Source organism: Saccharospirillum alexandrii (genome assembly GCF_004000275.1).
GTDB lineage: Bacteria > Pseudomonadota > Gammaproteobacteria > Pseudomonadales > Natronospirillaceae > Saccharospirillum > Saccharospirillum alexandrii.
The window spans coordinates 171853-229523 of record NZ_RCIP01000004.1 but is presented as its reverse complement, the minus strand read 5'-3'; the positions used below and the strand labels follow the sequence as shown (position 1 = coordinate 229523).

Sequence of the window (57671 nt, the reverse complement as noted above, 5' to 3'; positions counted from 1 at the left end):
CATCCACATGGCCACCGATGACCTGAGTCATGGCTTCGCCGCCGTTGTTGTACGACAGGTAGGGAATGCTCGGCAAGGAACCGGCACCGGCTGCTTTGGCGGCAATCAGCACTTTCAAGTGGTCCCAGCCGCCGTTGGCACTGCCACCGGCAAACTTGACGCTGCGTGGGTCGGCTTTAACCGCGTCCATCAGGTCGTTCAGGTTTTCATAGTCGGAATCCTGACTGACGGCGATGATGCCGTAATCCGCACCCAGGGCGCCGACCCATTTCACCATGCCGGCGTTCATGCCCGGAAATTGCTGTTGCGCCAGTCGGGTGGTGGTTGCGGTCGAAGCGGCGACCAGGAGTTTGTCGTCGCTGTTACGCTTACTGATGGTATGAGCGAAGGCAACGCCACCACCAGCACCGGCCATGTTGGTGGTCTGTACCGAACCCGTCACCATACCCAGCTCTTCCAGCACGTTACCCACACTGCGACAGGTGAAGTCCCAGCCGCCGCCCGGATCAGCCGGGGCGATACATTCAACTCGGCCACTGGGTTCCCAGGCCATAGCGGATACGCTGAACGCCGCAGCGGCCAGCAAAGACAAGGATTGCTTGAATTTCATGATGGTCTTCCTCTGCTTTTGTTGTTGTATTTCTACTGTGATTCCCGAACACACAGAGCGTGTTGTTCAGGTTCGATGCAGAGGCTAGGCCTGTGGTTGTTTGTTGACCAGATTGTGGGCGTAATGCCTTTAACGCACTTAAAGGGCGTTTTGTTCATAAAGATCACGCGAAATCAGACGTCAGCTCGGTTAGGCTAGCGGGACTATAAAAAAACACCGTTTCCGGCTGCACCGGAAGCGACTGTGCGCAATCACAGCAGAAACGCAGGCAGAACCCCTTCTCGTGTTTAAACGACTGAAACTCAAGACCCGAATGATTCTGGTGCTGGGTCTGGTCAGTGCCATTCAAACCGGCATCATCGGCGGCTTTGCCTGGTACTACCTGAGCGCCTCGCTGGATGAACAGATCGGTCAGCGCGCCCTGAACGTGGCCAAAACCATTGCCGCCACACCGGATATCATTCGCGGCGTGCAAGCGCGCGATGTCGAGTCGCTGAACCAGCTCAGTCAGAAACTGGCCAACACCAACGATGCCCTGTTCATCGTGATCGGGGATCACAACAGCATTCGGCTGGCACACCCGAACCCGGAACGGCTGGGCCATTCCATGGCGGACGACGATGGTGACGACGGCTCCATTGCGTTAATAGACGGCCAGGGCTACGTCAACAAGGCGCTTGGCAGCCTGGGGCTATCGATGCGCGGCAAAGCACCCATTTACGATATGGTCGGCGAGGAGATCATCGGCATTGTCTCGGTCGGTTATTCGCTGGACCAGGTGCGCTCCACCATTGCCCGTTACAATCTGGTCTTGTACCTGGTCATGGCGGTCATGCTGGTGGGCAGTGTGGCGGTTGCCATTATCATTGCCGGGCGGTTCAAACGCGCGATCTTTGGCCTGGAACCGGAGCAGATAGCCCGGCTGTTCGAAGAACGGGACGCGACGCTTCAGTCGGTGCGCGAGGGCATTATCGCGGTGAACCGGGAAGGCATTATCACCACCATTAACCGCACCGCGGTCGATAGCCTGGGGCTGGAATCGGATAAACCCCTGGCCGGTCGGCCCATAGCCGAAGTACTGCCCGACAGCGGTTTAATGGCCGCACTGGAACGGGGCGAGCCGGAGTTCGACCAGGAAATCTGGCTGCAGGGCCGGCACATGATCGTCAACCGGCTGCCGGTGAAACAGGGTGCCAACATCATCGGTGTTGTGTCGAGCTTCCGGCTGCGCGACGAGCTCGATCAGATCAGCCGCCAGCTCACCCGCATTCAGCAATACGCCGATACGTTGCGCAGCCAGACGCACGAATATTCGAACAAGCTGCACACCATTGCCGGGCTGATTCAGATAGGCGCCACCGAGGAAGCCATGGCGTTAATCGGCAGTGAAGTGCACGATCACCAAACACTGATTCACCTGCTGCTCGATGCCGTGCCCGACCCGGTATTGGCCGGCTGCATTCTCGGCAAATACAACCGCGCCCGGGAAATGGGCCAGACCCTGGTGATCGACCCGGACAGCCACATGGCCGACGTGCCCGTTCAATTGCCAAGAGATCAGTTGGTCAGCGTGCTCGGCAACCTGATCGATAACGCGCTCGAAGCCACGCGCCGTCACCGCGGTGAAGGCGGCCAGGTGCAACTGAGCATGACGGATCTCGGGCTGGACCTGATTTTTGAAGTGGAAGACCAGGGCCCGGGCATCAGTGCGGAAGAGGAAGCGCGGATGTTTGAAAAAGGCGTCACCAGCAAGACCGACAGCGGCCATGGCTTTGGCCTGTACCTGGTCCGCCAGTTTGTTGAACGCTGGGGCGGGTCAGTCACGGTCGAAAACCTGGCCGCCGGTGGCAGCCGGTTTACACTGTATTTGCCCAAGCAACCCCTTAACCCGATGGGGGCCGCGCAATGAGAACACTCAGACTGCTAATTGCCGAAGACGACCGTCAGGTGGCGGAGATTCAGCGCCGCTTTATCGAACGCATGGACGCGATTGAACTGGTCGGCATTGCGCACACCCTGGCGGATGCCCGCGACCAGATCGATGTGCTCACGCCCGACCTCGTCTTGCTCGATGTTCACTTCCCGGACGGCAATGGCCTGGAGCTGCTGCGCGAACTGCGCGCCGGCAACAGCCACACCGATATTATTCTGATCACCGCCGCGCGCGAGGTAAACACAGTGCGCAGCGCACTGCACGGCGGTGTGTTCGACTACATTCTGAAGCCCCTGGTGTACGAACGTCTCGAAGAGGCCCTGAATCATTTTCGCGCCCACCTGGATACACTCGATAGCCTGCACAATGTGGCGCAAAAGGAAGTCGATTTACTCTTGCCCAGAGGCCACGCGGAAACCCCGGTCGATGAACCGGTGCGGTTACCCAAAGGCATCGATGCGCTAACCCTCGACAAGATTCGCCACGTGGTGGAAACCGGCGACTGGAGTGCCGACGCCGTCGGCCAGCGCATTGGGGCATCGCGCACCACAGCCCGGCGTTACCTGGAATTCATGGTCAGCACCGGCGAACTCAGTGCCGAGGTGAATTACGGCACCGTGGGCAGGCCCGAGCGTCGCTACCGCCACCTGAACGGCTAAACCGCAGTTGAGCAACCCCGTTGCCGATGCCGTATACTGGCGCGCACACCCTCATGTGAAGAGACCCCTGTGGACGGCAAATCCCTACTGATCCTGTTGTTTGTGATCATCGCCGGCGCCTGGATCTGGCACCACCTCGGCCTGCGTCAGATTGCCCTGCACCATGCCCGCCGCGCGGCCAAAAAAGAAGGCGTACAAATGCTCGACGACAGCATTTACCTGCGCCGCATGCGCCTCGCCCGATCGACCGAGAGCATCATCGCCTTTCAGCGCATGTATCAGTTTGAATTCAGTACGGTGGGAGACCGGCGGTTTCTGGGCTGGGTGATTTTACGTGGGAGGCGACTGGAATCGGTGCATTGGCAGCCGTACGTTGAAGACAAAATTATCCACTAGCCACGTCAGGATTGGTGGCTAATTTGGCTGTGTCGTGAGAACCCGCGGAGGATGGCAGGGATACTCCTGCGGGGGCGCCGTGAATACATCCGTGTAGGCTTAACTTCGGCATCCATGCCTCAGATACCCCCGCATGAGCATCCCTGCCAACCGCCGCTAATCCATAACGCCCTTCAAAATCCAATAACTACTACAACATACTGAGCGACAGACTCTGCAAGTCGACACCTTCGGCACCATCCGGCAACACCTTGGAGATGCGCAGCGGCACCTGGTCTTCTTCGGGGGTCAGTTTGGCCAGATCGATGCGTGGCCCAAGTAGGTAGCCGGTGTCGTTGGGAAGCAGGATCTGCACCACGGGCAGCAGGCGCTGGCCCATGCGGGCCTGAAGTACCACGGCAATGGAGTCGTCGGTCATGCGCACCAGGGTGCCCGGGGTGACCCAGCCCATGAATTGAATAAAGGCTTCTACCACCGTGCCTTCGAACTGGGTTTCGCGTTGCTGCCAGAGAATGCTCAGGGCTTCGTGGTGGGAGCGGGCGGCATCGTAAACACGGTGCGAGGTGATGGCATCGTAGGCGTCGACCACCGCAACCAGGGCGGCCATGGCACTGTATTCGCCGGCTTTTTTACCGTTCGGGTAGCCGCGGCCATCCGGCCGTTCATGGTGATCGAGCACGGCGACTGCCACGTCGGCGGGTACGTCTTTGTCGGTTGTAAGCAGGTCGTAGCCCAGTTGCGAATGCCGTTTCAGATGGTCGAACTCCTCCGGCGTGAGTCGCCCGGGCTTGTTCAGAATATCGTGATCGAGCCGCATTTTTCCCAGGTCGTGCAGCAAGCCGGCAAGGCCTGCGTGTTCGACGTCTTTGTCGTCCCATTCCAGCGCGCGGGCCAGGCCCATCGATAAAATAGCGACGTTGATGCAATGCTGGGCGGTGTAGTTGTCTTGCTGTTTGATGCGCGTTAGCCAAACCAGCGCCGAGAGGTTTTTATCCAGCGTGGTGGCCAGGGCCGAGACAGCATTTTTCGCGCCCGTCAGATCGAGCGGCCCGCCCCGGGTAATCGTGTGAATTAAGCGGCGCGCTTGCTGATCGAGCCCGACGTAGCCACGCAGGGCTGCTTTCATGGCCGGCTGGGTGACCCGGGTATGACGCAACCGGTTGATGGGGTGTTTGGCGTTGCTGGCGGCGGCCGAGACATTCAGCGACGCCGTCAGCGGTTTGCCCGGGCTGATCGACGGCGGACGCCGGGGCGCAAGCACCTTGCGCAGGCTGCGGTTCAGGTCGACCACCACCCAGGCGCAATGGCGTTCGAACCAGGCTTTGTTCTCGGGGGTTTCAATCATCACGCCCTGCATCAGAAAGGGCGATTCACTCCAGTCGCGATCCATGCGCGCCACAAAATGCCCGACCAGCAATTCGGCCGGGTGTATCCTCGCCTGATGTTCCCACAAGGGCTCTGCATCCTGTGAAATGGGGCGTGACGGCTCTTTCATGAACAGCCAGTCTCGTCACCGTTCCCAACGGAAAACGCACGGGTTAACACTGCGCACATAGTGTTCGGATTCTCCATCGAACAAGTATTGCTCCATTCCAGCCCGACCCGGTTCACTTGCCAAACACCGTGTTCGGGCCGTACAGATTTCCCTGCTTTCCGGTTAAACGTTACCTGAAAACGGTTACAACAATAGCAGTGATTGCTCTGGAAATCAGTCCACGTATGTAACCCGACGTTCCCGCAGGAAGCCTTGTCAGTCAACAATCCGACTAAAGTAGCAGCGTTTTGTGCCAAAAAACCCTCGACAACTGGGCGTCGCTCACCGACAGTCGAGCTATGGCTAGCCCGGTCCCGATCACCGGTCGCAACCGGCTTCACGTAAGCCGGGTTGGACTGATCACATCGCGACCGGGCTGGCCGCCCATCCCAACCCGCTTCACAATTCTCTGCCGTTTTTCACCTCAAAGGCGATTAACAGGCAAAAAACCGGTAAAAACAGCCAGGTTCGGCGTATTCAATGCTCCTGCAATGCGCTAAAGTCTTGCTCCAGCCAAGGGCTCGGTGAGCCTCAGCTTCAATGACCCAGCGTCATTCATCACCTTTACCGATAACCAATCAGGATGCATTCATGGTTAAAAAAGCCACTGCCATCAAAGAACGCTACACCAAGACTCAAATCGTCACCGAGATTGCCGAAAACACAGAGCTGACCAAAAAAGACGTCCAGGCTGTGCTCGACGAACTGTCGGATCTGATGGAACGTCACCTGAAAAAACGCGCGTGCGGCGAATTCGTATTGCCCGGCCTGATGAAAATTCAGTCAGTCAAAAAACCGGCCCGCAAGGCACGCCCGGGTGTGAACCCGTTCACCGGCGAAGAAATCATGATCGCTGCCAAGCCAGCCAGCACCGCCGTAAAAGTGCGTCCGCTGAAAAAGCTGAAAGACATGACCACCGCCTAAGGCGATGTCTGCGCCAAGGCTTTGACTTAACGCCCGGTTAGCCGGGCGTTTTTGTGTCTGTCTGCGACCAATGGGCAGGCTCTTTACAGGTTGTTATTGCATCAAATCGCAGTTAGGTGCATGGTTTCCTCCATGCAGGCATTTATGCTGTTTTTGCCTGGGAACAATAAAAAATAACCCTAGGATCACGCCTATGAATCTCTGGTGGTTAATCACCTCTAGCGTGCATTGCAGTTACGACGAGCTCAAGCGCCGCCAATGCGTCGCCCTCGGTTGGGCCGAAATCGGCTCCCTGGAAAAGTATCTGAAAGACAAACCCGGCTGGGAACGTCAGTTCAAAACCCTGGTGCAGGTGCGGGGCAATCTTGCCTACGCGCGTGACAAACGCTGGACCGAAACCGCCAGCTCGCTCAGTGGCGTACCGACGCTACTGTGGTCGCTGCTGCAAATGCGCGCCGGTGATTTTGTTGTGGTCATGGAGTCGGGCAACCAGTTAACGCTGGGCCGGCTGGAAGTGCGGGGTATTACTCAGCTTACTGAGGATGGCATGACCAGCTACAGCTTCGAAGAAGGCGTACACCATGCGCACCAGATCAGCAAAGGCCTGACCTGGGTCGACTGGGACCGGGCGCATCTCGGCGAACTGGAGATGCCCAAACAGTCTTTCTTCTCCCTGCTGCAGGACAACGAGCAGCTCGAAACCATCAAGCTTGCCTGGGAACAGCGGCGGCAGAGCTGAAGGCTGCCCAACCCTCCGTCATGACGGAATGGCGGGGCAGCGCTAGCGCGACTCAGTCCGGAATGGACAGCACCGAAGCGTCGAATTCGATGCGGTCTGCAACTGCCGGCTCGGCTGCGATATCCGGCAGGTTTGCCGCTGTAATCGCGGGGGCACCGGCGCCACGGGGTGTGGTTCTAACCACCTGGCTCGGCGGCAACGCTGTGCCTTCATCGAGATGGGCGTACATCAGATCCAGCGCTTCGAACAAATAATGATGCATCGGAATGTAGCGCTCATTAAAGCCCGCAAAGTCGTTCAAAATGTCCAGATGCTGGGCGTTTAGTACCTCATAGTAATGCAACTGGCTGGCATCGCCTTCTATTGTCTGGTTCAGCGCGTAGTAGGGCCGTGAGGTGTGGTTGATCGGCAGTATCTGATCGTTGCGCGGGGTGACAAATACCGCTGGCTTACCCTGCAGATTACCGCTTGCCCGTATCGCTTCAATACCCGCCTGAACCCGCTCCGATTGCGCCAACGCCTCGCCCGTCAACTCATCGCCAGTCTCCGGATCAACCCCGGTTGCAAGCCCGCGCAGGCACAGGAAGCCGTCGAGTGCGTAGTCCTGCAAGCTGCTGCTGGGCGACGTCGCGGCGCTCATCAGGGTGGGAACGCCAGCGGCATCGTTGTAGATAACATTGACACCGCCGGTCGGTGGAATGCCGTTGCTGCTGGCAAAGAGGACCCGCTCATGTGCTTCACTCAACACACCCGACTCGTTTGCGCTGGTTGCGCCGAAACTGAAACCACAGAGGTTATCTGCCACGCTGAACTGGCCGTAGGCATTGGCGTACGTCACAGCAATACCTTGCGGTACATTGATGCCGTAGTTACCCGGCTGCACCAGGTTCTGTTCGGCCTGAAAGGCAAATTCATCGTTCAGGATCGACAGCGCATGCTCGGCCCGGGCGTCCACATCGGCACCGGAAACCAGACCCTTGGCGGCCAGGGCTGAACAGGTATTTTCGTTAATGTCGAAGTCGTTGAAAAAAGCATTCAGGGGCGCACTGTCGCGAATGCTGGGGGCCAGGTTGGCGCAACCCTGATACACCGCCAGTGCCGTGGTGTAATCGAGCAGGCTGCGGCTGTGTTCGGTAATGGCGGCCGCGCTGCCCTGTTGAATACTGAAACTGCCGGAAGCTTCGGGGTTCACATTGGGCTCGGACACTGCCACGCCATCGATCAGCCCTTCGGTATCCTGCTCGGCTGCCAGTACAGAAGCACCGCCGCCGTTGGACACACTGGAGGCAATGACCAGTGTATTAGCGGGCTTCAGGGTAACGAGTTTCTGATCTCTGTCGTTCTCGCTGCCGTGCAATTCATTGATGACGTAGAAACCGAACCGCACAGACTCCAGAACACTGGCGCCCCAACTGGCTTCGGGGTTTTGCTCTGAGTGGGCGTGCTTGAACGCAAAGCGGTCTGGTGTGTCGGCCAGAAAATCAGTGCGTTCCTGGTCGGTCAAGTCGGCCTGGAACAACGCAGCGGCGTCGCCCGCGGAAACCAGTTGGCCTTCAAGGTTCTGGGTTCGGTTTTCAGTCAGGTTATGCGCACCGGTGCCGGTGCCTTTATCGGTATAAACCACGGCGCAGCCGCGCTTCAGGCCCCATTCACCGGCCGTGCCGATGGCACCATAGATGCCACGCGAACCGGAGCTGGGCGCGGTTACCATGCAGGCATTGTCGGCGTCAAAGCTCTCTGGCACCTGTACCATTACTGTTACCCGGGTGCCGCTTTCCAGATCTGCCTGGGCCAGCCATTCTTCACCGGCGATCATGCCCGTTGAGCTGGTGGTTCCCACTGTTGGCCCGAAGAATTCACCATAGCCGCTGCCGGCACCGGTTGGCACCAGGGCCCGGTAGTTGCCATGAATGGCGCGCTTGCGCAGCTCATCGACCGTCGGGTTCAAGGCATCGGCAATAGCCGGAGCGGTCACGCTTCCCAAACCATCGGCACCGAGGCCTGCGGTTAGCAAGTCATTGCTGACACCGTCGTAACTGCGCTGTATGACGGTACCGCTGATCGCCGCCGGCAGCGCATTCAGCGCTGGCGGATTCGTTGTATCGGGTGGGTTTTTGCTGTCGTCGTTACAACCTCCCAATGCCACCAGTAACCCACTGGCGGCCATCAGGCTCAGACCTTTCATTGTTGTTTTCATGCTGAGGATTCCCATCGGTTTGTATTCGTTTCGTGGTGCTGTTCGATACAACAGGGAGCCTCTGAACAACTCCCCCAGGGGGAGTTATTAAGAGACTGCCCAGAACAGAAAACATGAATCGCTGTTCATGTTCGAATACTGTAAACCGATTAATTCCTCTGGAATGCCGTTCTTTGGGAGGACGGAGTCAGGGTATTTCCGACAGGGTTTCCCGACTGATCAAATGCGTTGGAATCCGGATACTGCGCGGGCTTTGCAACCGGTTTTCCCGGTGCGCCAGGCTCACTTCCATTGCCCTTCGCGCCATCTCTTCGGGAGACTGTGCCGCCGTGCCAATCAGGTTCGGGTGGTTGCCGGCCAGGGCTGCCAGTACTTCGCTGGAGCCATCGACCGAGGTGATCAGAATACCGTTTCGCCCCGCCAACGTGGCCGCTTCGGCAGCGCCCAGGGCGCTGGGGTCGTTAATGGCGAAAACGCCGTTGATGCCCGGGTGCTGGCTCAACAAAAACGTCATGGCTTCCAGCCCGCCACCGAAGGTGCCACCGGCATTGAACCGGTCGCTGACCAGGCGGATCTCGGGGTAATCCTGCAGGACGGCCCGGCACCCGGCCACCCGATCGGTGACCGACGAAACACTGGCGCCGTTGATGATACCCAGATCACCCTTGTTGCCCATGCGCTCGGCCAGATACCGGCACGCCACCATGCCCGCCTGAACGTTATCGGTGGTGACACTCAGGTCCGCGCCCTGAGCATCGATGTCGACAGCCGTTACGGTAATGCCTGCCTGGCGAGCCTGGTGAATAGCCGGCTCGATGCCCATGGAATCGGCCGCTGACAGCAAAATAATATCGACCCGGTCATCAATAAACCGCTGAATCTGCGCCTGCTGACGCTGCAGATCATAAGCGCTGGAGACCACCGTCATCTCGACCGGTTGCGACGATTGTTCGTTCGCGGCATCTTGCAGGTGCTGCGCCAGGGCGTAGAAAAAGGGGTTACCCAAATCCGCCAGGCTGACGCCCACCCGCAAGGTATCGGCCCGAACCGCCGAGGCACCCGCCAGCCAGAAGCTCGTGAGGCACAGCACCGTAACCAGCGTGCGTTTCATTTCTTACTCCTCATGGCGGGTGGGTAAGCCGCCCTCAGGCGGCATCGACTTCTACGGCACCGGTCATGATGCCCACGGCATCGGCCATGCTGTGGCTATCCGGTGTGATCACGGCGGCGCGTTTGCCCAGACGGTGAATGTGAATGCGGTCGGCCACTTCAAACACATGCGGCATGTTATGGCTGATCAGCACCACAGGCAAACCCCGATCGCGCACATCGCGAATCAGGTTCAGCACCCGTCGCGATTCCTTCACGCCCAGCGCCGCCGTCGGCTCATCGAGAATCACCACCTGGCTGCCAAAGGCGGCCGATCGCGCTACCGCCACGCCCTGACGCTGACCGCCCGAAAGTGTCTCCACAGCCTGGTTGATGTTTTGAATGGTCAGCAGGCCCAGTTGGCTCAACTGTTCTGTGGCCTGGCGGCGCATCTCGGCTTTATCGAGCATGCGAAACACCGACCCCAGTATGCCCGGCTTGCGCAGTTCGCGACCGAGAAAAAGGTTGTCGGCAATGCCCAGCGCGGGGGAGACCGCCAGCGTCTGATAAACCGTTTCAATCCCCAGGCTGCGCGCGTGCATCGGGTTTTTGAACTGAACGAGCTCGCCGTTCATGCGGATTTCACCGGCATCCGGCACCAGAGCGCCGGAGAGCGCCTTGATCAGCGATGACTTGCCGGCGCCGTTATCGCCGATCACCGCCAGCACTTCGCCGGGGTAGAGTTCGAAGTCGGCGCCATCGAGCGCAGTCACCCGACCGAAGCGTTTGATCAGGCCCTTGGCCTGTAAAACCGGGGTTTGCTGACTCATGCGGAAGCCCTCCGTATCCATTGATCGATGCCCACGGCCACCAGAATCAGCAGGCCGACGGTGAATTCCTGCCAGAGCACATCGACCCCGGCCAGCGCCAGGCCATTGCGAAATATGCCCACCACCAAAGCGCCAATCAGCGTGCCGACGATGGAACCGCGCCCGCCAAACAGGGAGGTGCCACCAATCACCACCGCAGTAATGCTGTCGAGGTTCGACATGGTACCCACCTGCGGGCTGACCGACCCGATGCGACCGATCATCAGCCAGGCGGCCAGACCACAGATCACTCCAGCGACGATGTAGACCGACATCAGCACGCGCTGGGTGCGAATGCCCGCCAGTTCAGCGGCGTCTTTGTCGTCGCCGGTGGCGTAGACGTGCCGCCCCCAGGCCGTCCAGTTCAGGGCATACCAGACCAGCCCGACCAGGGCGATCATCATCAGCGAGCCGAAGGTGATGCGCGCACCAAACAGGGTGAAAGAGTTACCGGCCCACTGCAGTAGGGGCGCAATGGATTCGATGTCTTGCGAGCGAATGGTCTGGCTATTGGAATACCAGAGATTCAGCGAGAAAAAGATGTTCCAGGTGCCCAGCGTCACAATAAAGGGCGGCAGTTTAATGCGCGTCACCAGCGTGCCGTTGATGGCCCCGCACGCGGCACCGCACACCAGGCCGAGCACCAGCGCCATCGACGGCGGCAAGCCGAAATCGACCGCCAGCCGGCCCATGACCACACTCGACAACACCATGATGGCGCCCACACTCAGGTCGATGCCCATGGTCATGATGATCAGGGTTTGGGCCACGCCCAGCGCACCGATGATGGTGACCTGTTGCAGCACCAGCGAGAGGTTAAAGGGCGTCAGAAAACGCTCCCCGGCGATCAGGGAAAACGCCAGTACCGCGGCGATCAGCACAATGGCCGGCGCCGCCGTGGGGTTGGCGTGGAAGAAGCGGTGGATGCGCCGCGGCCAGTCGAGCACTTCGTCGCTGCGCATCGCAATGGAGCCACCCACCGATTCGGTAACCCGTTCGTGGTCGGCCTGAGAGCTGGGTGGCTGGGAGCCTTGGTTGGTGTGTTCAGTCATAACGCCTCCCGGCGACCGCGCCATCGGGGTGCGACGACGCGGTCTGCGCGGTTTATTTCATGAATGCTGCGCCGGCCGGCATCAGCCCCAGCACTGGGTCAGTGCGTCTTCGGACGAGATGGAATCGATGCCGTCAACCGGCTGATCGGTCACCAGGGTCACACCGGTGTTGAAGAAATCGAGCCCCGGCGTCGCGCCCGGTTTCACGCCGCTTTCGGCGTAGGTGACAATCGCATCCACACCCAGGGAGGCCATTTTCAGCGGAAACTGCATGGAGGTAGCGCCGATCACACCGGCTGCGACGTTTTCGACACCCGGGCAACCGCCATCGACCGATACGATCTTCACCTGATCGGCAAGGCCGACGGCTTTCAGCGCTTCATAGGCACCGGCCGCCGCCGGTTCGTTGATGGTGTACACCAGGTTCAAACTCGGGTCGCGTTGCAGCAGGTTTTCCATCGCTCGGCGGCCGCCTTCCTCGGAACCCTGGGTGACGTCGTTGCCAACAATGCGGTCGTCGTCTTCATCGCCGATGTCTTGCGGGTCGTTCAGATCGATGCCGAAGCCCTGCAAAAAGCCCTGGTTGCGCGCAACATCGACGGAGATTTCAGAGGAATTCAAATCCAACAGGGCGATTTTGGCGTCGTCCGAATCACCGGCCTGCGCACGGGCCCACTGGCCAATCAGTTCGCCGGCCTTGAAGTTGTCAGTCGCAAAGGTTGCGTCGGCTGAGTTGGCAGGCGACAGCGGCGTATCCAGCGCGATGACCACGATACCGGCGTCACGGGCTTGCTGTACCGCCGGTACGATGGCTTCTGAATCATTCGGAGTAATCAGAATGCCCTTGGCACCGGCCGAGATCAGGTTCTCAATGGCCTGCACCTGAGAGTCGTTATCGCCATCGAACCGGCCAGCGAAGGAGCGCAGTTCAACGTTGCCATGCTGTGCAGCCTGTGCCTCGGCGCCTTCCTTCATTTTAACGAAGAAGGGGTTGGTGTTGGTCTTGGTGATCAGGCCGATCAGGATGTCGTCGGCCATGGCCGCGCCGGACGCGACGCTCAGGCCCATGGCCAGGGTCAGTGTTTTGAGTGATGCCTTCATGTTGTCCTGCCTCTTGTTGTTTTTAATTGAGTGATCCGTTGCGATCGTTGCTCAGGCCAGCCAGGGGTTGGCCGCCTTAACGAGTCACTCTACGGAGCCAGACTAATGAAATATTTCAGGCAGGCGGTGCGGGCTGAAACAATTGAAATAAAAGAGTCCAACGGGGTGTAACACCGGGTGAGAAGCGCGGCGTGGTAACACTTTGCTGTAATAGATAGGTAGCTATCTATCTAAATGGGCGTATGATGGCCCCTCATGTTGAAACCGTTGTCGCTGATGACCGATCTCAAACACAACCGCGAAAGACTGGGGTATCGCCTGGGGCAAACAGCCCGGCTGTGGCGGGCTGAAGTAGACCGTCGTCTGTCACCACACGGCCTGACCGAATCGCGCTGGCGCCTGTTGCTGGCCCTGCACAAAGCCGAGCATGCGATGCATCAGAAAGAACTGGCTGAATTACTGGGCGTTCAGGGGCCGACGCTGGTGCGCAGCCTGGATTGGCTGGAAAACGAACGTCTGGTCGAGCGGCGGTCACAGAACGGCGACAAACGCTGTAAATCGATTCATCTGACCCCGCGTGCCAAACCCTCTCTGGAACGCATTAAAGCCGTGGTGGAAAGCGTTCGCGAAGAGATCTTCGAGGGCATTGACCCGGCCGATATCGACACCTGCCTGTCAGTGATCGACCGGCTGGCCAGCAAACTGAGTGCCGCAAACGAAACAGCCTGAGTAGCCTGAAACCCTGGCTGCAACCGTTAACAATATGGACACCCGATGACCGCACACACAACACAAGCAAACAGCGATGATATACCCGCCTACAACCGGACGCTGATTGTCGTCATACTGATCGCTGGCGCCTTCGTCTCGGTGCTTAACCAGACGCTGATGCTGGTCGCCATTCCGCCGATCATGAAGGACTTTGCCGCCGACCCCAGCCTGGCGCAGTGGGTGACCACCGCCTTTATGCTCGCCAGCGGTCTGCTGATTCCGGTTACCGCCGCTCTGATGGACAAGTACTCAAGTCGCACCCTGTTCATTGCCGCCTTGCTGCTGTTCACCCTGGGCACCCTGATCGGTGCAGTCGCTCAGACATTCACCATGTTGCTGATTGCGCGCATCATTCAGGGCGCGGCCGCGGGCATCATCATGCCGATGATTCAGACGCTGATCATGATCATGTTCCCGATCGAGAAACGCGGTGCAGCGATGGGACTGGTAGGCCTGGTCATCGCATTCGCCCCGGCCCTTGGCCCGGCATTGTCAGGCTGGGTGGTGGATCAGTTTTCCTGGCGTTACCTGTTTGTACTGCTGCTGCCCATTGCCTTGCTGGTGATTCTGGCAGCGCTGCTGTTTATGAAAAACGTCACCCGCCAGCGCGCCAGCCGCATCGATTCGCTGTCGGTCGTGCTGTCGAGTCTTGGCTGGGGTGGATTGTTGTTCGGTTTTAGCATGGCCGGGTCGGCCGGTTGGGACAGCGCCAGTGTATTACTCAGCTTGCTGGTGGGCGTGGTATCGCTGGTGGCGTTTATTCACCGGCAACAGGGTCTTGAGCAACCGTTGCTCGACTTCAAGGTGTTTACCTCCCACACCTTTACTGTCACCACCTTTTTGTCGGTACTGGTGTTCACCTTGCTGATTGGCACCCAGACCATGATTCCGCTCTACGTACAAAATGTGCGCGGCATGACCGCGCTCGACGCCGGCCTGATTCTGCTTCCGGGTGCCGTACTGATGGGCATTATTTCACCGCTGGCCGGCCGCTTGTTCGACCGGTTCGGCATTCAGATTCTGGCCATTACCGGTTTCATCTCGCTCTCGATCGGCATGTTCATTCTCGCCACCATGCCGGATAACGGCCACACCCTTTGGCTGGTTACTGCCTCGGTACTGCAAATGTTGGGCGCTACCCTGTTGATGATGCCCCTGATCACCGCCGGCATAAATTCATTGCCGGTTCCGCTGATCGCGCACGCCGCAGCCATGAACAACACCCTGCGCATGGTCGGCGCATCCATTGGCACGGCGCTACTGATCACCGTGCTCAGCGGCCGCGCCGCTCTGTTTGATAACCCGGATTCAGCCGCCGCCATCGCCGCTGGCATTCATCTGGCGTTCTGGTTTGCCTTTGGCCTAGGGCTGCTGGGTCTGGCCACTACTTTCTGGCTGCGTCACCACGTGCTGAGTGAACGGCGCCGGTCGCAAAAGACGGTCAATGAAGCCACTGGTGTGTAACGTTAAACACTGACGGATCGGGCTCACCCTTTGAGCCCTGATCACCCTTGCGCCGGGCATCGACCCAGTCGGCAAGGTCATCCAGCTGTTGCCGGTCGATGCGGTTTGCTGCCCGGTCGATCTGCTCGCCTTCACTCCAGGTTTCTGTGATCTGCGAACTCTGGGAAGACCGCCACATCTGAGCGGATGCCAGTTTGTTGTCTTCCCAGACTTGCTGGGTCGTGATTTCGTGGTGCTCTTTGATGACCGTCCAGTTGAAGTTTTCGTAGTTGAAATCCGGTCGTTCAAGGTGTGGCAAGGCGGTAAAATAGGCGGCATCGAGCGCCATTAACTGGGTTTGATCGATCAACAGGCGCCCGTCTTTTTCAGTGACTTTCGTGGACTGGCTCAATTCGAAGGATCGCACGCCGCTGTATTTCTGAAAGTGTTCGTTGTATTTCAATCCCTCGGGGGCTTCTGCAACACCGTTGAAGCGGATGGTGTAATCCGGCAAGCCGGTCAGCAGGGCTTCTCCGCCCTCGGGGACAGACGGCACCGCATCAGATGCATCGGGCAATCCGCCAAACAACGACAATGCCTGTAGCAGAACGCTCTGGTCATCTTCGCTGGCTTTGGCTTTACTGAGCGACTCGGTAATGGTTCGACGAACATCATTTAACGCCTCGGCCGAGGCATTGCCTGCAAACCCATCGCTGTCGACCGACATCGACAAGGACCGTCCATTCCACCTCAGATCCAACTGACGGTTATCGGCATCGGTTTGATACGACAGCGCCATTGAGTCTTTGCCGATTTGCATGCTCAGTTTAATGCTGGTTAGCAGGGGTGAATCGGTCAGGTTCAATAAGGCAACATCCGGCGACCGGTTACGGGCAAAATCGCGGGCAAATTGGCCAAGCCCTTGGCTGAACTGCGTCAGTGCTTCCTGTTCCGCTTCGGTCAGTTCGCTATCCGAAGCGTAACTGACATCGATGGACCGATACGCCAGGGAGCTACCCCTGCTTTGGCCATGGCCCTGGTTCGCGGTTACCTCAAAAGTGACTTTGGCGCCGCTTTCTAGAGTGGCTGAAAACCTCATTTTACCGAGCGGGTTAGGCGGTTCTTGGAGCTGGAAACGGTCAATGGCCTGACCGGATTGCAACCGGGATTCGGCATGCTGCGTCGTGCTTTCATGGCCTGCCAGCAAGCCGGGGCCATGTGCCAGCATCGACCAGCTTTCAGGGTCATCGATGTCGCTCAGGGCCTGACCCAGCGACTGGTCCCAACCGGACGATGAGGACGCCGGGCTGATATCCAAAGTCGCCGCGACGGGCGCTGGCCGGGCCATCACCAGCGGCGTGGTGTCTTCGTTTGATCGCGAGGGATCGCCGCTGGCGAGCGTTATGCGGTTTTTACTCTCCGGTTCATGCTGCAACGCCGGTTCCGGGCGGACACCGGATGCCGGACTGCCCCAGTCTGCCGTTGTTACGGGCAGAGTCACCCCGGTAATCTGTGCCATCTTCCCTCCGCGGCTTATATTCCTGAACACCTTGTATCGACCCGACTGCCTGCGACTTTATGCAAACCTTATGTTTTTCTTACGCGGCGCCAGGGAGCATTACAGCTTTGTTATAGCGTGATCCTTACCATTAACGATGTAGTAATCGTTGTGGACAAGCACCGTGACCGCTGTAAAACCCGCCCTGAAAATTGCCACCTTTATCATGCTGATCTGGGGCTGCCTGATGGGGGTGACGGTGCTGCTGGCCGACTGGTCCACCGCTCAGGAAGTGCGTGCCATGGTGCTCAGTGCGCTGGTCTGTCTGGCGGTTGCCGTGGCCTGCATGTTGCTTTCGCGCGGGCCTTCGATTCGCATGAAAGCAAAACCGATGTTTCTGGTGACGGCGGTTAACTGGGGCCTGCTGTGTCTGACCGGCGCTTTGCCGTTGTACCTCGGTTGGCCTGAGTTGAGTTTTATTGATGCCTTGTTCGAGAGTGTCTCCGGGGTAACCACAACTGGCTCAACCATTTTGATCGGGCTCGATGATGGCCCGCGCACCCTAATTTTATGGCGTTCGCTGATGCAGTGGGTCGGTGGCATCGGCATCATTCTGATGGCCGTGGCAGTGTTGCCGTTCTTGAAAGTCGGCGGTATGCGCCTGTTTAAAACCGAGAGTTCGGAATGGTCCAACATTCAGAATACCCGGGTGCGGACCGTGGCCACGCAAATTGGGGTGGTTTACATACTGCTCACCGCTCTGGCTGTCGCAGTCTACTGGGCATTGGGCATGACCGGCTTCAACGCGCTAAACCATGCGCTGACCAGCCTGGCGACCGGAGGCTATTCAACCTCGGATTCATCGTTCGGCCAGTTTGATAGCAATGCCCTGATATGGGCGGGCAGCAGTTTCATGTTGCTGGGCGGCTTGCCCTTTCTGCTCTATGTGCAATCGCTGCATGACCGCGCCTGGCACATAGCGCGCGATGCCCAGGTGCAGCTGCTGTTCAAACTGGTGGCCGCAGCCGCCCTGGCAATGACGGTGCATCGATTGTTAACCGGGTCGAGCGAGTCGTTTTTTCACGCCCTGACCCACGCGGTTTTCAACATTACCTCCGTCGTCACCACCACCGGTTACGCCACCGAAGACTACACCCTCTGGGGCAGTTTCTCGCTGATGCTGTTTGTGTTTCTGATGTTCAGTGGCGCCTGTTCGGGTTCTACCTCCGGTGGCACCAAGCTGTTCCGGTTTCAGTTGCTCGGCTTGTTATTGCGCGAGCATTTGTTCAAATCGCTGCATCCTTCCGGTCATTTTCAGCGCACCTATAACCATCGCCCGGTCGGCGAAGGTGTGCTGGTGGCTTCGCTGGCGTATCTGTTTGTGATGCTGGTCAGCCTGTTGCTGTTCTCCATCGCACTGACGCTGACTGGCCTGGATGCTGTGACCGCCGGGTCTGCCGCGCTCACGGCACTGATGAACGTCGGCCCGGGTTTTGGCGAGGTGATTGGACCAGCCGGCAACTTTTCCACCCTGCCCGATACCGCCAAAGTCATTCTCTGCCTTGCCATGCTGCTGGGCAGGCTTGAATATATGGCCCTGCTGATTCTGTTCACACCGGCCTTCTGGCGCTGGTAATGGGAAACCGGAGGGGTTCGATGAAACAGGCCTGGCTGTGGCCGCTGTGCAATGGAATGATCCCGCTGGCGATTACCGGCCTGGGGTTGCTGCCGCTGCCCTGGCTAGCGCATACCACCTTGCTGTTGCTGTATTTGATGGCGGTGGTGCTCAGTGCCCTGCTGACCGACTGGCGCGGCGTGCTGACCAGCGCCGGGCTGGGGTTGTTGCTGTTTAACTACGCCTTTACCCAGCCGGTGTTCAGCCTGGCAATGCACGAGCCTGAAGAAATAGTCGCCGCCGCCCTGTACGTGGTTTTCGCCTTGATGACCGGCGGCTTGGCTTACCGGTTGCGCCACCAGGTCGACCAGCTATCGTTTCAGCAGCGCTTCGTCAGCGCTCAACTGGCACTGACCAAACACCTGCAGGACGACCCGGCCAGGGCCGATGCCGACCACCTGGCGACCTTTTCACTGCAGGTATTCGGCGATGCCGGAGCTTTAACCCTAAATGAAGGCCAGACCGATCCGTTAACCGGCGCGCGCGGGTTGAGCAGCGACCCGACCCTTACGCTAAACCTGCCAAAGGGCTGGCAATCAATGGTGCGGGCACTGGGCGAACAATGGCTGGCCCATCAGGAGCGCCGCGAAGCCAGGCAAGAGCGCAAGGCCGCTGAACGCCGGGCCGATGAAGAATCGTTACGCAATGCGTTACTGTCATCGGTTTCCCACGATTTGAAAACCCCACTGGTAACGATGATGGGCGCGGCCACCTCGTTGCGCGACCTGCACGCCGACCTGAACGAAGACGACCGCCTGGAACTGCTGAACTCCATCATTCTCGAAAGCGAACGTCTGGAACAGTACATTCAGAACCTGCTCGACATGACCCGCCTGGGTCAGGGCGAGCTGACCCTGAACCGTCAGTGGATCTCGATCGACGAACTCTACCATGTGGTTTACCGCCGCCTGGCCGCCGCCCGGCCCTCGCCCGGTGTCAGCTTTCACCCGAGCGGTGAACTGCCTTCTGTCTGGGTGCATGCCGCCCTGGTTGAACAGGCGTTGTTTAACGCGCTCGACAACGCCCTGAAAGCTGTCGGTTCAGGGGGGTGCGTTGACGTTCACGCCGGCGCCGATGCCAGCACCGTCTGGATGGATGTGCTCGACCAGGGCCCCGGCCTGCCGCGCGAGCAATGGGAGGCCGTATTCGGCCAGTTCTATTCATTCAGCCGGGGCGACCGCTATTCAACCGGCTCGGGCCTTGGGCTGACCATTTGCCGGGGCATGATGCGGGTACACGGTGGTGAAGCAGCCTTTGTAGAGCCCCCCGACGGTTTTACTCTATGCCTGCGACTGACGCTGCCCGTAGCCCCGCCCGGCGCAGATGCCGCCACCCGACCCGACCAGGAATAACCCAGCGATGAACCGAATTCTGATCATTGACGATGAAGCCCAGATCCGCCGCTTCTTGCGCATCAGCCTGGCGTCTCAGGGGTACGACGTGATTGAAGCGGAGACCGGCACCCAGGGTATTGCCCAGGCCGTGCTGGCCCAGCCCGACCTGGTGATTCTGGACCTCGGCCTGCCTGATCTGGATGGCAAAGAGGTGCTGCGCCAGCTGATGGCGCAAAGCCAGCAACCGGTGCTGGTCTTGTCGGTTCGTTCATCGGAGATGGAGAAAGTCGCGGCACTCGATATGGGTGCTGAAGACTACGTGGTAAAACCCTTCAGCGTGAATGAACTGCTGGCCCGGGTGCGGCGTATTCTCGCCTCGCGCACCGGCATCCGGGAAGACCCGGCAGACGCGATCTATACCGATGCCCGGCTGAGCATTAACCCAGACCGCCACGAACTGACGCTTGATGGCCAGACCATCAGCCTCACCCGCAAGGAATGGGCGGTGATGCAGCACCTGGTACAGTCCCCCGGCAGGCTGGTCACCCAGACCAGTCTGCTGGAAAAGATCTGGGGTCGCAGCCACAAAGACGATTCCCAGTACCTGCGCAACGTGATTCGCCAGCTGCGCATCAAGCTCGGCGACAATGCAGCCAACCCGGAATACCTGGAAACCGAACCCGGCATCGGCTACCGGTTTCTGGACAGGCGATAGACCCAGGGCAAGGCAATCGCAATAATCAAAAACCGCACCACGTGGTGCACCACCACAAAGGCCGGGTCGGCATTTAAGGTTGCGGCAATCAGCACCATTTCGGGCAGGCCGCCGGGGGCAAAAGCGAGAAAAATAGCGGCCGCCGGAATGTCGGTCAGCAGGGTCAGAAACGCGGTCATCAGAGCGACCAGAGTCACCGTCAGCAACAGGGCAACCAGGCTGTGACCCGAAAGAATGACGGCCGTACGCCAGCGAATTTTGGCGAACTTGGTGCCCAGATAGGTACCGAGCACAAACTGCACCGGCACCAGTGCCTGGCCGGGAATGCTCAGGTCGGTCAGGCCGGTAATTTGCAACACCGCCACCCCGGTTAACGGCCCCAGCATCAGCGGTTGTGGCCAGCGTAACCGCCTGGCTATCCACAAACCCAGGGCGATGGCACCCAGAGCCCACACAACCGACTGCCAATCGGGCAGTGCCCAGGCTTCGGCAGGCACCGAGCGAATGCGGTTGATATCGAGCCCGGTCAGGTCACCGAGGCTGACCAGAATAAGCGGCACAAAATAGATGACGGCCAGCACCCGGGTTATTTGCGGGATCAGCATCTGCTTTTCATCGGCGCCGCCGCGCGCGCCCATGATCAGCACCAGCGACTGAGCCCCAGGCACCGAGGCATACAGCGCCGTGGTGCTATCGAAACCGGCAAAACGCCGGAAGTACCAGTGGTTGACCGCCGTTGTTGCTATGACCAATAACACCATGCCGAACAGCGACAGGGGCCAGTGCCAGACGGTAAACACCAGGCTCGGGTCGAGAGCGGCACCGGCATAGATGCCCAGTATCAGTAGCATGGCGGTGAACAGCCGCATCGGAATATGAGGGGTAAAGCCAAGCAGGCTGGCGAGCGGCGTTGATGTTAGGCTACCGAGCATCCAGGGCAACGGCCACGACAGCAGGCTGAATACCAGAGCACCCGTGGCACCGATGGCGAGGGTCGCCAGCAGGTTTAACAGGCTGCGCACTTGGGTCTTCAGGCTGGGAGTCATGGGCGTCCGGCGGGATCAACAGGCGCGCGCAGTATAGCAGCCTGGCAAAGGTCATTGAATGTCGCCGCCCGATGACCAGCCCCGGGGTTTATTGCAAAATCAGGCGCCCGCTTTCCACAACCTGATAAAGTGGCGTTCAGGCTTTCTTCAAAAAGCACACTCAACCGGACCCAAGGAGCACGACATGCGAAAAACCATTACCCGGGGCATTCTGCGGGTGCTGCCACTGGCCCTGTCGTTATGGTTGTTCTGGTCGATCGGGGATGGGCTGAACAACCTTGGCCTTCTGCTGCTTCGCCTGGTCGGCATCGACCAGCCCTGGACGGGCAGCGGTGTTGTCCTGATTCTGCTGCTGTTGCTGGTCATCGGCCTGGCGTTCAGCGTGAGCCCCATCGCCTGGCTGTTCCAGCAGCTGGAAAATCAGATTCTGCGGTTTCCGCTGTTGAAGACGGTGTACGGCGCTATTAAAGACATGGCCTCGCTGATCAGCACAGACCCGGAACAAACCAAAGAGCGGCAAACCGTTTTGGTCAAACAAGCCAACGACACCTACGTGGTCGGCTTTGTTACCGCCAGTGATATTCCCGGGCCGGTTGGCCAGGCGCTGGACGCGCGTCATGAAACCGATGAATGGGTGCCGGTTCTGATGCAGATCAGCTATCAGATTGCCGGGGTCACCGTTCTGGTGCGCAAATCGGACCTGGTGACTGTCGACTGGCCATTTGAAGACGCCATGCAGTTCATGCTGACCGCAGGCCTGTACAAGAAAACACCGTAGCGAGCCCATTTCAGCAACGCTGGCTCCCAGCGCTCTGGTGGCCGTGCGTTCAGGCGATTTTTCAGTATACTGCTGCCCGTCTGGCGCACTTGCGCCAGCAGCGTTCTCAGGGCGGGGTGAAATTCCCCACCGGCGGTATCTGACAGGCAGCGAATGCCGGTCAGGAGCCCGCGAGCGCTCGCGGTGACCCGGTTAACACCGGGTATTCACAGCGAGGTCAGCAGATCTGGTGCGATGCCAGAGCCGACGGTTAGAGTCCGGATGAGAGAGATCGCGAACCACCCAATCGCTGCCGCCTCTGCGTGGCAGTCGTTGCGTACTCGCGCGCCCTGATTCTGGCAATCACCCTAATCGTGAGGGAAACCCATGAATCAGTCTATCCCCAATCGTACTACCCGCGTTGCCGTTATTGCGGCCTCCTGGCATGCCGACATTGTCGGACAGGCCTGCACCGCCTTCGAATCTGAACTGAAACTTCTCGATAGCACGGCCGAGGTCGAACACCTGCGCGTGCCCGGCGCCTACGAAATTCCACTGCACGCCAAACACCTGGCCAACAGCGGGCGTTTCGATGCCATTGTCGCCTGCGGCCTGGTGGTCGATGGTGGTATCTACCGGCACGACTTCGTCGCCCAGGCAGTCATCGACGGCCTGATGCGGGTGCAGCTGGATACCGAGGTGCCTGTGTTCAGCGTGGTGCTGACCCCGCATCATTTTCACGAGCACGAGGAACACCAGCGCTATTTTCGCGAGCACTTTGTGAAGAAAGGCCAGGAAGCGGCTCAGGCCTGCCATGCCACTCTGGGCAGCCTGCGCGCGATCACCGGTTAACCTGAACGGCCCGGAGTCATCCGGGCCGACGCTCTACTGGCTGGATAAGATGCCCAGCAGCTTGCGGGTATGGTCGACCGTCTCAACCCCGAGGTCGGTCAGGTAGCCGCCGTCTTTCTGGGTGATCAGCCCTTTGCCATGCAGGCGTTCGGCGGCAGCCACCAGTGCCGGGTCAGCCTCCTGACTGTGCACTTTGATGCCTTCCTGCAATGAAGAGGCCCGAAACTGGGTGAGCAAATTCAGCTCGGCGAGGTGGTCGTCGGAGAAGGGCATGGCGATTCCTATTGTTGTTCGGGCATTCAATAGGTTTAGCTGAGTTTTCCCGGTTCGACAAATGCCGGCGCTCAAATCTGCGTGCCAGCGTTGGTCTCCCTCAGCAACGAAACACAGCATCAAAAGGTGCTAATGCCCGTCGCTTCCATAAACCGGTACAGCACCTGTGGCCAGACCCGGTTGTCGGCGTAGGTTTCGTAATCGACACTGAAGCGTTTATCGTCGGTGTTGCTCCAGCGCAATTCAAACCAGTCCGCGGCGTCGGTCAGCGCCGTTAACTCGGCCGTTTTGCCGGTTAATACCACGTTCGTTTCCAGGTTGAGATTATTGAGGTTGCGGCGAGTGAAGTTGGCGGAGCCGACAATCAACGTAGCCTCGCCATTGGCGCGCCGGGCCAGCAGGAATTTGGAATGGCACTGTTCGCCCCGGGTTTCGCACCAGCGCACGGGTATGCCGGCCCGGTGCAATTCTAGCGCGGTCTGGCGGTTGGGGATGCCGTTCTTTTCGCGGCCGAAGGCGTCTTTGTTGGCGTCGAGCAGGATGCGCAATTGGGCCTGGCGTTCGTGTGCGGCCAGCAGGGCTCTAACGATGTCGCGGTCTGACAGGTAGAACACGGCGATGTCGAGCTGGTCGCCGGCGTTTACGCCATTGATGCTTTCCAGCAAAGCCTGTTTGATGGCCAATTCGGTGACCACTCTTAACCCGGCATCAGTGGTGTCGTTCGGAGCCCCGGTTGATACCGTCGACTGAGCCGCCGGACCACCGGAAAACGCCAGAACGGCCTGTTCACTTGTCAGCAGATCCTGCACGGCGGGTCCGGAAAAACGCAGGGCAACGTTGCCATGGGCGCTGCTGCCGTCGTGTGGGTTGGCCGAAGTCACCAGCGCTGCGAAGTCGTCACCCCGGCCCTGATCGGCGATAATAACCTTGCGGTGATTGGCCTTGAAATTCGGCAATATCAGAAAGCTTCGCAGCGATATCCGGCCATCGCCCAGCGGGCTTGCCAGCCTGTCTCCGGTGCTGGTTCCGAAGTGCGATAAGAAAGTACGCCAGATGGCAGAATAGGCCGGGTTGCTGTCGCGCAGGGCCTCCAGCCGGGTCAGGGTAACGGTGATGCCCGCTTGTTCCAGCCGCTCAAGGTGCCGGGCACGCTGACCGCCATAAACGGTGTTGATCGGGTCGGTTATCAGGTGCGCTTCAAGCTCGGGGAAGCGCTGCTTCTGGGCGATCAGGCGCTCGGTCAGTTCGGCCGACAACGCGCGGTGTTCTTCCCGCACCTCACCCTGAAAATCATTGAACAGAAACATGTCGATCAACACGAAACGTTCGGCCGCCTCGATCATCGCAAAGACTTCATCGAAAATGCTTTGTTCGAGATGACGCTGATCGTCGGTGCCAATGTAAGACGTATCGGATAAAAACCGCACATCGCTGACCGACCGCAGCGGGCCGTCAACGTTGAGGCCGGGCGGCAAGGGCTTAACGCTGTGGAAAATACCCACTGCCAGCAAAACCAGCCCAACAGCCACTAACAGTGCAATTGCGATACGACCTCCTGCCCTGGGTACGCCCACCATGGTGCTACTCCTTCAGATCCGGGCGTGCATCATCCATGCGTTTCCCGGGTGTCAGTCCTTCCGGCTCTGTATCGGCTCTGGCCGCTGGCCAGTTGCCGACAAGGGCGGAAACAAGGCGTCAATATGCCTTTGAGAGAGGGGCTTTTGCAACAAAGGATGCTCGATGGCAAACCCCAGGTCGTCTTCCAGCCGCTCGCGCGGCAGGCCGGACATCAGCAGGCAGGGCACGTCGGGCCAGTATTTGCGCACCATGGTCACCACATCAAGGCCGTTCAACAAGCCGCCCAGGTTCACATCGGAGAGGACCAGCCCGGCAGGTTCGTCGCTGTGATGCGCCCAGTCGATGAACTGTTCGCCATGCTCAAACGCCATTACCGGGTAACCGCGCTGTCGCAAGACGTCGGCCAGCGCCAGGCGAACGGCAACATCGTCTTCAACCAGCACCAGCGTCCGACTGGCATCGAAGGTAAGGGAGTGTTCGACGACGCTGGCGCCAGGCGTGTTCAACTGGGTGGTCACCGGCCAGCTCATACACACCGTGGTGCCTTGCCCCGGCCAGGATTGCAGAGTGAACTGCCCGCCGCTCTGTTGCACAAACCCATACACAGTCGACAACCCGAGGCCGCTTCCCTGACCCACCGGTTTGGTGCTGAAGAAGGGTTCCAGCACGCGTTTCTGCAACGCCACCGGAATGCCCTGGCCGGTATCGGTCACCGTCAGCTCCAGCCGATCCTGTTGTTCAAGGTAGCGGGTACGAACCGTAACAGCGCCCTTGCCGGGAATGGCCGATACGCTGTTCAACACCAGATTCAACAGGGCGTTTTCCAGTTGCGATGGGTCGATGTACAGGCTCCGGCCCGGGGCAGCCAGGTCGAGCGTGAGCGTGACCGGGCCGGAGACTGAATACTCCAGCAGTTCTGTCAGCCCGTCGATCAGCCGGTCCGGCTCGACTACCTCTGGCGTCAGCCGTTGCTTGCGGCTGAAGGCGAGTAAACGCTGCACCAGCTGGGCACCGCGTTCGCTGACATCCAGCGCGCGATGCAAATAGGGTGTGCCTGCATCGCTGACCGAACCACTTTGCTCCAACAGCTGCAAATTGCCCGACAGCGCTGCCAGCAGGTTATTGAAATCGTGCGCGACGCCACCGGTCAGGTGGCCCAGTACGTCCATTTTTTGCGCCTGCTGCAATTGCTGTTCGGCCATGCGCCGCTCGGTCAGGTCCCGGTACAGGGTGACAAAGCCACCATTGGGCATGGGCTGGCTGCGAAACTCGATGATCTGGCCATCGTCGTAATGGCGTTCAAAGTTCTGCTGGCTCTGGTGGCGCTGCACGTTCATGGTTGGCATGTCGACGGCTTCCTGCTGCACGCTGAGGTTGCGATGCGCCTTGCGCGCCATCAGTGCCTGCACCTCGTCCAGCGTCATGCCGGGCTGAAGGTCGCCGTCGCTAAAACCGAAAATGTCCAGGTATCGCCGGTTCCAGATCACCAGCCGGTCATCGCGGGAAAACACACTGAGCCCGTCCTGAATCTGGTTGTGGATGGTTTCCAGCAGCGTTTTCTGGGTGTCCAGCTCGGCGCTGGTGCGTTCAGCTTGCAGGGCATGCTCACGGAACACATCGTAGGCGTGCACCAGGTCGCCAATTTCATCCTGCCGATGAATGGGAATTTGCGCCGGCGACTCCTCGCGCCGCGACAATTGCATCATGTCGTCGGTGACAGTGGCCAGGTCCCGAATCAGCCGGCGATTGTTCAGGTAATACACCAGCAGCGCCAGCATCACCACCAGCGACAAGCCCAGGGTGAGTACCCGGGAAGCATTTACCCGGTCGGTCACGGCCGTTTGCTGGCGCACCACAACCTGCTGAATGTCGGCAGCGAAGTTGTTGGTCTGCTCAGTGAGGCGCTCGGAGTGGGCACGCAGCCGGGCCAGCAAGAATGCTTTGTGTTGCTGGATGCCCTGCAACGTCTGGTATTCAGCGGTGGCCAGTTCCAGCCAATCGAGATAGGCCTCGGGCTCGGCCACGGCCAGCACCAGGGGTCGCAGCCGCTCCCGGGTCTGGCGGTTATAGTCGGCCGGGTCGGTTATCGCCCGGTAGAACAATTGCAACGGCAGCCAGGGTTCTATGGTGACCGCATGACCGGCCTCAGTGCTGTCGCGCGCCTGCTGATCCACCTGGAACTGAGCCGAGAGCACGTCTTCGCGAATAAAGAGTTCGTCGTATACCCGCTCGGTCAGCGCGTCGAGATCGGCTTTGATGTTGGCGAGAATGGCCTGGATTCGGGCGCGAACGTCCGGGTTTTGCAACCGTTGCGACAAAGCAAACACCCGCTGGTAGCGGCTTTCGAGCCGCTGCCGCTCGGCTTGCAGTTGAAACGGACGCCCGGCCGATGCCAGGTAAGGCGCCAGCGCCACAATCTGGGCCGCTTCATCGGACAGGCTCAGAGCAGTGCGTATTTCCGGAATCAGCAACCCTTCGAATTCATTCACCGCATCCCGGGTCTGGCTAAGGCCGCGCCAGGAAAAGCTGACCAGCGTCAGCAGCAGCACCAGACCCACCACAAAGGCAGCCAGGGCTTTCGCGTGTAACGTCCAGCGCAGCGGGTTCATAGCCGTTTGACCGTTGCCTCAAAACGGTAGCCGATGCCGCGCTCGGTTTTGATGTAGTGCGGCGCTTTGGGGTTGGGTTCCAGCTTGCGGCGCAGGCGCAGTATCAGAACATCAATGGTGCGATCGAAGGATTCGGTTTGAGTGCCGTGGGTTTTTTCCAGCAAATAATCACGACTGAGCACGCGGTTTGCCGACGATAGCAGCACATTCAATAAATTGAACTCGCCGTAGGTCAGGTCGACCATCTCACCCGCCGGGTTCAGCAGCGTCCGCCGCGTCAGGTCGAGGCACCAGCCATCGAACACCAGGCCGTCGGATACCCGTTGCGCCAGCGATTTGGGGGTCTGGCTCAGTTGGGTACTGCGCCGCAACAGGGCCCGCACCCGGGCGACAATTTCGCGCAGATTGAACGGCTTCATCATAAAGTCGTCGGCGGCGACTTCGAGGCCGAGAATGCGATCGGTCTCATCGCCCTTGCCGGTAAGCATCATGATGGGTACGGCCGAATCGCGGCGGATATCCTGCGCCACGCGCAAGCCGCTTTCGTGTTCCAGCTTCAAGTCGAGCAATATCAGATCAGCCGGGTCCTGCACTTGCAGGCCCAGCAACGCCTGGCCGGTTTGGACGGGCGAAACCCGGTAGCCCTCCAGCGTCAGGGTGTCGGTCAGTACCTGCAGAATGTCCGGGTCGTCATCGACGATGGCAATGTGATGCGCCTGGGGGGTTGCGGCCATCGGTTTCTCCGGGCTTTTTATCATTATGGTGCCAGGTGAGTCTGTGTACGCGCGTTCGCGCTACTCAGTGACGCACTGAAATGTTAACAGAGTATTTCAAACACGGCCCCAAACCCGTGGGGGAAAACCGCGAAGTGTGGAGCCGGTCGCAGATGTAAAGCCGGCACCATGCCATTCTAAGCTATTCCTCCCAAGCCGAATGATGTCATGACAACCCCTGTAAACCGCTCCCGCCTGGCCCCGTTCAGGCTGGCCCCGTGCACTGCGTTGCTCGCCTTACTGGTCGCCGGTTGCCAGCCGGAGACCGCCAGCGACGACACCGGCGATACATTCGACCCCGTCGATACTGATGACAGCGGCACCGTTGAGCTGGCACTGGCGGTGCGATCGCTCAGCTACACCCAGGCTAACCCGGGGCCGACTCAGGCCGTGCTGGATATACGCATACCGACGGAAGCCACCGTACAACTGGTGTTGAACGATGAATTGATCGAAGAATGGGATACCGGTGATTCTTGCATTGTATTCCCGGCCTTTACTCAGTGTGCAGACTACCTCGACCAGTCTCTGCCGGTCATGATCGAGACAGGGGGCGAGCAGAAGTTTGAACTGACGGCATTAAAGGGCGGCGAGTGGAAAACCGTGACCTTTGAGCGCGACCTTACGTTGGGGCAATGCATAGCCAATGCTGCTTTTTATGACGAGATCGTACAACCTGTTTTAGATGATGCATGTAGCAGCTGTCACCGTGAAGGTGGTGACGGATCTTCAGTATTTTGGTCAGATGACCCATGGGCTACTTTTGAAACCACTATATTAAATAGAAGGGAAGACTTGTATCAGGCGCCCTCCCTCCAGACCAGTATGGAGCAACACAGACGAAGACAGATCTTTCAACCTTACTCTACTGAATACAGAGCAATAGCTGAATCAGTGTGGCGAACACTCAACAGTTTCCAGTGTTCGTAGCCACCTAGTTCAAATCTCAAGTTTCGGAGTTCGCACAATACGAGCGGTGGGTGCCGGTTATGCCTCTGCAGGGGAGTCCGCAGCATGGATGCTGCGGTCTAGGCTCCATGGACGGATTTACGCCGACCCTGCAGAGGCATAACCGGTGGCCGCTGCGAACGATAGCCACTGAAGCAACCTGAACTCCGAGGCTTGAAGCCACGACACTCGGATCCAAATAACGGCAATGGCTCGTGTGCCTTACCCGCGCGACAGCGCAAACTTAATAAAATCGGCTTCCGGCATTGGCCGGGCCCAGAAATACCCCTGCCCCTGAGTGCAACCTAGCCTCGCCAGTAAATCGGCCTCGGCCTGGGTTTCAGCGCCTTCGGCTACGGTGGTCAGATTGAGGCTGTTGGCCATTTGAATAATGGCGGTGACGATGGCGGTGTCTTGCGGGCTCAGCTGCAACTGCGACACAAAGGACCGGTCGATTTTCAGTGTGCCGATCTTCATTTTGTTCAGATAACCCAGGTTGGAATAACCGGTCCCGAAATCGTCGATCGAGAAAGTTACACCGAGCGCCTGCAACCGGTGAAAGGTATGGTCAATGTCTTCCCCGGGTTCCATCAGCATCGATTCGGTGATTTCAATTTCAAGCCGGTGAGGCTCGATGCCGGATTCCGTTAAGGCCTGTTCAACCACCCGATCAAGGTTGCCGCGCTTGAATTGCAGCGACGATACATTAACCGCCATGGTCAGCCCCGGCAGCCCTACCGCATCAAACCGGCTCAGCGCCCCGGTGGCCTGTTGCATCACCCACATGCCGATCTCAATGATCAGACCCGACCGTTCAGCCAGGCTGATAAACTCAATGGGGGGGATGTTTCCGCGCGTCGGGTGTTGCCAGCGCAACAGGGCCTCACAACCGCACAGCTTGCCCGTTTTCAGATCAACTTTGGGTTGATAGTGCAGCGAAAGCTCGTTGCTTTGCAATGCCTTGCGAAGATCGGAAATGAGCTTGACCTGAGCCTGGGCGTCGTTGTTCATGCTGGTGTTGTAATAGCGAATGCCATCGCGACCGGCACGCTTGGATTCATACATGGCCATGTCGGCCTTGCTCAGCAGGGTGGCGAAGTCGGTGCCATCGGCCGGCGCGATGGCAATGCCAATCGAGGCCGTGGTGGTCAGCTCGTGACCTTGCAGCATCATGGGTTCGCGCAGTGTTTGCAGCAGTTCATCCGCCCGGGAGATGATGGACTCTCCCGGTGGCAGGTCGGGCATCAGCACCACGAACTCGTCGCCACCAAAGCGTGAGACCGCATCCGATGTACGCACTTCATCCACCAGGCGCTGGGCAATCTGAATCAGGTATTCATCGCCGGCGCCGTGGCCGAGTGAATCATTGATGGGTTTAAAGTTATCCAGATCGATAAATAACAGCGCCACCGACTGACCTTCACGCTCACTGTGACGCAACATCAGTTCAAACTGCTCGGCGGCGAGCATACGATTGGGCAAACCGGTCAGACTGTCGTGATTCACAAGCGCCTCGACCTGGGCCTGGGATTCACGGCGTCGCTGGTTTTCTTCGTTCAGCTCTGTCACCAGATGGCGAATGTCGTTGACCAGCAGGCGAATACAGTAGGCTGTCGTCAACAGGATCAACACCAGCAAAATAGCCACGTTGATGTTGTTCTCGACCGGTCGGGTCTGATGCAGCCCCATCGAATTGACGCCACCAAGTACCAGCAAACTACCAATCATAACCGCCAGCAAACCAATAAAAATACGCCGGTTACCAATGATGCTCGCAACGACCAGAATGCCGGGGTAACCCAGCACGGCTTCATCGCGCAGGCCGTCGCTGCTCCATAGAAAGTAGTAACACAGGCCGGTCATCAGCCCGAGCATCCAGGTGGCGGCCAATTGATAATGTTGCTGGCGTACCAGCCAAAGGCTAAGGAACAAGAGTCCCGCTGCGACCGCCATGGCCAGTGCAGAGGAAACACGGCCGAGTGCCATACTCTGTACGGTCGCAACCAGCAGGAATATCTGCAAGGCCCAGAACATCTGGTTGAGACGTTCATGATGAAGCTGTCTGACCAGTGGCGACCGACCTGCCTGATCTGAATTATGTTCTGATGCCATACCACCCAACAGAAATCATGTGAAAGAAACGGGCTGATTGAGCCTTACTGAAACAGTCTAGCCTGAAATGCCTGGTTCGTGGGTGCACCGGGTGGTTATTCCCGGAGAACCTTTGTTAATGCAACAGAACAGCAGGCACCGCGCCAAAACGGTGCACGCTCTGGTGCAGGGTGATCGACTTGGTGCGCAGTGAAGGTAACTGTGACAAGGCCACGCCGGTAAAGCCCCATGATACCCGGCTTTTGAAACGATTGTTTCAGCCTTACGCCGATTTGAATGATTGTTCGGCCAACTGGCCTGCCCTTTGCAATATCCCTGTACCGGCTCCGGCCAATCCTAAAGCCACACACAGGGGAACACCATGAACAAAGCATCTCTGGTTGCCAGCGTCGTTGCACTGCTTAGCGCCACGGCCGCTTCTGCGACCGATATCAAGTTTGCACTGGACTGGAAATTCGAAGGCCCTGCAGCGCCCTACCTGATGGCCATGGACCGTGGCTACTATGAGGAAGAAGGTCTGAACGTCAGTATTGATACCGGTAGCGGCTCGCTGGAAGCCATCCCCCGGGTTGGGTCGGGCACCTACCAATTGGGTTTTGCCGACATCAATTCGCTGATTAAGTTCCGCGATCAGGACTCTGACGTACCGGTTCAGGCGATCATGATGGTGTACGATGCCCCGCCGTTTGCCATTGTCGGGCGCAAGAGCCTGGGCGTGATGGAACCGGCCGACCTTGAAGGCAAAACCCTGGGCGCACCGGCCACCGACGGCGCCTTCGCCCAGTGGCCTGCCTTTGTTGAAGCCAACAACCTCGATGCCAGCCAGGTCACCATCGAAAACGTCGGCTTCCCGGTGCGTGAACCCATGCTGGCCCAGGGCGATGTTGACGCCATTACCGGCTTCTCGTTTTCCTCTTACATTAACCTCAAATCCAAGGGCGTCGACGCCGATGACATCAGCGTCATGCTGATGAGCGATTACGGCCTGAAACTCTACGGCAACGCCATCATCGTTAACCCGACCTTTGCTGAAGAAAACCCGGAAGCGGTCACCGCCTTCCTGCGCGCCACCATTCGCGGCTGGCGCGACACCATCGCCGACCCGGAAGCGGCCGTTGAATACGTAATGGCCCACAACAGCATTGCCCGCAAAGAGGTTGAACTGGAACGGCTGATCATGTCGATCGACGACAACATCCTCACCGATGCCGTTATTGCCAATGGCATGGGCGACATTGACCCCGAGCGGATGCGCGAAGCCATCGACCAGATCGGCATCGCCTACAGTTTCAACAACAAACCCGAAGTCGACGACATTTTCACCGATGCCTATTTGCCCAGCGCTGAAGAGCGGATGCTGCAGTAATCTTTCATCCCCTTTCAAACGGGCGCGTCAGCGCCCTGATTCCATTCAAGACAGGCCCGCAGTATGAGTGTGATTGATATAGAAGGCTTACGCCTCGGCTACGGTGGCATGGCCCCGGAACAGCTGGTGCTGGATGGCATCGACCTGCACATCGACAGTGGCGAATTCGCCGCCATTGTCGGCCCAAGCGGCTGTGGCAAGTCGACCTTCATGAAGTTGCTTTCCGGCTTGCTAACGCCCCAGGAAGGCCAGATTCTGATCGACAACGAACCGGTCACCGGGCCGCGCAGCCAGGTCGGCATGGCGTTTCAGAATGCCATCATGCTGCCCTGGCGCACCACGCTCGATAATATCCTGCTGCCGCTGGAAGTCGCCCCCGCCACCAAGTCGGATTTTCGCCACCGCAAGGCCCAGTACCGGCGCCAGGCTGAAGACCTGCTGACCGCTGTTGGCCTTGAGGGGATGGGCAGCAAGTACCCCTGGGAGTTGTCTGGCGGTATGCGCCAGCGGGCTTCGTTGTGCCGTGCCATGATTCACGAACCGCCTTTGTTGCTGCTCGATGAACCTTTCGGCGCACTCGATGCCTTTACCAAGGAAGAACTCTGGCTGGTGCTGCAGACACTGCGCCAGCATCGAACGTTTACGGTATTGATGGTCACCCACGATCTGACCGAAGCGGTGTACCTCTCCGACACCGTCTATGTGATGAGTGCCCGGCCGGGACGCATGCTGGTGCGCCAGAACATCACCTTTGACCAGCCGCGCGACCTCGACATTCGCTTTGAACCCGGTTTTGTCAGCCATGTGCACGACCTGCGGGAACACATTCGCGGCACCCGGGCCCAGGCTGCTTCGAAACCCGTGCTGGGAGCCACATCATGACCACAAGCACCCTGTCAACGCCGGCAACCGCCGCACCGCGCCCGTCACGATTGCGACACTGGCTCGGCTGGTTTCGACGCGAAGAAGCGATGTCGTTCTGGATCATCATCGGCTTTTTCGTGGTCTGGGAAGCAGTCTGCCACCTCTTTTCCCTGCCCGTGTATTTTCTGCCACCGCCCTCGGCAATTGCCCAGGCAGCGGTCGAATTTCAGCGCGCCCTGATGATTAATTCCATTCAAACCCTGTGGACCACCATGGCCGGGTTTGGCTTCGCCGTGGTGTTCGGATTAATACTGGGCGTCGCGGTCGGCGGTTCGCGCCGACTTTATCGCGGATTGTACCCGCTGATGGTCGGCTTTAACTCGATTCCCAAAGTTGCCCTGGTGCCGATTCTGGTGCTCTGGTTTGGCATCGGCTCGGTACCGGCGATCATCACCGCCTTTCTCATTTCGTTTTTCCCGATTGTGGTCAACGTCGCTACCGGTCTGGCCACTACCGAACCGGAAATGGACGACATATTGCGCGCCCTGGGTGCCAGCAAGCTTGACCGTCTGCTGAAAGTCGGCTTACCCGGCGCCATGCCGCATTTCTTTGGCTCGCTGAAAGTTGCCATCACCCTGGCCTTTGTCGGGTCGGTGGTGTCTGAAACCGTGGCCGCCAATTCCGGGCTTGGCCACATGATGCTGATGGCTCAGGCCAACTTCGAAGTGCCGCTGGTGTTCGCCGGCTTGCTGGCACTGGCCATTGAAGGGGTGCTGATGTACGCCCTGTTCGTGGTCATCGAAAAACGCATGACCGGCTGGGCCTTCCGCGCTCAGAGCGCTCAGCAATGATTCACCGGGCAAGGAGCCAGCCGTAATGATCCACACCAAACGCACACTCGCCGGCGCCTGCGTTGCGCCCCACCACAGCGCCGCCCAGGCCGGGCGGGATGTGCTGCAAGAAGGCGGCAACGCGGTGGAAGCCATGGTGGCCGCCGCGGCCTCCATCGCTGTGGTGTACCCGCACATGAATGCACTGGGCGGTGATGGCTTCTGGCTGATCAAACCGGCCAATGGCACGCCAATCGCAATCGATGCCTGCGGTCCGGCCGGGCAAGCGGCCGATATTGAGTTTTACACCGGTGCTGACGAATCCACCATCCCGAGCCGGGGCCCGCGCGCGGCGCTGACCGTCGCTGGCACCATCGGCGGCTGGCAACAGGCGTTAAAAGTTGCGCACCAGCTGGGTGGCAATACCCCGGTCTCTCGCTTACTCGCCCCTGCCGAACAGCAGGCGCGAGAAGGCATCGTGGTCAGCCAGAGCCAGGCTGCGCTGACGCGCGCCAAATTGGATCAACTGGCTCAGCAGCCCGGTTTTGCCGAGGTGTTTCTCAACAACGGCCAGCCACCTTCCGAAGGCGACATCCTGTTGCAGCCCGACCTGGCAGACACACTCGCCCAACTAAGCCGTGCCGGGCTGGACGACTTTTATCGCGGTGACCTCGCCCAAACCCTGTCGCAGGGCCTGGAAGCGCTCGGCAGTCCGGTTCGCCGTGCGGACCTTGAGGCGTTTCGGGCACGCCTGGTCGAGCCGCTGCATACCCGGCTGAAAGGCAGCACGGTGTACAACCTGCCGCCACCGACACAAGGGCTGGCGTCGCTGATTATTCTGGGTCTGTTCGACAGGCTGAACATCGCCGAAGGCGAAGGCTTTGACCACCTGCATGGCCTGATTGAGGCCACCAAGGCCGCATTTACGGTGCGCGACCTGGAGTGCATCGACCCCGATTGGCTGACGGATTCACCGGCACGCTGGCTCACACCCGAGGCGTTGAACGAACAGGTCAAAACCCTGTCGATGACCCACGCACGCCCCTGGCCCAACCCAACCAAGCCTGGCGACACCGTCTGGCTGGGCTGCATCGACAAAGCCGGCAACGCGGTCAGTTTTATTCAGAGCGTCTACTGGGAATTCGGATCAGGCGTGGTGGTACCAGGCACGGGCGTTACCTGGCAAAACCGGGGCACCAGCTTTTCGCTCGACCCGGCCTCGCGCAACGCACTCAGCCCGGGCCGCCGCCCCTTCCATACCCTGAACCCGGCCCTGGCCGAGTTCGATGATGGCCGCACCATGGTGTACGGCACCATGGGCGGTGAAGGCCAGCCGCAGACCCAGGCGGCCGTATTCAGCCGCTATGCGATGTTCGGCCAACCTTTACAGCAGGCCGTGACCGCACCGCGCTGGCTGTTAGGGCGGACCTGGGGCGACACCGACACCCGGCTGAAACTGGAAAACCGCTTCGACCCGTCGCTGGTCGACCAATTGCGCAACGCCGGACACGACGTCGAAATACTTGATGAAGCCTTCAGCGACACCCTGGGTCACGCCGGCGCCCTGGTGCACCGACCCGATGGCGTGATTGAAGGGGCGGCAGACCCCAGAGCCGATGGACTGGTGGCCACGTTATGACGAGTCCTGACCCGTTTAGAGGAACATGCCATGCAACGTTGTAGCGCTATTATTACTGATGATCCGGTTCATGCGGCACCCACTCACCCGGGGCCTTTAACCGGTCTGCGTTTCGCGGTTAAAGATGTGATGGACGTGGCCGGCACCACCATGGGAATGGGTCACCCCCAGTGGGCAAGCACTCACTCCGCTGCCGACCAACACGCCGACTGCATTAGCCAGTGCCTGGCGCAGGGCGCCGAACTGACTGGCAAGACCCAAACCGATGAACTGACCTACAGCCTGGCAGGCAACAACCATCACTATGGTGTCGCCCCAAACCCAGCCGTGCCAGATGCCACCCCGGGCGGATCGTCGAGTGGTTCGGCCTCAGCTGTCGCTCAGGGTCTGGTCGATTTTGCCATAGGCACCGACACCGGCGGCTCAATCCGCATTCCGGCCAGTTACTGTGGCCTGTACGGCTTGCGCCCCAGTCACGGCGCAGTTAGCCGAACCGGAGTAGGCAGCCTGGCGCCGCAGTTTGATACCGTAGGCTGGCTGGCACAGCGCGCGGATATTCTAATGGCCGTAGGCGATGCCCTGCTGCCGCAGACCAACGCACCGATTCCAAACCAGGTGGCCCTGCTCAGCGACGGAATGGACTTGGTCGGTATGGAGATCGCGCAACAGGCGCGCCGTGCGATACGGTCACTGGGCCTACCGGTGTCTCGCTCCGTATCAGTCGGTTCACTGGAAAGTTACCGTCGAGTTTTTCAAGTGGTACAGGCCTATCAAGCCTGGCAGACACATGGTGAATGGATAACCACGAACAAACCCGTGTTTGGCCCAGGCGTCGCCGAACGCTTTGAAGCCGCATCAAACATAACGGCAGAAGAAGCCCGAGCTGCCCAGACAAACCTGAATGGCCTGCGCCAGCGCGTACGGGACCTGATCGGTGACGACACCGTCTGGTGCATGCCCACCGTGCCAGCAGCGGCACTGCCCCTCTCAGCCCCCGCCGACGAAGTCGACCGCATTCGCGGCCAGACCCTGTGCCTGACGGCCTTAGCGGGTGTGGCCGGCTTGCCTCAGTTGTCGTTACCCTGGCTTCGCGATGGACGCGGCCCGGTCGGCTTTTCTCTGATCGGCCCACCCGGCAGCGACCGCCATTTGTTGCGACTGGCTCGTAACCTGGCGTTTGCCAGTCATCGGCGTAAAGCACCGGGGCCCGTTCCGGCTGTTTAAGGTCAATACGAACTGATCAAGGTTTTAACTCCCAAATTGCGGAGTTATCTGAGGCATGGACTAAAACGCCGGAAGCGTTTTAGCATGAGCGAAGCGAGCCTGGGGGGTGGATCCCATGGATGGGATTCATATCCCGAAGTTAAGCCTACAGGGCGGTCCGACGTTTCGGTGTATTTACGGCGACCCTGCAGGAGTACCTCTGCCATCCGGCGCGGGTTCAGGCACTGCAGGTAATTGTAACTTCAGAACTCAAATCATTACTTGACCTTCCAACGACTGGAAGGTCTAGCCTGTGTCTCATACATTCTGGTGCCTATCGCATCTTGAAGGAGAGACCATGAGCCAATCTCAAACCAACACGGCCGAACGGCGCGATCCGGTCTGCGGTATGACCGTATCGCCCGATACCGCCAAGCATCACAGCGAGCACGACGGGCACGACTTCTATTTCTGTGGCGCCGGCTGCAAAACCAAATTTGATAACGACCCCGACGCCTTCGAGACCGCCAAAGACCCGGTCTGCGGCATGACCGTGCAGCGCGACCGCCCCAAAGGCATGGCCCGGCATGAGGGCAAGGCCCACTATTTTTGCTCGGAACGTTGCCAGCACAAATTCGAAGAAGACCCGGAGCGCTACCTCGACCCGAGTGAAGCGCCCGAACCCATGCCCGAAGGCACAAAATACACCTGCCCGATGGACCCGGAAATCGTGCAGGAAGGCCCCGGCACCTGCCCCAAATGTGGGATGGCCCTGGAACCGATGACGCCTTCGCTGGAAGACACCGGCCCCAGCCCGGAGCTGATCGACTTCACCCGGCGCTTCTGGATCAGCGTCGTCGCAGCGGTGCCGTTACTGCTGATTACCATGGGCCCGATGATCGGTTTGCCATTTCGCCGTTGGCTGGGCGAAGGCCCCGCCATCTGGCTGGAACTGATACTGGCCGCCCCGGTCGTACTCTGGGCCGCCCAGCCATTTTTCGTGCGCGGCTGGAACTCCATCATTAACCGCAGCCCCAATATGTGGACGCTGATCAGTCTCGGCGTAGGGGCTGCTTTCGCTTATAGCGTTGTCGCGACGCTGGTGCCCGGGGTGTTCCCCGATGCCTTCCGCATGGAATCAGGCCACGTTCCGGTCTACTTTGAAGCCGCTGCGGTCATCGTGGCCCTGGTCTTTCTCGGCCAGGTACTGGAACTGAAAGCCCGCGAACGCACCGGCTCGGCCATTCGCGCCCTGCTCGATCTCGCCCCCAAAACCGCCGTGCGCATTAACGACAACGGCGATGACGAGGAAATTCAGCTCGACCAGGTACAAAGCGGTGACCGCTTGCGGGTCAAGCCTGGCAGCGGTATCCCGGTCGATGGCGTGGTCGCCGAAGGCCAGTCTTCCGTGGATGAATCCCTGATCAGCGGCGAACCGGTACCGGTGGAAAAAACCAAAGGCGACCAACTGACCGGTGGCACCCTCAACAAGACTGGCACCCTGGTCATGACCGCCGAACGGGTCGGCTCCGAAACCGTGCTGTCGCAAATCGTCGCCATGGTCGCCCAGGCCCAGCGCTCGCGCGCACCCATTCAGGGCCTGGCCGACCGGGTGGCCAGCTATTTCGTGCCCACTGTCGTGCTGGTCGCCATGGTCGCCTTCGTTATCTGGTCGCTGGTTGGGCCAGAACCGGCCATGGCCTACGCCATTGTTGCGGCGGTGTCCGTTCTGATCATCGCCTGCCCCTGCGCCCTGGGGCTGGCCACGCCGATGTCGATCATGACCGCCACCGGCCATGGTGCTCAGTCGGGCGTGCTGATCAAAGACGCCGAAGCGCTGGAACGATTTGCCAAAGTAGACACCTTAATCGTCGACAAAACCGGCACCCTGACCGAAGGCAAACCCAAGGTCACCGACCTGGTCGCCCTGAACGATCAGGATGAAACCGCCCTGCTAGGCTGGATCGGCAGCCTGGAACGCAGCTCCGAACACCCGCTGGCCGAGGCCATAGTAGCCGAAGCCAAGCAGCGTGAAGCCAAACTGCAAGAGCCTGAAACCTTCGATTCGGTGACCGGCCAGGGCATTATCGGCCGGGTTGACGGGCATGACCTGTTAATGGGCAATGCCGCCCTGTTCGACGACAAAGGTATAGATTTAACCGACGTTGAAGAACAAGCCGACACAATGCGCAAAGCCGCCAAAACGGTCATGTATCTGGGCGTCGACGGCAAACTGGCCGGCCTGATCGCAGTGCAGGACCCGATCAAGAAAACCACCGCCAACGCCATTCGCGCCCTGCAGGCACAAGGCATGCGCGTGGTCATGGCCACCGGCGACAACGAAACCACCGCTCAGGCAGTCGCCGGTGAACTGGGCATCGATGAGGTACGCGCCGGCGTCTCGCCCGAAGGCAAACAAAAACTGGTTGAAGAACTGCGCAAGCAGGGCGCAACCGTGGCCATGGCCGGCGATGGTGTGAACGATGCACCCGCCCTGGCCGCTGCCGATGTCGGCATCGCCATGGGCACCGGTGCCGATGTAGCAATGGAAAGCGCAGGCATCACCCTGGTAAAAGGTGACCTGAACGGCATCGTCCGCGCGCGCGCACTGGCCCATGGCACATTGCGTAACATCAAACAGAACCTCTTCTTCGCGTTCGTTTACAACACCCTGGGCGTACCCGTTGCGGCTGGTCTGTTTTACCCGATCTTCGGCGCCTTGTTGTCGCCGATGATCGCCGCAGCCGCCATGAGCTTGTCATCGGTCTCGGTGATTGGTAATGCACTGAGGTTGCGCACACTTAAGCTGGATGCGGCGCTCGACAAGAAATAAAACACAGCGATGAGCGGGTAGGCTAGAGCTTCCCATTCATCTGATTGTTAGCGCTGCGGGCTTCTTCTCGGATCGCTGATTCTGGCGAGAGTCCATGTCGAGTTCTGAAGTGCGCACACTTCGAGCGACGGATGCCGGTGATGTCTCTGCGGGGGAGTCCGCAGCAGGGACTAAAACGCCAGGAGCGTTTTAGCATGAGCGCAGCGAGCCCGAAGGGTGAATCCCAGGGAAGGGATTCATATCCTGCGGTCTAGGCCCGAGACGTCGGACCGCCAGGACGGATTTACGCCGACCCCGCAGAGGCATCACCGGTAGCCGACGCGGGCGATAATCACCCAGGTAACCCAAACTCCGGACCCTGGGTTTCAGGCAGGCTAAAACTCTACTCAAAGCGCTTGATTCGCTCGTCGGTCGCGGGGTGGCTGGAGAGGTATTCCTCCCAGGCCCTGCTGGCTCCGTCTTCGCTGACACCGTGACTGTCCACCATCTTCCGCAGGGCCGAGGCGAAAGCCTGTCGGTCGAGACCGGCGGCCTGCATCAGTTCCATTGCTGCTGTATCGGCCTCCCGTTCCATATCACGCGAATAGGAGAGCTGCGCCAGGGCGTAGGGGGCAGTGACGATGATTTCAGAGAGAGCCTCGCTGTCGCCGGTAATCAGCAAGGTGGCGGCGACCAGGGCAGAGGAACTGATGATGCCCCGAATACCATGATCGTGGCGGACATGGCCGACCTCGTGCGCGGCGACCGCCAGGAATTCGGCTTCATTGACCAGCGCCACGAACTGATCGGTGAAGACCAGGGTTCCGTCTGGCAGGGCAAAGGCATTGGCACCAAAGGCATCACTGTTATAGAACAACACACGGACGTTCAGACCGGTCAGTTGGTCCCCAAAATGGCGATCGAACGCCCCGCGAAGTGCCTGCTGGCGCTCTTCACTCAATTGGGAGGGGGTTAGCCAGCCGCGCTCCATCCAGTCCAGCGCCTCTTTACCCGCCAACTCCCGTATTTTGTCCGGCACCAGAGGTGCCGTTACACGGGCCATAGCCGGAATGCCATGCCGGTAGGTAGCCCAGCCGGTCACAACAACCACAATCAACAGACCCAGAATCCACAAGGGCGCCCGCTCCAGCTTTGGTAGCCAGAGGGTACGTTTTCCCTGGTGACCAAAGTGGCGCAATGCCCTATCAACAAAGTCGTTGTCGCGGGTTTCCAGCCTGCCCAGTTCGGGCAATGTCAGAAACCTCGGGGACCGGCCCAGCCGGTCGCTGACCGTAACCTGGTTGAACGGGCAGCGGTACTTTTTGTCGAACGCCTGAAAACTCAGCCAGCCACTGGCATCCAGCAATACCGTAACGGTTTGGCTATCGGCAAAACCCTCGGGGTAAAAGTGAGCGCTGAAGGTTTGAGTCATAGTGAGAGTCTGCCTGGTGTTGAAGGCCGCCATCGGCGACCTGCAACAGGTCCGTTAGATGCCAAAGCCGACATCCACGTCGTAGACTTCGCCCAGCTCTTCCCCGACAGCAGACATTTCTTTTGCCTGGCTGGCTGCGATGCTACCGAGGTTACCGGCATGCAGGAAGGTAAGAGAGTTCGCGTTCAGGTGCGCCAGCCGAACCTGAGCCCAGGGAAAAGCCAGACCCAAAGTGAGCGCCACCACAATCGAATTGCTGATAAATACCCAGATAAAACGACCCACCGGCATATTGGCCTCAAAACGATTTTTCTGCAGATTCACGCCCTGCCAGTAGACATTGAACAGCAAGGGTTTGAACGCCAGAGACAAACCGTAAATGGCCAGGTAACCCACCGCAATCATAGCAATGGACGCCTGGCTGAAACCGATGGCGATTAATGCAATGGACGCGATAATGCCGATCACCAAGCCCAGCACAACCGACTGATATTGTTTGACCGTCGCATCAAACTTGAAGGCTTTGTTGCCATAGGCGTGGTTGGTGACCACATACCGGGCGGCATAATGCATGGCATGCGGCATCATGATGCCAAGCGTGATCATGCCCAGCAGTGGGTACAGAAAAAACGCCTTGCAGGCAGCCCAGTAGGTGCCGGTGAAGCGGAAACGCACGCCACGGTAGGCGGAATATCGGGCATTGAATCGCAGGCCGGCGTTAATCAGCCAGGGCATCGCCGCCATGAAAGCCAGCATGAAAAGGCCGTACACTTCAGGGGAAATGAAGCTCGACAGCAATGAAAAGACCACAAAGACCGCCACAGCGATCAGGCGCCCTTTCAGAATTTGGCCGCCGGTGGCCAGGTACTCAAAGGAAGCACCGGCAACCTCGGTATTGCCATAAAAGTACCGCTTGTTACGGACCTTGGCCCAGGCGGAGTAAATACCCAGTGTCAGCACCGTCAGCGCGATGTTAACAATCCAGATGCCGAAATATTCGCCGCCACGGCCATTGAAGGCAACGGGAATGGGCTTGAGAGAAGATCGGGAAGTGACCGGAGTGTCGGTCAGGGACTGGCTCGTCATAACGTTTCCTTGTTCGTTATCGGTTATTTTCGCTGTGCAGGCGTTCTCGCCTGCCGCTCCCTCTTGGAACGAACCAAAACTTTACCTCTTTACACTTTCTAGATAAAGCGGGGCCACTAACCGAGCAATAACTCTCTGTTGTATAGTTCCCCCCAGTGCATGGATCTCAATTACCACCGTTCAGGGAAATCGTTATGGCGTCTGTCTACCGTGGGTCCGGTTATTCTCGTTTCAGCCTGGTGTTGCTCGGCACTCTGTTGACCGCCTGTTCTTCTCAGCCAGAGCGCATCCGCTCGGCCAGTATCAGTGAAGCGGGGCAACTGGCACAGTCGGAAAACCCCGACGACCGCGACATAACTCACCAGTCACAATCATCCACAAGCTGGTATGCAGACACGGAAGCTTCCCTGATCCTCAATACCGGTGGTTACCCATCGGAACGGTCACTCGATGGTCATACGGGCTGGAACGAACCGGAATTTGATTCGGGCCGGTTCTGGGTTGGTCGTTATTTCCCGGAAATCGGCCAACAGTCCACCTATCACAGTCGCCAGGGCTATGAAATTGGCGCTGCCGGTTTTGATGAGGGAATGGAGATCACGCTGTCTGCCTATTACCTCGACGCAGAATTTGATCACGATCGGGGGAGTACGCTGGAAGACCCAGGCATCATTGGCTGGCAGCTAACTGCGGGCAAACGCTGGCCCCTGTTCAAACACCTGTCGTTTCAGGCCGGTGGCGGTTTTGGTTCAGGCTGGCTGCTGTGGGACTACGCCAACCCACTGATCGATGGCCGCGACCGCATTGAAAGCGACAGCCTTGCCTTTTTCAGCATCAGTACGCCGTTGTCGCTGCAATCCCATTCGGGGCCGATCATGACGGAGTTTATTGCCCTGCCAACCATTCGCTTCTCGGAAGACTACAGCGGCGAAGGGTTCAGCAACGACATCACGCACTTTTACCGGGGCATCCCGTTAGCCATACGGATCAGTGTGGTTTTTTAGCGCCGCTTAAGGAGTCAGCCCGCGACTGGCGCGTTCGCGTTCCAGCCAGAGCTGATAAATCTCATCCGGCCAGTAACTCTGAAAGCTGGCAATCACGTCAACAATCTCGGCTTCACTCAGCGTATCGCCCCAGGCGGGCATAACGCCACCAAGCGGTTCGCCTCCTTCCTCGATCACCATCGACAACACCGCCAGCGGGTGATGCCAGGCGTGCGCGGTGCCATTCAGTGGCGGCGGTGGATAGTTGCCATTGGCATCGAGCGTGCGCCAGTTCGGGGTCGCTTCGGCATTAGCACCATGGCAAGCCGCACAATACCGCTCAAAGGTCTCCCGGCCCCGTTCAACCTGGGCCCGGGTGTACCAGCGACCGGTCCCCACCTTGCCTTCCAGTGTCACGTCAGTTAGCGCCAGTCCCGCTTCAGCGCTTTCCACCTCAGACTCGCTGCTCGTGTTACAACCCAGCAGGCTAAGTGTTGCGATCAGTATTCCCAGCTTCTTCATAACCACCCGTATGACGTTGTTTTCTTATTATGGACAGACCATAAGCGGTGTCTGCGGCTGTCGACCCTTTAAGCACAGCAAACCACCCCCACCCTATCATCTACCGAATTATTTATTGGTTGTTATTCTAACGCCGGAGAGCCTGAAATGTCGGAAGCCATGCTGAACAACCCCGGTCTGGGCACCTACAGACTGAAAGACGACGTCGCTTACCAGGCGGTCACCACAGCACTGGCGCTGGGCTACCGCACCATCGACACCGCCCAGATGTACGACAACGAAGCGGCCGTTGGCAAAGCCATTGCCGACAGCCCAGTCAGCCGGGAGGAGGTGTTTGTGACCACCAAGGTGTGGGTCGACCAGCTCAGCCGCGAACATTTCCGGCGCAGTGTCGAGCAAAGCCTGTCCCGCCTGAACATGAACCAGGTGGACCTGCTACTGGTGCACTGGCCGGCGCCGGAGGGGGGTATCCCCATGGCCGAGTACCTGGGTGAATTGAAAGCCGCGCAGGAAGCGGGCCTGACTCGACATATTGGGGTCTCCAACTTCACCATCGCACAGATTGATGAAGCCCTTTCCATTCTTGGGCCCAACAGCTTGCTGACCAACCAGGTGGAAATTCACCCTTACCTGCCCAATCGCAAGCTGGTCGAGCATTGCCAGAAACACGACATTCTGGTGACCGGCTACATGCCGTTGGCGGTTGGCCGGGTCAATGACGATCCAGTCTTGAATGCCATTGCCGAGAACAAAGGGGTGAAACCCGCTCAGGTGGCTTTGGCCTGGATCAAGCAACGAGGCATCATCACCATACCGTCATCGACCCGGCACGAACATCTGCACAGTAACCTGGCCGCCATGGACCTGGAATTGACGGTATCGGAGTCAGCGCGCATCGACCGCCTGGGTTACGGCTTGAGACTGGCCAACCCGAGTTTTGCACCGGCCTGGGATCTGGATTAAGCCAGAGCGTTCACTTTGCTCGTGATCAGGCGTTAACTCTACTGATGCGGCGCTTGGTCGGCTTGTCTTGCGCGAGGCGTCACGCCGAACCAGCCGGGGTGCCGCGTCCGTGGTTAGGGGGTCATTCTTTCATCAGCGCCTTGATGTTACCGATGAAGCTGGCGTCATCCTGCGCTTTGCGCCGGTCCAGCAAGTCGATGGCATCCGACCCGGCTCGGAACCGCAACTGATCGCCGGGATCGTTCGCGGCCTGCCATATGACCTCAGCCACGACCTCGGGCGGCGACGGGTTGGACGATAATTGGCCGAAGAGGCGCCCCATTGCTGCGGCGGTGGGGGCGTAGTCGGTCAGGCGATCATCCATGGCGAAATCGAAGGAACGCCCGCCGAAGTTTGTCTTGATCATGCCCGGCTCGACGATGCGCACACGGATACCCAAAGGCTCCAGCTCGTAATGCAGCGCTTCGGAGAGACCTTCGACGGCGAACTTGGTGCCATGATACAAGGTACCGAGCGGAAAGGTGATCTGCCCGCCGATGGATGAGATGTTGACAACGGTACCGCTGCGGCGCGTTCGCATCGTTGGCAGCACGGCTTTGGTCACCTCCAGCAGTCCGATGACGTTGGTATCAAACTGGCGACGAATGCGGTCAGTCGAGAAGGCTTCAAGCGGGCCGTAGGCGCCATACCCGGCGTTGTTCAGAAGCACATCAACGGCGCCGAAGCAGTCGACGCCTTCGTTCACCGCCGCCGTGATCGACACCGAGTCCGTCACGTCAAGGCGGGTCACCAGCATACGGTCGTGACTGGCAAGATCAGAGTCGGTCGGGTTGCGCATGGTGGCAATAACGTTCCAGCCCTCGGCTTGAAAGCGCATCGCGGTAGCCTTGCCAATGCCGGAGGACGCACCAGTGATGAGAATAGTGGGCATGTGTAGCCTCCTTCAGGCGTTGAGACGCAGCATGTCAGCGATGCCGAAATGGGTCATGACGGTGTGGGTGACGTCACGCAGCGCGGTGTTGTAACGCTCAATCTCGGAGCCGACGCCGGTATAATCGACTACCGTACGAAACGGTTTCTGGCCAAAGGGCAGCGCCAATAGGTCAGTAACAGCCTCCGCGACGCGCTCGGGCCGCTGTAAAGGCGTTGCCTCCAGCATCTGAGCGAGACTCTGCGCAGACAGTGCGGGAACGGCTGCGAAATGCCCATACTGCGCCTCGCGCTCCGGATCCACTGGCGTGACCATCCCGTCGAAAAACGTGGTGGGCATAGCGCCCGGTTCGATGATGCAGGATTCGATGCCGAAACCGGACAACTCCGTGCGATAGCATTCGACCACCGCCTCAAGCGCCCATTTCGACGCACAATAGGTCCCGTAGAACGGTGTTGCAATGCGCCCGATCAAACTAGACGTATAAAAGATCGTGCCGTGCCCCTGGGCCCTGAGATATGGTAGAGCGGCGCGCATAACACGTTGCACGCCTGTTACGTTCACATTGAACACGCGAGTCATGTCCTCGGGCGACATCAGCTCCTGGATGCCATACGACCCAATACCGGCATTGTTGAACAGCACGTCAAGTCCGCCAAGCGCGGAAATGGCCCCAGCCACGCCTAGCTCAGTGCTCGCGGTGTCGGTTACATCCATTTCGACAATCTGTACGCCTTCAGCTTCCAGTTTGGAGACCGTATGAGCGTTACGGCCATTGCGGTTACGGACACTGCCCGCCAACTGATGCCCCTGCGCCATGAGCGCTCTCGCAGTGGGCAGACCAATACCCCCCGCGATTCCGGTGATGAAAATCTTTGCCATGTGACTTATCCTTGTTGGAAGATAGAGATACGATACTCCGGGGAAATTGACTATTCTTTATCGTTTTTCCGAAAAACATGCCTATTCCTCCGGCCTTTAGAGTAAATCGTCCAAACAGTGGCGTCAGCCTTGCTGCGAAATTCATGAAAGGAGAACGGCATGACAGAGTTACTGGCCAGCACTACGGCGCTGATGGATCGCGCCGGAGTGGCACAGGGAGGGCTGGCCCATGCTGAGAGCGGGATGCATTTCCTGCGGTTCGAGGCGCCCAGCCCCTTGCAGGCTGCGGTTTACCATCCGCTGCTATGCCTTGTCCTGCAGGGTGCCAAACAGGTCAATGCAGGCGCACACAGCCTGACGGTGAATTCCGGACAATCGTTGATCGTCAGCCACGCACTGCCGATTGTTTCGAGGATCACCAACGCTACGCACGATACGCCTTATATGGCGCTGGTCTTTCCGCTCGACCCCGACCTGCTGCGCGGCCTTGCCAACGCCGTACCGCTCGCGCAGGGAGTGCGCAACCACGATCCCTTCTCGATCAGGCTATGCCCGACCGATCCAGTGATGGAGGAAACGCTGACCCGTTATCTCGACCAATGCGCGGGCGACGAGACGCGCCAGCTGCTGGCCCCGATCACCCGGCAGGAAATCCATGCAAGGCTGCTTCTGGGTCCCCATGCCGACGTGTTGCAAAAACTACTGTGGCAGGAAACAACCGCCAGCCGCATCTTTCAGGCAACGCGCGAAATCCAGTCCGATCTGTCGCGAAGGTTGGTTGTGAGAGAACTCGCGGATCGCGTCGGCATGAGCAACTCCACCTTCTTTGAGCATTTCAAGGCCGTCACGGGCACATCGCCACTGCAATACCAGAAGGACCTTCGCTTGCTGAACGCCCGCGACGCGCTGCACAGAACGTCCACCAAGGTGTCGGAGATCGCCTTTCGCATGGGCTACGAAAGCTCTGCTCAGTTCTCACGTGAATACGCCCGGAAGTTCGGTCTGTCGCCACGCCAGGATCGGGCGGCGCTGGCAGTTAAATAATCGTCATGGGATAGCGACCAGCCTAACGCCAACACCGGCTGTCGCGCTGGCTCATGCCCTGGGGATATTAACGAAAGAGGAAGGTTGGTCGGAGAGACGGGATTGAACGGGAAGGCCATCCTGCTGCGACCCACGGGTCGCCCGACTCGTGTCGGCGGGTTGGATTTAACACTGATTTTGATTGGTCGGAGAGACGGGATTGAACGGGCAGGCCATCCTGCTGCGACCCACGGGTCGCCCGACTCGTGTCGGCGGGTTGGATTTAACACTGATTTTGATTGGTCGGAGAGACGGGATTGAACGGGCAGGCCATCCTGCTGCGACCCACGGGTCGCCCGACTCGTGTCGGCGGGTTGGATTTAACACTGATTTTGATTGGTCGGAGAGACAGGATTCGAACCTGCGACCCCTACGTCCCGAACGTAGTGCTCTACCAAGCTGAGCTACTCTCCGATAAAGGTCGGCGTCGCAAACCATTGATTTCACGGGGCATTTGCGGGAATGTCCGGCGTGGTTATACGAGCTGCGCAATAGTACGAAGTCGCCGGGTTGGCGTCAACTCCACCCGTGACGGTCGTGGGTATGCGGATTGCTTCAACGTCGGGGGGTCAGGTATGCTGAAGGAACTTTCCGGGGAATATCGATGTCCGACACCACCCACCCTACCTCTGCTGATTCCGGCAAGAGCCGTAAGCTGGATCGAATTGATCTGAAGATCCTTCGAACCCTGCAAGATAACGCTCGCATCTCCTACGTCGATCTGGCTCAAACGGTCGGATTGTCAACGACGCCTTGCATGGACCGGGTAAAACGGCTCGAACAGTCAGGTCTGATTCAGGGTTACCAGGCGATACTGTCGCCCGAGGCATTGGGGCTGGGCTTGCTGGTGTTTATCGAGATCACCCTGTCGAATCAGTCGGCCGAGGCGTTTGATGAGTTTCGCAAAGCGGTCGATGGCCTCAGTTACGTACAAGAATGCCACCTGGTGTCGGGTCAGTCGGATTATCTGGTTAAAATACGGCTGACGGACTTGCCCAGCTACCGTAAGTACCTGGGTGATCTGTTGCTGGCACTGCCGCACGTGCGGGAGTCCAAGAGTTATATTGTGATGGAGGAGGCAAAACAGTCGTCCGCCTTACCGCTGGATCTGATCAGTCATCGATTTAAACGATGATTCATATTAGCCTTTTACCCTGTATTTTTCGGGCAGCCCATGCTGGCCGACCCTGATGTATGAAACGGAGAATCAATGATGAATACCTGGCATAAACTGGCGCTGCCACTGGCTCTGTCTGGCGCGGTGTTAACCGGTTGTACTACGCTTGATGCGTACACGGGCGAATCACAGGTCAGCGGCGCGTCCAAGGGCGCTATCGCGGGTGGCCTGATTGGCGCCGTTCTCGGTGCCGCCACCGCGCCGAAGGAAGAACGCGCCAAACGTGCCTTAATCGGTGCCGGCATTGGCGGCGTCGCCGGTGGCGGCGTGGGCCTGTATATGGACCGGCAGGAAGCGGAACTGCGTGAAGAACTGGTCAACAGCGGTGTGCAGGTCGAGCGCACCGAAGAAGGCGAAATCAACCTGATCATGCCCGGCAACATCACCTTCGATACTAACAGCTCCGAGCTGCGTCCCGACTTTATGGACACGCTGAACTCGGTTGCCCGGGTCGTTCAGGAATATGAAAACACCCTGGTCACCATTGAGGGGCACACTGACAGCACTGGCGCTGAAAGCTACAACCAACTGCTGTCTGAACGTCGTGCCGCCAGTGTTGCCGAAGTGTTGCTGAGCAAGGGCATAGCGTTTGAACGCGTTGCCGCTGAAGGCTACGGGGAACTGCGCCCTATTGCCGACAACAGCACTGCCACGGGCCGGGCGTCCAATCGCCGGGTTGAAATCAGCCTAGAGGCCATCGTTGCCGACTAAATCGGATTCGTTCTAACAGGCGGCTCCATCCGGAGCCGCTTGAAATCCGCGTCGCCATAACCATAATGGCCCAACACCGGGTTTGGCCCTGCTGCGGCCGTCTGTACCCTGCCTTGCGACTTCTGATGCGGAAATTCCGACCCCTATGACAGCTCCTCTGAAACTGGCCATCCTGGAAACCGATGTGCTGCGACCTGCACTGAAACCGAGCTATCACAGCTATGGGCGGATGTTCACGACCCTGTTAAACAGCGTCGATTTCAGCGGGAATATCGAGGTTTTCCCGGTCATTGACGGAAAGTACCCGGAATCGATCGGCGACTTCGATGCCTACCTGATCACTGGCAGCCAGCACGATGCCTTTGCCGACGACGACTGGATTGTCCGGTTGCGTGCCTTCTGCAAAGACGTCTATGAGGCTGAAAAGCCCATCATCGGCATTTGTTTTGGCCATCAGTTGCTGGCGCATGCCCTGGGCGGGGCCGCCGGGCGAGCCGACCGAGGCTGGGGACTCGGGGTGATGACCTACGATTTTGATGACCAGGCCCGGGCCGACCTGCCCGCCTTTGTCGATCAGCCTGAACCGGTATCGTTACTGATCAGCCATCGCGATCAGGTGCTGGCCTTGCCGCCGGGTGCTGAAACCCTGCTCACCAACGATTTCTGTCGCTACGCGGCCTATCACATTCCGGGTAGGGTGCTGTGTTTTCAGGGGCACCCAGAATTCACCAAAGACTATCAGCAGGCGTTGCTGGGCTACCGTGAAGGCGATATTACCGCCGAGCAGATGCAGGCGGTTGTCGAAAGTCTGGCGGTTGACCACCAGGGCGAACGAATTGCACGCTGGATGCGCGACTTTCTGGACACCCGCCCCCAATAACGGGCAGGATGGGCCCAAATCGAACTGTTAGTCCATTCAACCGCTGGTGCACGCCATTCCCCAATGAAACTGATGACCCTGCAACACGCAACCCTGGTACGGCTCTACCCGATGCGTCGGCTGGCATGGCCGTTAATGACACTGGGTGCCCTGGTGTTCCCGGCCATGATCGGCTGGGCGGTGGCACACCCTGAACTCAACGGAGACGAACTCTTTACCGGCTTTGTCGCTGGCCTGGGGCTGGTGTTACTGGGTGCGCTGCTGGCGCTGACCCGGCCGGAAAAAGACCCGCCCAAAGGTCTGCGGCAACGGGCCCGGCACCTATGGGAAACTCTGGTGTTCTGGAGCTGGCTGGTCAGTCTGCTGGTGTTTGCCAGCCTGGCCATCAAGATTCTGAGTTTTTCCGGCGCCTGAATCGGGCCGGTTAAAACAGCGTGCGCGGGTGTTGCTCGGCGTAGGCAATACCGCCCTTTCCGGAGCGCTTGATGCCATACATGGCCTGGTCGGCATGGTGCATCAGCGTATCCAGATCCCGCCCGTGTGATCCGTACCGTGCCACGCCAATGCTGGCCGACACCGCGACCTGCTCGTTATTGGAAACCACCGGTTTTTCTATGACCGAGAGCATTCGGCTGATAAAGGCGTGAATGGCCGGTTCGTTGTCGAAATCATCCACAATGATCACAAACTCGTCGCCGCCGACGCGGGCGGCGAAATCGGTCTTGCGCAGGGCATCGGAAAGCCGGCTTGCAAGCGCCATCAAGACGGAGTCGCCTACGCGGTGACCATGGCGGTCGTTCACCGGTTTGAATCCATCGAGGTCGATGTACACCAGATAGAAAGCCCGGCCGGATTCATTGGCCATCGCGATCCGCTCATCCACAAAGTTGACCAGCAGTCGCCGGTTGGGCAGGCGCGTCAGGGTGTCGTGATTCGCCATGTACTCGATGCGTTGCTGGGCCGCTTCTATCTGGGTTTTCTCGTGCGACAGGGCGGTATTCACTTCGTACAGTTGCTGGTGACTCAATGCATTGCTCAGCGTAATGGCAATGAAGGGTGCCAGCGAGCTCAATAACTCCAACTCATCGGAGCCAAAGCGTTCAGCCACGGAACTTTGCAGCGACACCATGCCGATGACGGCCTGGTTATGAATCAATGGCACGAACAGCTGAGACAACGGCAACTTGCGGTTATCACCCAGCCTGAACGAGCTGAGCGAGTGTTTTTCTCCGCTGATCATCAGCGGTTCGCCGGAACGAATCGCCTGCACTGCCCGGCTTTGATCGAATGAGTAGGGGATAGAAAACCCAGGCAGCCGGACGCCGTCGTCAATGACCATCACGTATTCAATGGCTTCAACGTCCGGGCGGTTCAGCGCCAGCGAGACAAAGTGCACATCGAGCCGCTGGCGAACAATGTCGTACAGCTTTTGGCCGATATCGTCCATGCGCAGCGACGAGGCCAGCTGGCGAGCCAGCTCATTGATCAGCTGCAGCCGGGATTGGGCGGCCTTGAGCTGCCGGTTCTCGTGCTGCGCGATCTGCCGGGCCAGACGTTCGTCTTCCATCTTGGCTTCGTATTGCCGCAACTCGATCTGGCGACGCACGTCCCGTTGTTGCAGCTTGCGTTCAAGATCCAGCGCCAGGCGCAGAACTATGTGCGCGGCCCGGTATTTTTTGGCCCGATCCAGACACACCGCCAGGGTTTCCAGCGCACGTTGCTGAATCAGGCTGAATTCGGGCAAGCCCTCTCGGCGCAGCCCCTGGCGCAGCGTATGCACCGCCCGGGAAAATTGTCCGGTGGAGGCGAGCACCTTGGCCAGCTCGATGTAAGCGTAGAGCCCGGTGACCCCTTCTTTATCGAACTCGGGGTGATCGATGGTCACCAGCAAGGTGGTTTCAGCCTCGACCAGGCGGTTCTGCAGGCGCTGGCAGCGGGCAACGGCGATCAGCGCCTGAATTTCCAGATGGCCGAAATTCAGCTGGCGGGCGTATTCAAGTGCGGCACGGCAACCGAGCAGCGCATCCTGAAAGCGGCTGTGCCGGCTGTGCAGGTGGGCTTGTAACAGGGCGGCTTCACCGAGATTCTCGGCATTGACTTCAGAGTTGTCGAGCCCCAACATTTGATTAAGCAGCTCTTCTACACTGCTCAGATCGTCGATTTCGTAGTTTAGTAGCGCTAAATTCAGCAGGGAGGCATAGATGCCGTTCATGTTGCCAACCGACTGGGAGATTACCAGCGACTGGCGATAATGGTATAGCGCTTCGCCATACTGCCCCATACCCTGATAGGCCATTCCCTTGCCGTTATGAATGCGCCAGAATTCCTCGGGGTCCTTAAGTTGTTCAGCCAGCGTTGACGCGTCGGAAAACCGTTTAAGCGCTTGCAGGTAGTCTCCGCTGAAGTTGTAACCCCAGCCTTCATGAAACGACAGTTGGCAAGCCCTTAATGTATCTTGACCAACCATCGCTCTGGCCTGTACCAAAAGTGCCAGTGCCGAATCTGCATCCGAAAGCATTATTCGCCAAGCCTGCTCGAGGCAGACATCAAATGTGTCGGGCTGGTCCGTGGTCACGGGGCAATCTCAGTCATCAAAGCGGTCATGTTTTTTTTGTTGAAGGTCGGTCATTGTAAAGGCCTCAGTGCCAACAAGCGATTGCAGGGGTGTCGTTTGCGCCTCCCACTAAAGGATGACTCGTCACGCGTTCAGCCTGTTGGCATTCAGTGTTCCAGCAAGAAAGTAACCGGCCCGTCGTTCGTCAGGCTCACTTGCATGTTGGCGCCAAACTGGCCGGTCTCGACCCTGGGGTGGCGCTGTTTCACTGCTTCAACCAGGGACGAAAACACCGTGACTCCGTGTTCCGGGGTGGCGGCCGACGTAAAGCTGGGCCGCAGACCCTTGCGGGTATCGGCCGAGAGCGTGAATTGCGGCACCAGCAATACGCCACCACTGACCTGCTGGACGTTCAGGTTCATGCGCCCGTCGGCATCGGCAAACACACGATAATGAAGCAATCGATGGGCCATTTTGTGGATGTTCGGCGCGTCATCATCCGGATCGATGCCCACCAGTACAAGCAAGCCCTGATCAATGGCACCGATGGTGGCATTGTCGACAGTAACCTGTGCCTGGGTGACACGCTGAATCAGGGCTTTCATGCAATAACGTCCAGTTGGCGGGAAGGTCAGTAAAGGTGCGTTGATACCATAGTCGAGTTTGTCAAAAAAACGACCCCAATGAGCCTATTCTGCCCGCCCGGGGTCATGAAGCAGGTAGCGACTCCATTTTTGCGTGGCACGCACCAGCGCATCGACGTTGGCCGGATCGAAGGCGGAATGACCGCCTTCACGAATAAAGTCGAGCTCGGCATCCGGCCAGTGTTTCGACAAGGCCCAGGCTTGCTCGGGCGGGCAGATCATGTCGTAGCGGCCATGAACAATGGTTCCGGGTATGCCCGCCAGCGCTCCGGCCGCTTCCAGAATCTGGTTGTCGGCCAAAAAACACTTTTCGCGAAAGAAGTGCGCCGAAATGCGCGCCAGACTTAACGCTACATGCGTCTGGGTGAAGTAGTCGAGTGACTGGGTGCTGGGTCGCAGCGAGGCATTAACGGCCTCCCAGCGAGCCCAGGCCTTGGCAGCCCCAACCCGCGCCAGATCATTGCTGCCATGCAACAACTGATAATAGTCTTCGACCAGGTCGGTTCCGGTGGTCCCTTCAACCGGTTCCAGAAAGCGCTCCCACTCTTCCGGAAAGTACCGGCCGGCCCCACTGCGATACAGCCAGTCGAGATCCTGCTGCCGGCCGAGAAAGATGCCACGCAATATCATGGCAGACACCCGCCCTGGGTAGGCCTCTGCGTAGAGTAACGCCAGGGTGCTGCCCCAACTGCCACCGAACAGCACCCATCGATCAATGCTCAGATGCTGACGCAACTGTTCAAGGTCGTCGACCAGAGCTTCTGAGGTGTTGTTGTCGGTTTCAGCATGGGGCTCGGACCGACCGGCACCGCGCTGGTCGTAGAGTATGATGCGGTAGTGTTCGGGGTCGAAGAAGCGCCGCATCTGCTCGGAACATCCGGCTCCCGGGCCACCATGGATCACCACCACCGGCAGGCCATCGGCCGTTCCCGACTCTTCAAAATAGAGCTGATGACCACCGCTTACCGCCAGATGGCTTTGGTTATAGGGTCGAATCTCCGGGTATAGCGGCAACATTCAGCATCCTCTTCGCGGGTTTCTTGTAATAAGGGCCAACCGGGAAAACAGGCCTTTAGGCTTCCACCGGCATCGGTCACTGACCGGCGGCTAATAATGACACAGCCAATTCAGGCTGCACAGCACACCAAGGTTACCGCCATTGTGAAGCATAGCCGCTTCCCCTACTATCGCTGCACTTGGGCATCGCCAGGTTTGGCCTGCTGGGCGAAACCTACACGGCGATGACTAATACGGGGGAATCCGGTGAGAATCCGGAGCTGTCGCGCAACGGTAAGGCGAATCAGCCAGTGGCTTAAAAACCGCCCGGTTGGGTATCGTCGAAGCCCGAATGCCCGTCCAGGCCAGGAGACGCCGGTCCAGTCAATTGACCGGTGTGTCCATCATCCTCGCGTTAGGGAGCATTCTTTGATGAAACCGTTTTTAACCGGCGTTATGGCGCTGGTGTTCACCCCCTGGGTATGGGCCGATATCCAACTCGTCGACGATGTCGGCGACACCCTGCTACTCGACCGGCCTGCCCAGCGCATCGTCAGCCTGGTTCCCCATGCGACTGAGTTGCTGTTCAATATCGATGCCGGTGATCTGATTCTGGCCACCGTTGCCTACGCGGATTACCCGTCTGCAGCGCAGGAACTACCCCGGGTGGGCGACTACAACGCCCTCAATACCGAGGCCATCGTGGCGCTCGAGCCCGACTTGCTGATCGCCTTTACCAGCGGTGGCAATCGCGACCAGATCCGCCGGTTGCGGTCTCTGGGATACCCGGTCTTCATCTCGGACCCGCAAACCTTCGTCGATATTGATCGTACCTTGCGTCAGTTTGGTCAGCTGACCGGCCGGGAAACGAGTGCTAACCGGGTGGCTGACCGGTTCAGTGCGGACATTGAACGCCTGACCCGGACGTATGGCGAAAAAGCTCCGCTTCAGGTGTTTTACCAGGTCTGGCACGACCCACTGATTACGTTGAACGGAGCAACCTTCATCAGCCAGATCATCGAGATGTGCGGTGGGGTAAACGTCTTCGCTGATCTGCCGATGCTGTCACCCCAGGTCAGCCTGGAGGCGGTAATCGACAAGAACCCGGAGGTGATCGTTACCTCGGGTGATGACACCAGCTGGCACCAGTGGCCTCAGTTACAGGCGGTTGCCAACGGGGCATTGCTGGAAACCGACCCGGACACCATGCACCGACCCGTTCCCGCCCTGGTTAGCGGGGCAACGGAACTCTGTGTGGCCATGGACCGGGTTCGGGAGCGGATGGACTAGAGGGACTGACTGGACTAGTCGTATTCGACCAGCAAGGCCATCACTTCAGCAATCTGGCTCGGGGTATGTGGCGGCCGCAGCAGCGCCCGGTACTCCCCCTCGGGGTTAATGATGGCGATGTTGTCGCTGTGGGCAACGGTGTACACCTCGCCTTCGCCCTCGGGATAGAACAGGGTATTCAGCTGTTGCGCCAGGGTTTGCAGGTCGGCGACATCACCGGTAAGGCCGGTGAACTCTGGGTGAAAGAAAGGCACATACTCAGACAGCACTTCCGGTGTATCGCGCGCCGGGTCAACGGTGACCATCCACATCCGCACCTGTTCGGAAAGCCCTTGCTCGGTGAGTGTCCGGTAGGCCTGGGCCATGTCCGTCATGTTGGTCGGGCAGATATCGGGGCAGAAGGTGTAACCGAAATTGATCACATGCCACTGACCATTGAGATCGGCCGTTGAGAAGACTTCTCCCTCGTGCGATACCAGCTCAACCACCGGTACCTCTCGCACCGTGTCAAAATAGAGGGTGTCACGTTGCTCAAGCTCGGCTTTCAGATCGGGCGAGGCGTTAACCGTTCTATAAATAGACCCGGCAAACACCACAGCCACCAGGCCAAACAAGGCCAGAGTCGTCCAGAGAATTCGACGATTGGGCGGTGCTGGCAGGGTCTCGGAGGTCATAGAAAGGTCCTGATCGAATGGTCCAGTAGCAGGGCCACAAATAATAACAGCAAATAGGTGATCGAGAACTTGAACGAGCCCCAGGCAGCATCGACTTTACGATCCATCAACAACCACCAGTTCCACTGTAAGTAGCGCAACCCCAGTGCCAGCGCACACACCGCATAGACCGGCCCCATGTTCAGGGTGGCGAAGGGCAGCAGGCTGATCGCCAGCAGCAGCCAGCTGTAAAGCCAAACGTGGATCTTGGTGTATTGAATGCCGTGGGTGACCGGCATCATCGGGATGTCGGCGTTCTGGTAATCCTTGATGCGATGTATCGCCAGGGCCCAGAAGTGCGGCGGTGTCCAGGCGAAGATGATCAGTACCAGCAACAACGGCAGGGCGCCAATGCTGCCGGAAATGGCGGTCCAGCCCAGCAGAGGTGGCATGGCACCAGCCAGCCCGCCAATGACGATATTCTGTGGCGTGGCCCGCTTCAAAAAGCCGGTATAAATCACCGCATAGCCCACCATTGACGCCAGGGTAAGCCAGGCCGTTAAGGCGTTCACAAACACCATCAGCACGGCAAAGCCGGTCAGCGTCAGACCAAACGCAAAGATCAGCCCGTTACGCTGGCTGACACGGCCGGTAGCGACCGGGCGCCGGTGAGTACGGGCCAT

At 58.9% G+C, this 57671-nt stretch carries 51 protein-coding genes, 1 tRNA gene and 2 riboswitches (2 of these 54 only partly in view); of the genes, 27 read left to right on the top strand and 25 right to left on the bottom strand.

Annotated elements, in window-relative coordinates; genetic code table 11:
* Positions 1-610: the 5' portion of a Bug family tripartite tricarboxylate transporter substrate binding protein gene (locus tag EP166_RS16865; protein ID WP_127559230.1), read on the bottom strand. The gene continues 368 nt to the left of window position 1, outside the view; 610 of the gene's 978 nt are visible here — the first part of the coding sequence; its start codon is at positions 608-610; its stop codon lies off the left edge, out of view.
* A 283-nt stretch (positions 611-893) separates the two neighbouring features.
* On the opposite strand from EP166_RS16865, the gene EP166_RS16860 reads away from it, so the two are divergent.
* The 3 genes from EP166_RS16860 to EP166_RS16850 all read left to right on the top strand — a co-directional run bounded on the left by EP166_RS16860 (position 894) and on the right by EP166_RS16850 (position 3598).
* Entirely contained in the window at positions 894-2519 is a 1626-nt protein-coding gene (locus EP166_RS16860) for an ATP-binding protein (RefSeq protein ID WP_342775650.1), read from the top strand.
* Positions 2516-3202: a response regulator gene (locus tag EP166_RS16855; protein WP_127559228.1), complete on the top strand. Its 687-nt coding sequence runs from the start codon at positions 2516-2518 to the stop codon at positions 3200-3202. Before EP166_RS16860 ends, EP166_RS16855 begins: the two co-directional genes overlap by 4 nt.
* Before the next feature lie 69 nt (positions 3203-3271).
* Positions 3272-3598, top strand: a complete 327-nt coding sequence (locus EP166_RS16850) for a DUF3301 domain-containing protein (RefSeq protein WP_164743993.1) — start codon at positions 3272-3274, stop codon at positions 3596-3598.
* Between the two features lie 190 nt (positions 3599-3788).
* Here the strand turns inward: EP166_RS16850 and EP166_RS16845 are convergent, their stop codons facing one another.
* On the bottom strand, positions 3789-5093 hold the full coding sequence (locus EP166_RS16845; RefSeq protein ID WP_127559225.1) for an HD-GYP domain-containing protein: 1305 nt from the start codon (positions 5091-5093) through the stop codon (positions 3789-3791).
* Positions 5094-5723: 630 nt separating this feature from the next.
* Here EP166_RS16845 and EP166_RS16840 point away from each other — a divergent pair.
* Entirely contained in the window at positions 5724-6056 is a 333-nt protein-coding gene (locus tag EP166_RS16840; RefSeq protein ID WP_127559223.1) for an HU family DNA-binding protein, read from the top strand.
* Between the two features lie 193 nt (positions 6057-6249).
* A complete protein-coding gene (locus EP166_RS16835; protein ID WP_127559221.1) occupies positions 6250-6795 on the top strand; it encodes a hypothetical protein in 546 nt (181 codons plus the stop codon).
* 52 nt (positions 6796-6847) lie between these two features.
* On the opposite strand, the gene EP166_RS16830 is transcribed toward EP166_RS16835, so the two are convergent.
* The 5 genes from EP166_RS16830 to EP166_RS16810 all read right to left on the bottom strand — a co-directional run bounded on the left by EP166_RS16830 (position 6848) and on the right by EP166_RS16810 (position 13103).
* Positions 6848-8992 (bottom strand): D-(-)-3-hydroxybutyrate oligomer hydrolase, encoded by a 2145-nt coding sequence (locus EP166_RS16830; protein ID WP_220432613.1) that lies wholly within the window; start codon positions 8990-8992, stop codon positions 6848-6850.
* Positions 8993-9179: 187 nt separating this feature from the next.
* Entirely contained in the window at positions 9180-10103 is a 924-nt protein-coding gene (locus tag EP166_RS16825; RefSeq protein ID WP_127559219.1) for a substrate-binding domain-containing protein, read from the bottom strand.
* Between the two features lie 34 nt (positions 10104-10137).
* A complete protein-coding gene (locus EP166_RS16820; RefSeq protein WP_246026330.1) occupies positions 10138-10911 on the bottom strand; it encodes an ATP-binding cassette domain-containing protein in 774 nt (257 codons plus the stop codon).
* Positions 10908-12002: an ABC transporter permease gene (locus EP166_RS16815; RefSeq protein ID WP_220432612.1), complete on the bottom strand. Its 1095-nt coding sequence runs from the start codon at positions 12000-12002 to the stop codon at positions 10908-10910. The genes EP166_RS16820 and EP166_RS16815 overlap by 4 nt, the downstream gene beginning before the upstream one ends.
* 81 nt (positions 12003-12083) lie before the next feature.
* Positions 12084-13103, bottom strand: coding sequence for a sugar ABC transporter substrate-binding protein (locus tag EP166_RS16810; protein WP_127559215.1), 1020 nt, complete (start codon positions 13101-13103; stop codon positions 12084-12086).
* 255 nt (positions 13104-13358) lie between these two features.
* On the opposite strand from EP166_RS16810, the gene EP166_RS16805 reads away from it, so the two are divergent.
* Entirely contained in the window at positions 13359-13832 is a 474-nt protein-coding gene (locus tag EP166_RS16805; RefSeq protein ID WP_220432611.1) for a MarR family transcriptional regulator, read from the top strand.
* Between the two features lie 45 nt (positions 13833-13877).
* Positions 13878-15338, top strand: a complete 1461-nt coding sequence (locus EP166_RS16800; RefSeq protein WP_127559213.1) for an MDR family MFS transporter — start codon at positions 13878-13880, stop codon at positions 15336-15338.
* On the opposite strand, the gene EP166_RS16795 is transcribed toward EP166_RS16800, so the two are convergent.
* Complete coding sequence (locus EP166_RS16795; RefSeq protein ID WP_127559211.1) at positions 15316-16836, bottom strand: hypothetical protein; 1521 nt, start codon at positions 16834-16836, stop codon at positions 15316-15318. The two genes, EP166_RS16800 and EP166_RS16795, sit on opposite strands and share 23 nt — an antisense overlap.
* Before the next feature lie 163 nt (positions 16837-16999).
* Here EP166_RS16795 and EP166_RS16790 point away from each other — a divergent pair, with 163 nt between their 5' ends.
* Genes EP166_RS16790 through EP166_RS16780 form a run of 3 tightly spaced genes read left to right on the top strand, consistent with a single transcriptional unit; the run spans position 17000 to position 20539 of the window.
* Positions 17000-18451 (top strand): TrkH family potassium uptake protein, encoded by a 1452-nt coding sequence (locus EP166_RS16790; protein ID WP_127559209.1) that lies wholly within the window; start codon positions 17000-17002, stop codon positions 18449-18451.
* A 20-nt stretch (positions 18452-18471) separates the two neighbouring features.
* A complete protein-coding gene (locus EP166_RS16785; RefSeq protein WP_164743991.1) occupies positions 18472-19842 on the top strand; it encodes a sensor histidine kinase in 1371 nt (456 codons plus the stop codon).
* Between the two features lie 7 nt (positions 19843-19849).
* The gene (locus EP166_RS16780; protein WP_127559205.1) at positions 19850-20539 is read left to right on the top strand and encodes a response regulator transcription factor; all 690 of its coding nucleotides are present in this window, start codon (positions 19850-19852) and stop codon (positions 20537-20539) included.
* Here the strand turns inward: EP166_RS16780 and EP166_RS16775 are convergent.
* On the bottom strand, positions 20515-21585 hold the full coding sequence (locus tag EP166_RS16775; RefSeq protein WP_127559203.1) for an AbrB family transcriptional regulator: 1071 nt from the start codon (positions 21583-21585) through the stop codon (positions 20515-20517). The two genes, EP166_RS16780 and EP166_RS16775, sit on opposite strands and share 25 nt — an antisense overlap.
* A 184-nt stretch (positions 21586-21769) precedes the next feature.
* Between EP166_RS16775 and EP166_RS16770 the strand changes: the two genes are divergently transcribed.
* Together EP166_RS16770 and EP166_RS16765 are read left to right on the top strand one after the other, a co-directional pair.
* Positions 21770-22363 (top strand): DUF502 domain-containing protein, encoded by a 594-nt coding sequence (locus tag EP166_RS16770; RefSeq protein ID WP_127559201.1) that lies wholly within the window; start codon positions 21770-21772, stop codon positions 22361-22363.
* Positions 22364-22461: 98 nt separating this feature from the next.
* Positions 22462-22640, top strand: a riboswitch (FMN riboswitch).
* Between the two features lie 89 nt (positions 22641-22729).
* Positions 22730-23194: a 6,7-dimethyl-8-ribityllumazine synthase gene (locus EP166_RS16765; protein ID WP_127559199.1), complete on the top strand. Its 465-nt coding sequence runs from the start codon at positions 22730-22732 to the stop codon at positions 23192-23194.
* A gap of 33 nt (positions 23195-23227) precedes the next feature.
* On the opposite strand, the gene EP166_RS16760 is transcribed toward EP166_RS16765, so the two are convergent.
* The 4 genes from EP166_RS16760 to EP166_RS16745 all read right to left on the bottom strand — a co-directional run bounded on the left by EP166_RS16760 (position 23228) and on the right by EP166_RS16745 (position 28388).
* Entirely contained in the window at positions 23228-23467 is a 240-nt protein-coding gene (locus EP166_RS16760) for a TIGR02647 family protein (RefSeq protein WP_127559197.1), read from the bottom strand.
* Between the two features lie 119 nt (positions 23468-23586).
* Positions 23587-25044, bottom strand: coding sequence for a phospholipase D-like domain-containing protein (locus EP166_RS16755; RefSeq protein ID WP_181952731.1), 1458 nt, complete (start codon positions 25042-25044; stop codon positions 23587-23589).
* Positions 25045-25095: 51 nt separating this feature from the next.
* A complete protein-coding gene (locus EP166_RS16750) occupies positions 25096-27654 on the bottom strand; it encodes a PAS-domain containing protein (protein WP_127559195.1) in 2559 nt (852 codons plus the stop codon).
* A complete protein-coding gene (locus EP166_RS16745; protein WP_127559193.1) occupies positions 27651-28388 on the bottom strand; it encodes a response regulator in 738 nt (245 codons plus the stop codon). The genes EP166_RS16750 and EP166_RS16745 overlap by 4 nt, the downstream gene beginning before the upstream one ends.
* Positions 28389-28595: 207 nt before the next feature.
* Between EP166_RS16745 and EP166_RS16740 the strand changes: the two genes are divergently transcribed.
* A complete protein-coding gene (locus EP166_RS16740) occupies positions 28596-29357 on the top strand; it encodes a hypothetical protein (protein WP_127559191.1) in 762 nt (253 codons plus the stop codon).
* Positions 29358-29597: 240 nt separating this feature from the next.
* Here EP166_RS16740 and EP166_RS16735 read toward each other — a convergent pair whose 3' ends face one another.
* The gene (locus EP166_RS16735) at positions 29598-31487 is read right to left on the bottom strand and encodes a putative bifunctional diguanylate cyclase/phosphodiesterase (protein WP_127559189.1); all 1890 of its coding nucleotides are present in this window, start codon (positions 31485-31487) and stop codon (positions 29598-29600) included.
* Between the two features lie 361 nt (positions 31488-31848).
* Here EP166_RS16735 and EP166_RS16730 point away from each other — a divergent pair, with 361 nt between their 5' ends.
* The 6 genes from EP166_RS16730 (at position 31849) to EP166_RS16705 (ending at position 40222) form a co-directional block, all read left to right on the top strand.
* Entirely contained in the window at positions 31849-32853 is a 1005-nt protein-coding gene (locus tag EP166_RS16730; RefSeq protein ID WP_127559187.1) for an ABC transporter substrate-binding protein, read from the top strand.
* Between the two features lie 63 nt (positions 32854-32916).
* The gene (locus EP166_RS16725; RefSeq protein ID WP_127559185.1) at positions 32917-33735 is read left to right on the top strand and encodes an ABC transporter ATP-binding protein; all 819 of its coding nucleotides are present in this window, start codon (positions 32917-32919) and stop codon (positions 33733-33735) included.
* Complete coding sequence (locus EP166_RS16720; protein WP_246026329.1) at positions 33732-34568, top strand: ABC transporter permease; 837 nt, start codon at positions 33732-33734, stop codon at positions 34566-34568. The genes EP166_RS16725 and EP166_RS16720 overlap by 4 nt, the downstream gene beginning before the upstream one ends.
* Before the next feature lie 25 nt (positions 34569-34593).
* Positions 34594-36186: a gamma-glutamyltransferase family protein gene (locus EP166_RS16715; RefSeq protein WP_127559183.1), complete on the top strand. Its 1593-nt coding sequence runs from the start codon at positions 34594-34596 to the stop codon at positions 36184-36186.
* A 30-nt stretch (positions 36187-36216) separates the two neighbouring features.
* On the top strand, positions 36217-37410 hold the full coding sequence (locus EP166_RS16710) for an amidase (protein WP_127559181.1): 1194 nt from the start codon (positions 36217-36219) through the stop codon (positions 37408-37410).
* A gap of 337 nt (positions 37411-37747) precedes the next feature.
* Complete coding sequence (locus EP166_RS16705) at positions 37748-40222, top strand: heavy metal translocating P-type ATPase (protein WP_127559179.1); 2475 nt, start codon at positions 37748-37750, stop codon at positions 40220-40222.
* Between the two features lie 382 nt (positions 40223-40604).
* Here the strand turns inward: EP166_RS16705 and EP166_RS16700 are convergent, their stop codons facing one another.
* Both EP166_RS16700 and EP166_RS16695 read right to left on the bottom strand, forming a co-directional pair.
* Positions 40605-41633, bottom strand: coding sequence for a M48 family metallopeptidase (locus tag EP166_RS16700; protein ID WP_164743990.1), 1029 nt, complete (start codon positions 41631-41633; stop codon positions 40605-40607).
* Between the two features lie 54 nt (positions 41634-41687).
* Positions 41688-42719, bottom strand: a complete 1032-nt coding sequence (locus EP166_RS16695; RefSeq protein WP_127559175.1) for a YjgN family protein — start codon at positions 42717-42719, stop codon at positions 41688-41690.
* A gap of 194 nt (positions 42720-42913) precedes the next feature.
* Between EP166_RS16695 and EP166_RS16690 the strand changes: the two genes are divergently transcribed.
* The gene (locus EP166_RS16690; RefSeq protein WP_127559173.1) at positions 42914-43723 is read left to right on the top strand and encodes a hypothetical protein; all 810 of its coding nucleotides are present in this window, start codon (positions 42914-42916) and stop codon (positions 43721-43723) included.
* A 6-nt stretch (positions 43724-43729) separates the two neighbouring features.
* Here EP166_RS16690 and EP166_RS16685 read toward each other — a convergent pair whose 3' ends face one another.
* Positions 43730-44224, bottom strand: a complete 495-nt coding sequence (locus EP166_RS16685) for a c-type cytochrome (protein WP_127559171.1) — start codon at positions 44222-44224, stop codon at positions 43730-43732.
* 147 nt (positions 44225-44371) lie between these two features.
* On the opposite strand from EP166_RS16685, the gene dkgB reads away from it, so the two are divergent.
* Positions 44372-45187: a 2,5-didehydrogluconate reductase DkgB gene (gene dkgB / locus EP166_RS16680; protein WP_127559169.1), complete on the top strand. Its 816-nt coding sequence runs from the start codon at positions 44372-44374 to the stop codon at positions 45185-45187.
* Positions 45188-45308: 121 nt separating this feature from the next.
* Here the strand turns inward: dkgB and EP166_RS16675 are convergent, their stop codons facing one another.
* Positions 45309-46118 (bottom strand): SDR family oxidoreductase, encoded by an 810-nt coding sequence (locus tag EP166_RS16675; RefSeq protein WP_127559167.1) that lies wholly within the window; start codon positions 46116-46118, stop codon positions 45309-45311.
* A 12-nt stretch (positions 46119-46130) separates the two neighbouring features.
* Positions 46131-47000, bottom strand: coding sequence for an SDR family NAD(P)-dependent oxidoreductase (locus EP166_RS16670; RefSeq protein WP_127559165.1), 870 nt, complete (start codon positions 46998-47000; stop codon positions 46131-46133).
* A gap of 159 nt (positions 47001-47159) precedes the next feature.
* Here EP166_RS16670 and EP166_RS16665 point away from each other — a divergent pair, with 159 nt between their 5' ends.
* Positions 47160-48044, top strand: a complete 885-nt coding sequence (locus tag EP166_RS16665) for an AraC family transcriptional regulator (protein ID WP_127559163.1) — start codon at positions 47160-47162, stop codon at positions 48042-48044.
* A gap of 376 nt (positions 48045-48420) precedes the next feature.
* Here the strand turns inward: EP166_RS16665 and EP166_RS16660 are convergent.
* A tRNA-Pro gene (locus EP166_RS16660) sits at positions 48421-48497 on the bottom strand.
* A gap of 190 nt (positions 48498-48687) precedes the next feature.
* On the opposite strand from EP166_RS16660, the gene EP166_RS16655 reads away from it, so the two are divergent.
* The 4 genes from EP166_RS16655 to EP166_RS16640 all read left to right on the top strand — a co-directional run bounded on the left by EP166_RS16655 (position 48688) and on the right by EP166_RS16640 (position 51265).
* Entirely contained in the window at positions 48688-49218 is a 531-nt protein-coding gene (locus EP166_RS16655; protein WP_127559161.1) for a winged helix-turn-helix transcriptional regulator, read from the top strand.
* A gap of 78 nt (positions 49219-49296) precedes the next feature.
* A complete protein-coding gene (locus EP166_RS16650) occupies positions 49297-49971 on the top strand; it encodes a YiaD family glycine zipper/OmpA-like lipoprotein (RefSeq protein ID WP_127559548.1) in 675 nt (224 codons plus the stop codon).
* Between the two features lie 145 nt (positions 49972-50116).
* Positions 50117-50851 carry a glutamine amidotransferase-related protein gene (locus EP166_RS16645; RefSeq protein ID WP_220432610.1) on the top strand — a complete coding sequence of 245 codons (735 nt, stop codon included), beginning with the start codon at positions 50117-50119 and terminating at the stop codon, positions 50849-50851.
* A 63-nt stretch (positions 50852-50914) separates the two neighbouring features.
* The gene (locus tag EP166_RS16640; protein WP_220432609.1) at positions 50915-51265 is read left to right on the top strand and encodes a hypothetical protein; all 351 of its coding nucleotides are present in this window, start codon (positions 50915-50917) and stop codon (positions 51263-51265) included.
* Positions 51266-51275: 10 nt separating this feature from the next.
* Here the strand turns inward: EP166_RS16640 and EP166_RS16635 are convergent, their stop codons facing one another.
* The 3 genes from EP166_RS16635 to pip form a co-directional block, all read right to left on the bottom strand.
* On the bottom strand, positions 51276-53318 hold the full coding sequence (locus EP166_RS16635) for a GGDEF domain-containing protein (protein WP_164743989.1): 2043 nt from the start codon (positions 53316-53318) through the stop codon (positions 51276-51278).
* Positions 53319-53572: 254 nt separating this feature from the next.
* Positions 53573-54010 (bottom strand): D-aminoacyl-tRNA deacylase, encoded by a 438-nt coding sequence (gene dtd, locus EP166_RS16630; RefSeq protein WP_127559155.1) that lies wholly within the window; start codon positions 54008-54010, stop codon positions 53573-53575.
* A gap of 84 nt (positions 54011-54094) precedes the next feature.
* Positions 54095-55066 carry a prolyl aminopeptidase gene (gene pip / locus EP166_RS16625; protein ID WP_127559153.1) on the bottom strand — a complete coding sequence of 324 codons (972 nt, stop codon included), beginning with the start codon at positions 55064-55066 and terminating at the stop codon, positions 54095-54097.
* Between the two features lie 179 nt (positions 55067-55245).
* A riboswitch (cobalamin riboswitch) is annotated at positions 55246-55439 on the top strand.
* Positions 55440-55477: 38 nt separating this feature from the next.
* On the opposite strand from pip, the gene EP166_RS16620 reads away from it, so the two are divergent.
* Positions 55478-56335, top strand: a complete 858-nt coding sequence (locus EP166_RS16620) for a cobalamin-binding protein (RefSeq protein WP_127559151.1) — start codon at positions 55478-55480, stop codon at positions 56333-56335.
* A gap of 14 nt (positions 56336-56349) precedes the next feature.
* Here the strand turns inward: EP166_RS16620 and EP166_RS16615 are convergent, their stop codons facing one another.
* Positions 56350-57009, bottom strand: coding sequence for an SCO family protein (locus EP166_RS16615; RefSeq protein ID WP_127559150.1), 660 nt, complete (start codon positions 57007-57009; stop codon positions 56350-56352).
* Positions 57006-57671 carry the 3' portion of a heme o synthase gene (cyoE, locus tag EP166_RS16610; RefSeq protein ID WP_127559148.1) on the bottom strand. It continues 237 nt past the right edge of the window, so 666 of the gene's 903 nt are visible here — the last part of the coding sequence; its start codon lies off the right edge, out of view; the stop codon is at positions 57006-57008. The genes EP166_RS16615 and cyoE overlap by 4 nt, the downstream gene beginning before the upstream one ends.

What these genes read in the sequence shown, in the direction of transcription:
- EP166_RS16705 (WP_127559179.1), top strand. Translation starts at nt 37,748, where the DNA reads ATGAGCCAATCTCAAACCAACACGGCCGAACGGCGCGATCCGGTCTGC.
- EP166_RS16775 (WP_127559203.1), bottom strand. Translation starts at nt 21,585, where the DNA reads ATGACTCCCAGCCTGAAGACCCAAGTGCGCAGCCTGTTAAACCTGCTG.
- EP166_RS16800 (WP_127559213.1), top strand. Translation starts at nt 13,878, where the DNA reads ATGACCGCACACACAACACAAGCAAACAGCGATGATATACCCGCCTAC.
- EP166_RS16700 (WP_164743990.1), bottom strand. Translation starts at nt 41,633, where the DNA reads ATGACTCAAACCTTCAGCGCTCACTTTTACCCCGAGGGTTTTGCCGAT.
- EP166_RS16655 (WP_127559161.1), top strand. Translation starts at nt 48,688, where the DNA reads ATGTCCGACACCACCCACCCTACCTCTGCTGATTCCGGCAAGAGCCGT.
- EP166_RS16845 (WP_127559225.1), bottom strand. Translation starts at nt 5,093, where the DNA reads ATGAAAGAGCCGTCACGCCCCATTTCACAGGATGCAGAGCCCTTGTGG.
- EP166_RS16670 (WP_127559165.1), bottom strand. Translation starts at nt 47,000, where the DNA reads ATGGCAAAGATTTTCATCACCGGAATCGCGGGGGGTATTGGTCTGCCC.
- EP166_RS16650 (WP_127559548.1), top strand. Translation starts at nt 49,297, where the DNA reads ATGAATACCTGGCATAAACTGGCGCTGCCACTGGCTCTGTCTGGCGCG.
- EP166_RS16715 (WP_127559183.1), top strand. Translation starts at nt 34,594, where the DNA reads ATGATCCACACCAAACGCACACTCGCCGGCGCCTGCGTTGCGCCCCAC.
- EP166_RS16615 (WP_127559150.1), bottom strand. Translation starts at nt 57,009, where the DNA reads ATGACCTCCGAGACCCTGCCAGCACCGCCCAATCGTCGAATTCTCTGG.
- EP166_RS16735 (WP_127559189.1), bottom strand. Translation starts at nt 31,487, where the DNA reads ATGGCATCAGAACATAATTCAGATCAGGCAGGTCGGTCGCCACTGGTC.
- EP166_RS16685 (WP_127559171.1), bottom strand. Translation starts at nt 44,224, where the DNA reads ATGAAGAAGCTGGGAATACTGATCGCAACACTTAGCCTGCTGGGTTGT.
- EP166_RS16770 (WP_127559201.1), top strand. Translation starts at nt 21,770, where the DNA reads ATGCGAAAAACCATTACCCGGGGCATTCTGCGGGTGCTGCCACTGGCC.
- EP166_RS16765 (WP_127559199.1), top strand. Translation starts at nt 22,730, where the DNA reads ATGAATCAGTCTATCCCCAATCGTACTACCCGCGTTGCCGTTATTGCG.
- EP166_RS16840 (WP_127559223.1), top strand. Translation starts at nt 5,724, where the DNA reads ATGGTTAAAAAAGCCACTGCCATCAAAGAACGCTACACCAAGACTCAA.
- EP166_RS16665 (WP_127559163.1), top strand. Translation starts at nt 47,160, where the DNA reads ATGACAGAGTTACTGGCCAGCACTACGGCGCTGATGGATCGCGCCGGA.
- pip (WP_127559153.1), bottom strand. Translation starts at nt 55,066, where the DNA reads ATGTTGCCGCTATACCCGGAGATTCGACCCTATAACCAAAGCCATCTG.
- EP166_RS16645 (WP_220432610.1), top strand. Translation starts at nt 50,117, where the DNA reads ATGACAGCTCCTCTGAAACTGGCCATCCTGGAAACCGATGTGCTGCGA.
- EP166_RS16740 (WP_127559191.1), top strand. Translation starts at nt 28,596, where the DNA reads ATGACAACCCCTGTAAACCGCTCCCGCCTGGCCCCGTTCAGGCTGGCC.
- EP166_RS16745 (WP_127559193.1), bottom strand. Translation starts at nt 28,388, where the DNA reads ATGGCCGCAACCCCCCAGGCGCATCACATTGCCATCGTCGATGACGAC.
- dkgB (WP_127559169.1), top strand. Translation starts at nt 44,372, where the DNA reads ATGTCGGAAGCCATGCTGAACAACCCCGGTCTGGGCACCTACAGACTG.
- EP166_RS16815 (WP_220432612.1), bottom strand. Translation starts at nt 12,002, where the DNA reads ATGACTGAACACACCAACCAAGGCTCCCAGCCACCCAGCTCTCAGGCC.
- EP166_RS16690 (WP_127559173.1), top strand. Translation starts at nt 42,914, where the DNA reads ATGGCGTCTGTCTACCGTGGGTCCGGTTATTCTCGTTTCAGCCTGGTG.
- EP166_RS16710 (WP_127559181.1), top strand. Translation starts at nt 36,217, where the DNA reads ATGCAACGTTGTAGCGCTATTATTACTGATGATCCGGTTCATGCGGCA.
- EP166_RS16635 (WP_164743989.1), bottom strand. Translation starts at nt 53,318, where the DNA reads ATGGTTGGTCAAGATACATTAAGGGCTTGCCAACTGTCGTTTCATGAA.
- EP166_RS16825 (WP_127559219.1), bottom strand. Translation starts at nt 10,103, where the DNA reads ATGAAACGCACGCTGGTTACGGTGCTGTGCCTCACGAGCTTCTGGCTG.
- EP166_RS16810 (WP_127559215.1), bottom strand. Translation starts at nt 13,103, where the DNA reads ATGAAGGCATCACTCAAAACACTGACCCTGGCCATGGGCCTGAGCGTC.
- EP166_RS16805 (WP_220432611.1), top strand. Translation starts at nt 13,359, where the DNA reads ATGTTGAAACCGTTGTCGCTGATGACCGATCTCAAACACAACCGCGAA.
- EP166_RS16755 (WP_181952731.1), bottom strand. Translation starts at nt 25,044, where the DNA reads ATGGTGGGCGTACCCAGGGCAGGAGGTCGTATCGCAATTGCACTGTTA.
- EP166_RS16795 (WP_127559211.1), bottom strand. Translation starts at nt 16,836, where the DNA reads ATGGCACAGATTACCGGGGTGACTCTGCCCGTAACAACGGCAGACTGG.
- EP166_RS16855 (WP_127559228.1), top strand. Translation starts at nt 2,516, where the DNA reads ATGAGAACACTCAGACTGCTAATTGCCGAAGACGACCGTCAGGTGGCG.
- EP166_RS16730 (WP_127559187.1), top strand. Translation starts at nt 31,849, where the DNA reads ATGAACAAAGCATCTCTGGTTGCCAGCGTCGTTGCACTGCTTAGCGCC.
- EP166_RS16820 (WP_246026330.1), bottom strand. Translation starts at nt 10,911, where the DNA reads ATGAGTCAGCAAACCCCGGTTTTACAGGCCAAGGGCCTGATCAAACGC.
- EP166_RS16695 (WP_127559175.1), bottom strand. Translation starts at nt 42,719, where the DNA reads ATGACGAGCCAGTCCCTGACCGACACTCCGGTCACTTCCCGATCTTCT.
- EP166_RS16835 (WP_127559221.1), top strand. Translation starts at nt 6,250, where the DNA reads ATGAATCTCTGGTGGTTAATCACCTCTAGCGTGCATTGCAGTTACGAC.
- EP166_RS16830 (WP_220432613.1), bottom strand. Translation starts at nt 8,992, where the DNA reads ATGAAAACAACAATGAAAGGTCTGAGCCTGATGGCCGCCAGTGGGTTA.
- EP166_RS16640 (WP_220432609.1), top strand. Translation starts at nt 50,915, where the DNA reads ATGAAACTGATGACCCTGCAACACGCAACCCTGGTACGGCTCTACCCG.
- EP166_RS16785 (WP_164743991.1), top strand. Translation starts at nt 18,472, where the DNA reads ATGAAACAGGCCTGGCTGTGGCCGCTGTGCAATGGAATGATCCCGCTG.
- EP166_RS16760 (WP_127559197.1), bottom strand. Translation starts at nt 23,467, where the DNA reads ATGCCCTTCTCCGACGACCACCTCGCCGAGCTGAATTTGCTCACCCAG.
- EP166_RS16725 (WP_127559185.1), top strand. Translation starts at nt 32,917, where the DNA reads ATGAGTGTGATTGATATAGAAGGCTTACGCCTCGGCTACGGTGGCATG.
- EP166_RS16675 (WP_127559167.1), bottom strand. Translation starts at nt 46,118, where the DNA reads ATGCCCACTATTCTCATCACTGGTGCGTCCTCCGGCATTGGCAAGGCT.
- EP166_RS16780 (WP_127559205.1), top strand. Translation starts at nt 19,850, where the DNA reads ATGAACCGAATTCTGATCATTGACGATGAAGCCCAGATCCGCCGCTTC.
- EP166_RS16720 (WP_246026329.1), top strand. Translation starts at nt 33,732, where the DNA reads ATGACCACAAGCACCCTGTCAACGCCGGCAACCGCCGCACCGCGCCCG.
- EP166_RS16750 (WP_127559195.1), bottom strand. Translation starts at nt 27,654, where the DNA reads ATGAACCCGCTGCGCTGGACGTTACACGCGAAAGCCCTGGCTGCCTTT.
- dtd (WP_127559155.1), bottom strand. Translation starts at nt 54,010, where the DNA reads ATGAAAGCCCTGATTCAGCGTGTCACCCAGGCACAGGTTACTGTCGAC.
- EP166_RS16620 (WP_127559151.1), top strand. Translation starts at nt 55,478, where the DNA reads ATGAAACCGTTTTTAACCGGCGTTATGGCGCTGGTGTTCACCCCCTGG.